Raw genomic sequence first — 57,177 nt, forward strand, 5'->3', positions numbered from 1 at the left:
CGTCAGCATTCTCGACGAGCAAAATGCCGCCATCGGGGATATCAGTCGCAGCGCCGAATCTGCTGCTGCCGGAGCGCGCGCGGTAGCCGGGCACGTACTCGAAGTGTCCGGCGACGCGGCGACGAGCCGCGGAGCGGCCGATGACGTCGTCCGCACGGTTCAGGACCTGATGGATCGGAATCGTGCCCTCGGCCAAGCAATTACGACCTTTGTCAGCGAGATGCGCCAAGCCGCGCCTTAGCCAGCTTGATGTCCACTAGCGAACTTGTTGCGCACGAGCCGTGTCACGTTGATATCTGGGGCAAGTACGCGTCTTCCCTGAGACCTCAGTATCGATCTGGCTCATTCTCAATAATCGGATCAAAATGTCCGCCATGGACTGAACGAAGTGGGAGTCGCCAGGTTTTAGCCCTCACGCATAAATAGCCAGAACTCTCCGTACAACCTTATGGCTCCGCCGACCGTGCCCGTTGAATTTCGAGATCTGCGCTGGGCGATCGTCGTGTCGCAGCATCGGAGCCTCCGCCAAGCGGCAGAGGCACTCAGAATTAAGCAGCCGACGCTTAGTCGTCGTCTGCGAGACCTCGAATACAGGGTGGGTATCACTCTGTTCAAGCGCACAAACGGCGGCACTCGACCCACCATTGAGGGGCAGGAATTCCTCGATGCTACCCGGCGCTTCATGGAAGAGGCGGAAGCAATCACGGTTCGTGTCAAGACCCGCTCGCGTGGCGAGAGTGGTCGGTTAACCATCGGCATCCATACATCCCTCTCAGCCGGCAATCTTCGGGCCACGCTCCTCGACTATCAGCAGCGCTTCCCCGATGTCGATCGACAACTGGTTGACGGAGCGAGCGAGCAACTGATCTCGGATCTCGCGAGCTCGGCTATTGACGTCGCCTTTGTAGCCGAGCCCACTCCAAGATGGAGCGGCAAGTCATTGTTGCTCTGGAGCGAGCGTGTCGTCGTCGCCCTCCCTGCGAACCATCCGCTGACAGGCCGTGAGGTGGTTTACTGGGGCGAACTGAGGCGTGAACGGCTTTTGACGTCACAGCGTGGTCCGGGACCGGAATTCGTGAAGCTCCTCAACATCAAATTGGGAGCTTCCGATCCTTGCCCGCTGGTTCGCCACGATGTGGTGCTCGACCGGCTTCTCTCCCTGGTCGGCGTGGACTGGGGCATTCTCCTGGTATTGGAAAGTGCCACCGGCGCAGTCTATCCGGGTGTCACCTTCCGTGAGGTGCATGATGCCGAGGGACCCACCCGGCTGAGCTTGCGCGCTTATTGGCGGCAGGACAATGGCAATCCATCGCTGCGTCCGTTGCTTGACTTGCTTCGCGAGCGCTATCCGGATCTCTCTGCCGCCTCAGGAACGGACTGAGCAGCACCTCGTCGTGCCTTTGCGAACGCGCGGTCAGTTGCCATGAAACGCTCGATCATCGGCGCGATCAATTTCGCCGGCTCGGTCGGTGTCGTCGCGCCTTCGCTACGCGTTAAAATCTCCGCGTAGCTTTTGAGATCCCTGAAGACCGCTGCCGGCAACTCGATCGTGAGCTTGACCGGCTTGTCATCTTCAAGCGGCCCAAGCTTGAGCTTGGTCATGGCGTTCCTCCCTTTCCGTACGGAGCCAATACCAAATCCCGCGTGACGATGACCCGCACCGGGAAACCTGGCCGGATGGTCAGTGTCGGCTGGATGTTGAGCTGGCGCTGGACGATCTGCTGACCGGTCTGGCTGATGCTGTTGGACGCGCCACTGCGGATCGCCTGAACAAGGTTGTTCTCGTTCTGGCTCGTGCCCGCCTCGGCTCCGACGCTGAGCATGGTCGAGAGGACGGCGGCCTTGAACAGCATGCCCCAGTGGTTGTCGACCTCGTCCTCGAGCCCGGCATAACCGCCGGTGTCGGCACCAGGCTGGCGCTCCAGCACGATCGAGTTGCCGTCCGGCATGATGATCCGAGTCCAGACCAGGAGGATTCGGCTCTGGCCGAACGCGACAGAGCTGTCGTACTGGCCTATCAGCTTCGCGCCCTGGGGGATCAGGAGATATTTGCCAGATGGGCTATCCCAGACCGCCTCCGTGATCTGAGCCGTGACTTGGCCCGGCAGATCGGAACGAATGCCCGTGATGAGCGCAGCCGGAATCACGGTGCCGGCCTGCACGACGTAAGGTGAGGCCTTGGCCTCGAGCCGGTCCCCACTGACCGTGCGCTTGTCGGTCGCCGCATTAAGGAACGCCGTCTTGCGGTCCTGCATGTTCTGGGCCGATCCGGCATCGACGGGCGGTGTCGTCGCGGTGCCGGTGGAAGCAGGCGGGACGAGTTGGGCGACGCTCTGCGGTTGCTGAGCGGTTTGGGCGAAGAGGCGGCTGACCCGCGCCGCGTCGACTTCCTGGGATCTGCGTTGCGTTTCTGGATCAGACGCCGTTCCGGGGATCACGGTGTTCGGTGCGGCACCAGCATTGAGGATCGGCTTGCCGAGATCGCCCGGCAGCGGAGGCCCGAGCGGCGGCGCCTGGCGTGGCAGGCCGGTGTAGTCCTTCGGCAAACCGGCGAGGCCCTCGGCCGAAGGCCTGTTCTGGGTGCTGAGCAACTCCTGGCCGGTCTGCGCCTTGTTGCCGGTCTGCAGGGCATAGCCGAGCGCGCCCGCGACTGCGAGGGCGGACACCGCGCCGAGGCCGATCAGGACCTTGCGCGAGAGCCGTGTGACACGGGGCCGTTCGCCTCGGAGCCGCAGGTCCGGCGGCGCGACAGGCGGGATGTCGCTCTGATGTTCGTCTTCGCTGCCTATCGCCATGCGCGCGGCCTTCCGTCGGTGCGGACGATGCGGACGCGCCGCTCGCTGTCCTTGTCGCCCAGACGCAATTCGGCGGCGGCGAACAGGCGGTCGACAATGTAGTAATTGCGGTTCGCGCGGTAGTTCACGAGTTCAGAGCCGCCGGCCGGACCGATGACGAACAGAGGCGGCATTTCGCCCTGGACGATCCCGCTCGGAAACTCGATGTAGACCTTGTTCCCGTCGTCGAACGCGCGCAGCGGTCGCCAGGCCGGATCATCGCCCTCGATCGCGTAGCGGAAGTTGATCGAGGCGAGATCGACGCCGGCCGCGATGGGCGCTGCGGTTTCAGCGGCCGCATTCTGCCGCCGGAGTGCAATCAGCTGGTCCTCGGGATACTGCCAGGAGACTGACGCCATGTAGGTCTTCTCCGTCGAGCGCAGCTCGAGGAGGTAGGTCCGCCGGTCGGTGTTGATCACGAGATTGGTGACCAATTCCGGCCGCGTCGGCTTGACCAGGATATGGATCTTCCTGGTCGCGCCCGCCCCGCTCTCAGTATCGCCGATGATCCAGCGCACGGTGTCGCCGGCGGCGACCGGACCGGAGCCGACGAGCTGCTCGCCATCCTGGAGGGCGACGTCGGTGATCTGACCCGGCGCCGTATAGACCTGGTAAAGGGCTCCGCCGGAGAACGGATAGACCTGCACCGCGTTGATGAATCCGTTGCGGACCGGCTGCACCCGTGCCGCGGCGTTGGCTTGTTTGACGCGAACCTTCGGGTCAGCCGCTTCCGGGACGCGCTTGCCGGCGGCAAGCGGTTTCAACTGGCCGGGCAGCGGCAGGGGTTTTGGCAACTCAACGATCTGAACGGGTGCCGGGGGATCGGCGGTGAGCGTTGCCGGCTCCGCAGTGTCGTAGTTGATGTCGGGCGGAATGAAATTGTGCGCGCAACCGCCAAGCACTGACGTGACCATCAGCAAGGCTGCCAGGGAGGGTTTACGGAAAGACGTATCCCTGTCTTTCCGGCTTTGCTGAACTGTAGAGAAACGCGAAGCCGGACCGCCGGCTCCAAAGAAAATCGGCGGGGTCATTGTCCCAGCTCCTTTGACCAGTTGATAGCGTTGACGTAGATGCCGAGTGGATTCTTGCGCAGCCGATCGGCATCTGCGGGCGGGTGAATCGCGATGGTGAGGATTGCCGTCCAACGTGAGGTGCCGGCGAGCGCCCCGTCCTGAAAGCGGTGCTCGACCCAGGCGATACGAAAACTGTCGGGCGAGGCGCGGATGACGCTGGAGACGTCGATTGAGACCTGCTGCTTGCCGAGATTGGCGAAGGGGTCGTTGGCGCGGGCGTAATCGTTCAGCGCCGCCGCGCCTGCGGTCGTCGTGAAATCATAAGCCTGCAGCCAGTTGTGCCGCACGATGATCGGGTCAGCCGGGAGCGAGCGCACGATCTGGATGAAGTGGGCGAGATACCAGGCAATCTGCGGGTCGTTTGGTCTAAAGTCGGCGGTGGCCGGCGCCACGACTTGCGCCTCGCCGAGCTTGTCGACCTGCACCACCCAGGGAACGACTGTGCCGTGGGTGGATTGCCAGACGAGCCCGCCTGCGAGGCCGGAAGCGAGGATCAGCGAACCGAAGGCCATCAGCCGCCAGTTCCTGGCCTGCACGCGGGCTGAGCCGATGCGCTCGTCCCAGACTTGCGCTGCGCGTTGGTAAGGAGTTTCGGGTTCGGGTGTGCGGCCGTAGCGGACCGATGATCGGCGGAAGATCGACACTTGCTATTCTCCTTGCGAGAGATCGACGGAGTGACCGCCACCATGGCTGTCGCCGGATTTGAGGGCTTGCGCGGCTGTCTGAGCTCCGTGAATCACGGTCTGATTGCGCTTGACGCGCCGGGCCCAGGCGGGCGGAGCGCTTTCGCTCGCCGCTTGAGATGCGGCTTCATCGTTTGCGGCCTCGCCACTCGAAATGGTCCCCATCGTCGAGGAGCCACCGGTGTTGGCGACACCGGCCCGGGCGCCTGAGGCGAATCTCTCCCGCATGGCCCCGGCTGCTTGCGAAGCGGCGCGTCTGACGGGAGCTGCGGCGCTACTTGCCGCCGCGCGGCCCGCGCCACCGAGACCGGACGCGACGCCGCCAGCGCCGGACCGACCGGCCGAGGCGAGGCTGTAGGCGGAGGACATGCCGCCCGCCATCGCCGCACCACCACGCGCGGCCGCAGCTGAACCTGAGGCCGCGGCCATCGCTCCCCTTCCGGCCAAACCGAGCGCCGCGCCGCCGACCATCGCTGTGCCGGCAACAGCGAGGCCGGTGCCGACGGCGGCGCCCGCGCCGAGCTGCGGCGCTCCCGACACAAGCCCGGTGGCGATGCCGGGCCCGAAGATGCCGAGACCGAGCATGGCGAGCGCCGCCAGCACGACGGAGAGCGCCTGCTCGATGGTCGGCTGGCCGCCGCCATAGGCGGACGTGAACTGGGAGAAGAGCCCGGTGCCGATGCCGACGATGACGGCGAGCACCATGACCTTCACGCCGGAGGCAACGACGTTGCCCAGCACCTTCTCCGCAAGGAAGGCGGTCTTGTTGAAGAGGGCAAAGGGAATAAGGATAAAACCGGCGAGCGTCGTCAGCTTGAACTCGATCAGCGTGACGAACAGCTGCACCGCCAGAATGAAGAAGGCGATCAGCACCAAGAGCCAGGACACCATCAGAACGGCAATCTGGACAAAGTTCGCAAAGAAGCTGGTGAAGCCCATCATCTGGCTTGCTGCATCGAGCAGCGGCTGCCCGGCGTCGAGCCCGACCTGCGCGAGCTTGCCGGGTCGCAAAAAATCCGCTTGCGAGATCGAGGAGCCGCCGGCCTTCAGGCCGAGGCCGGCGAAGCTATTGAAAATGATCGCTGAGAGCTTGTTGAAGTTGGTGATGATGAAGGCAAAGAAACCGATGTAGAGGGTCTTCTTCACCAGCCGTTGGAGGATGTCTTCATCTGCGCCCCAGGCCCAGAACAGGCCGGCCAAGGTGATGTCGATGACGATCAACGTCGACGAGAGATACGTCACCTCGCCTTTGACCAGACCGAAGCCTGAATCAATGTAGGTCGTGAACGTATTGAGGAAGGTATCGATAACGCCGACGTTGTTCAACGCTTCTCTCCCTGCGTGGTGCTCGTCGTCGGCGGTGTGGCCGGCGCGGCTTGCGGCAGAAGTGGCCGCGCCGGCCTGCCGAAGAAGCGCGCGCGGTTCTCCTTCCAAACCGCCTGGCAGTGCGGATCTTCGGCATCCTGGGGTCCGAGCTCAGCGCAGCGGAGCAGCTCGGCCGAGAGGTTATCGGGAGTGGAGGCAGAGGGGGCGTCGGATACGGGCCGCTCAGCCGGACGCCGATGGATGACGTGCAGCGTGGCGAGGAAAATCACAAACACGACGATCATCGCGCCTGCGCGAAGGATATCCGAGCGCTCCATGAGAGGTGTCTCAGTTGCCGCTGAACATGGTGACGTTGCCGGGCTGATAGCCGCTGCGCGTCGAGAAGATCTTGTATTGCTGGGCGCCTTGCGACTCGGCCGCCGTCACGCGCGCCTGCTCCAGCGCGTCTGCCCTCCCCTTCGCGGCGAGAACCGCGACAAGATCGGAGAGCTGCTGGGAGTGCAGGGCAAGGAGTTGGTTGCCGGCTTGAGCGGCCTGCAGGGCGCCACTCGCTGACTGGCTGGCGGTGACCAGCGAGCTCATTGCGCTGGAGTTGGTCGAGATATTGCCGACGACGCCGGCCTGCACCTTCAGCGAGTCCTCGAAGGCGCCGACCGAGTTCTGCCAACGACTTTGAGCCGCGGCAACCATTGTCGCATTCGAGCCCGTAGCCGCCGCCGTGCCATAGGTCGTGGAGTATGCCGTCTGGATGCGCTCGACGTTGAAGGCGATGTTCTGGGCCTGGCTCAGCAGCGACTGGGTCCGCGCGACCTGTGCCTGGAGCTGGGTCAGCGTCGACAGCGGCAGGTTGGCGAGGTTCTTTCCCTGGTTGACCAGGCTCTGGGCCTGATTATTCAGCATCTGGATCTGATTGTTGATCTGCTGCAGCTCGCGCGCCGCGGTCAGCACGTTCTGGCTGAAGTTGGTGGGGTCGTAGACGATCCACTGCGCGCAAGCCCGCGTCGTCAAAAGCGGCGAGATCGACGGGATCAACGAGAGAGCGGTCGCGGCGACCAGGCTGGCACGCCGCATCTTAAAGACGATCATGGTTGCACCTCCAGGTTTGTCAGGTCAGGGATAAGGTCGGCAGCCCAGAGCAGCTCGTGATCCGCGAGCCAGGCGGGCGTGAAGCCGTCGCGGCCGTGCTCGGCGAGCAGCCGTTCGATCGCGGCATGGTCGTCCCTGGAGGACGCGGCGCAGAAGGCGAGCGCAATCGGTCCGAGGCCGAGTTCAAAGAGCCGGTTGCCGCGTCGGGACTGGCAGTAATAGTCCCGCTTCGGCGTCGCCCGCGCGATGATCTCGATCTGGCGGTCGTTCAAACCGAACCGCTGGTAGATCGCGGTGATTTGCGGCTCGATCGCGCGCTCATTCGGCAGGAAGATGCGTGTCGGGCAGCTCTCGACGATCGCGGGGGCGATATTGCTGCCGTCGATGTCGGAGAGCGATTGGGTGGCAAAGACGACGGACGCGTTCTTCTTCCGGAGCGTTTTCAACCACTCCCTCAGCTGTTGCGCGAAGGCCGGATCGTCGAGGACGAGCCAGCCCTCGTCGATGATGAGGAGGGTCGGCCGGCCGTCGAGCCGGCCCTCGATGCGATGGAAGAGGTAGGTGAGGACGGCAGGCGCAGCACCAGCGCCAATCAAGCCCTCGGTCTCAAACGCCTGCACCGATGCAAATCCGAGCTGCTCGGCCTCGGCATCGAGCAGCCGGCCGGAGGGTCCGCCGACGCAATAAGGTTGCAGCGCCTGCTTGAGCGCGGCCGATTGCAGCAGCACCGTCAGGCCCGTGATCGTCCGCTCCTCGACCCGCGAGGAAGCCAGCGAAGTCAGCGCCGACCAGACATGCTCTTTCGCGGTCGGATCGATGGTGACGCCTTCCTTGGCGAGGATCGCCGTCACCCATTCCGCCGCCCAGGCGCGCTCCGCCGCATCGCCGATACGCGCGAACGGTTGAAGCGAGACGGAATTCTCCGCACTGTTCGACAGACTTCCGCCGAGGTCGTGCCAGTCGCCGCCCATGGCAAGCGCAGCTGTGCGGATCGAGCCGCCGAAATCGAAGGCGAAGATCTGGCTTTTCCGGTAGCGGCGGAACTGGATCGCCATCAGCGCCAGCAGCACGGACTTGCCGGCGCCGGTCGGGCCGACGATCAGGGTGTGGCCGACGTCGCCGACATGCAGGGAGAAGCGGAACGGCGTCGAGCCCTCGGTCTTGCCGAAGAACAGCGGGGCGCTCCGGAAATGCTCATCCCGGTCCGGCCCGGCCCAGACCGCCGACAGCGGAATCATGTGGGCGAGGTTCAATGTCGAGAGCGGCGGCTGGCGGACGTTGGCGTAGGCGTGCCCCGGCAGAGAGCCGAGCCAGGCTTCGAGCGCGTTGACCCCTTCCGGCATGCAGGTGAAGTCGCGGCCCTGGATCACCTTCTCGACGAGGCGCAGCTTTTCGGCGGCAACACCGGGATCCTCGTCCCAGACGGTGACGGTCGCGGTGACATAGGCCTGGCCGACGTCGTCGGTGCCAAGTTCCTGCAAAGCGAGGTCGGCATCGACGGCCTTGTTGGCCGCATCGCTGTCGACCAGTGTCGAGACCTCGTTGGTCATCACCTCCTTGACGATGGCGGCGATGGACTTGCGCTTGGCAAACCACTGACGGCGGATCTTGGTCAGCAGTTTTACCGCCTCGGTCTTGTCGAGGAGGATCGCGCGCGTCGACCAGCGGTAGGGGAAGGCAAGCCGGTTCAGCTCGTCCAGGATTCCGGGATAGGTGGCGGTTGGGAAACCGACCACGGTGAGCGTGCGAAGGTGGTGGCTGCCGAGGCGCGGCTCGAGACCGCCGGCGAGCGGCTCGTCCACGAGCAGCGCGTCGAGATGCATCGGCGTCTCGGGGACGCGGACGCGCTGTTGCCGGGTCGAGATGGTCGAATGCAGGTAGGTCAGCGTCTCGCCATCGTCGAGCCACGCTATTTCGGGCATGAACCCTTCGACCAGTTGCAGGACGCGGTTGGTTCGATCGACGAAGCCGCGCAGCAGCTCGTGAGGATCGACGCCGCTCTGCGCGCGGCCCTCATAGAGCCAGCCCTCGATGCGCGAGGCGTCCTCGGCCGGCGGAAGCCAGACGAAGGTCAGGAAATATCGGCTCTCGAAATGGGCTCCAGCCTCCTCGAATGCATGCCGTCGCTCCAGGTCGACCAGCGCCGATGCGGCGTCGGGAAAGGTGTTGTGCGGGTAAGTCTGGGCAGCGATGCGCTGGGCCTCGACGAAGATCGCCCAGCCTGAGCCGAGACGGCGGAGCGCGTTGTTGAGGCGGGCCGTCACCCCGACGAGCTCGGCGGGCGTTGCGCTGTCGAGATCCGGACCACGGAAGCGCGCCGTGCGCTGGAACGCGCCGTCCTTGTTGAGGACGACGCCCTTTGCGACCAAAGCGGCCCAGGGCAGGAAGTCGGCGAGGCTTTTGGGCCGGCTGCGATATTCGGCGAGGTTCAGCATGGAGGCCTCACGTGCCGAGGTAGGAGGGATAGCGGAGGTGACGTCGAACGACGTCCACAAACTGTGGATCGCGCTTGGCCGCCCAGACCGCCGCCGCATGGCCTACGGCCCAAATCAACGCTCCGGGTATCCAGAGATGAAGGCCGAGCGCTATTGCCGCCGCCAACGTGCCGTTCGCGATCGCAACGGTGCGGGGCGCGCCGCCCATCAAGATCGGGTCCGTGAGCGCGCGGTGGACCGGCGCAAAGAAGCCCGGCACTTCTGGATCGACGATGCCGGCCATCACACCAAAGCTCCGCCGGAGAAGCTGAAGAAGGTCAGGAAAAAGCTCGAGGCGGCAAAGGCGATGGACAGTCCGAAGACGATCTGAATCAGCCGGCGGAAGCCACCCGACGTATCGCCGAAGGCGAGCGTCAGGCCGGTCACGGTGATGATGATGACCGACATGATCTTCGCGACCGGACCCTGCACCGACTCCAGGATCTGATTGAGCGGCGTCTCCCACGGCATCGAGGAGCCGGAGGCGTATGCCGCAGGCGCGAACGCGACGGAGATGAAGGCAATCGCTGCGAGCCCGGTGAAGCGGAGTCGCACGCGACGAATCACGGGAGAGAACTGGATCATGATGGGTCCTTCGGAAGCGAGGATTGGCCGCCCGCCTCGGCTGATTGAACGCGGTAATCGCCGGTGGCGGGATCGAGGCCGGCGACAAGAGCAAGTTCGGCGAGGCGGCGCTCGCTGCCGCGGCCGCGCAGCACCGCGACGAGATCGATGGTCTCGGCGATCAGCGCCTTGGGAACGGTGAGGACGGCTTCCTGGATGAGCTGCTCGAGGCGGCGAAGCGCGCCGAGCGCCGTGCCGGCGTGAATCGTTCCGATCCCGCCGGGATGGCCCGTGCCCCAGGCTTTGAGAAGCTCCAGGGCTTCGCTGCCCCGGACCTCGCCGACCGGAATCCGGTCAGGGCGTAGGCGCAGGGAGGAGCGGACCAGATCGGATAGCGACGCGACGCCGTCCTTGGTGCGCAGCGCGACCAGATTCGGAGCGCGGCACTGCAGCTCACGCGTATCCTCGATCAGGACCACGCGATCGGTGGTGCCAGCGATCTCGGCCAGCAGCGCGTTCGTCAGCGTCGTCTTGCCGGTCGAGGTGCCGCCGGCGACCAGGATGTTCTTGCGGGCGGCGACGGCATCGCGGAGCAGGCCCGCCTGCCCGGCCGTCATGATGCCGGCCGCCGCGTAGTCATCCAGGGTGAACACGGCGACAGCGGGCTTGCGGATCGCGAAGGCCGGCGCTGCAACAACGGGCGGGAGAAGTCCTTCGAACCTCTCGCCCGTCTCGGGAAGCTCGGCCGAGACGCGCGGCCTCTCGGCATGCACCTCCGCGCCGACATGGTGCGCGACGAGACGCACGATCCTCTCGCCGTCAGCGGCGGACATCGTTCGTCCGCTATCCTCCAGGCCACCGGACAGCCGGTCGACCCAGAGCCGACCGTCGGGGTTGAGCATCACCTCGACGATCGCCGGGTCTTCGAGGAAGGCCGCGATCGCGGGACCCAGCGCGGTGCGCAGCATGCGCGCGCCACGCGAGAACGCTTCCGAATGGAGTGAAGTGCCCGCCACGATCGTCCCCCGAAAGCCAACCGCAGCAAGCGATCAGCAACGGGGATGGATAGAAAAGGCAGGAACTAGCGCAGTTCAACAAGTATTCAGGCGTCGTAGGGAGCGGGCGTAGAGCAGAGAAAAAATACTTGCTCGATCTAAGGCGTCCTGATCGAACCTTTCACAACAAATCTCCGCAATAGGGACTTATCGGCAATGCGAGGGGGTCATCCGCTCAAACGATGCTCGTCCACAATCTCATCCTTGAGGAACTTTGAATGAATTCCGGAAGCGCAGGACAAATTGTGATCCTGAATGGACCTCCCCGATCAGGTAAGTCGAGCATTGTGAAGAATATCGATGGTCCTTGGATCAATCTGGGCGTTGACGTCTATGTCAGGGAAATGACACCAAGTCGCTACCAACCAGGTATTGGCGTTCGCCCAGGCGGCGAACGACCGGATCTCGAACCTTTGATTCCTGTCTGCTACGCGGCCCTCTATGAGTCGATTGCAGCTCACAGTCGGTTGGGACCAAATGTGGTCGTCGACGTCGGACATCACAATTCTTATGCAAGGCCCGTCAATATCCTCGTCGAATGCGCGCGGCGATTACTCGGCCTACCGGTCCTGTTTGTTGGCGTTCGCTGCTCCATCGAGGTCATCATGGAGCGCAGACGACAAGGTCAGGTTGGCCGAGAGAATGTATATCTAACGGGCTCCAATCAAGGGCCTGTACCGGCCCCAGTGCTGGCATGGCAGCAGGAGGTCCACGTTCCCGGTATCTACGATCTCGAAATCGACACATCGTCCGCCAGTCCTCAAGATTGTGCAGCAACTATCCTGCAGCGACTCGAAAATTCCCACGAACAGCCGACCGCATTTGAGAAGTTGGCCGCATCTGCGTATAGCAAATGAGACGAACTCTGCTTGAGTGCGGAGACGAGCAACCATGTTCATAGCCCGGTCAATGGGGCCTGTGTTTGCGGAAAAATGACGAACTAGCGCAACTGCAAGGTCATTGATGTCGTTTCATTGAGAGACGGCAATCCAATAACGATCTCCTTGAGGCGAATTCAGCGTGAAAGATTTGGCAAGACCTCTGTTTATCGCGTTTTCGTCGGCTTCTTTCTTTATCGTCGGTGTTGGTATTGTTCTGCCCGCTTGGGTCGCTTTCCACATTGGTGGTTCTGGGCTGGTTGGTCTGGTGTTGCTCTCATCCAGCGTGGCCGGGCTGTTGCTCACGCCAGTAGCTGGTCACCTGGCCGATCGTCATGATCGCGCGCAGGTCACGGTGGCGGGGCAGACGATCCGAGCCTTGGGGCTGGCCGTTCTCGCTCCTGTCGGATTTGTTGCGGAATCTCTATCGCCAGTCCTTCTCATCGCTTCCGGCGTATTAGGAGCCTTTGGCTTTGCGCTTCTGTCGGGATCACTGAGCGGCATCTTGCAGGCAATCGTCCCCGAAGCCCAGCGCATGGGGTTCGCCCTTCGACTTGCCCTTTTCAATCAGCTGGGCATCGCGATCGGGACGGGCGCTACCGGTCTTGCCATTGACCGGCTTGGCAGTCCGACGTCCGCACTGATGTTCGCGGCAATAGCTCTGGCATGTCTTCCCGTGCTGAAACTGATCACAGCGAAAGCTCGCGACGTCCGATCGCCTCAACGGCTTAGCTTGCTTCCTGCGTCGCGGCAGGCTCTCGGCTATTTGCTCATCAGCCCTCCAGCCCTCTCAGCGGCGGTGACGGTCGGGCTGGCATTTGCCGTGATCCAGATTACCAACCTTCTCCTTCCGGGTTTTGTGATCCGATCGCTCGGCGGTGACAGTGGCCTGTTTGGCCTGCTGGAAATGGCTGCCGCGATCACTGGCACGGTCGCATTGGCGTTGGTGGGCTTTACGTCCATAGCGAAACATCTGCAAGGTCTCACACCCGCAATCCTGGCTGCTGCTGGCGCATCGTTGTTCTTGTTTTCCCTCGCGCCGAATCGGGCCGCCGCCATTGTCCTCTATTGTGTGGCAGGCATGCTCTGGAACGTGTCGCGAGCGGCCGCCAACGGCCACCTTTTGACGGTTGTGGACTCTGGCATGATTGGCCGTGTGCAGGCGTTCACGACCTTGCTTACGGGCGGCTTCGGGCTTGCCATATATCTCCTCCCGACAATTGTGCCGGGAGCCGCCGAGGCAACCCTCTACATGGCATGTGGCGTGGTTATTGTGGTCTGCGTCGGCGGGCTATTCCTTTGGACGAAGGCTCAGGACCGGCCGCGGCGTAGTCGTCCAGCGTGAAAACAGCGACGGCGGGCTTGCGGATCGCAAAGGCCGGTGCCGCAACGACAGGCGGCAGAAGTCCTTCGAACCTCTCTCCCGTCTCGGGAAGCTCGGCCGAGACGCGCGGCTTCTCGGCATGCACCTCAGCGCCGACATGATGCGCGACCAGGCGCACGATCCGCTCGCCGTCGGCCGCGGACATCGTTCGTCCGCTATCCTCGAGGCCGCCGGACAGGCGGTCGATCCAGAGCCGACCATCGGGGTTGAGCATCACCTCGACGATCGCGGGGTCTTCGAGGAAGGTGGCGATCGCGGGCCCAAGCGCGGTGCGCAGCATGCGCGCGCCGCGCGAGAACGCTTCCGAATGGAGTGAAGTGCCCGCCACGATCGTCCCCCGTCGAGCGCCAATCGCAAAAACCGATCGGCGACGGGGATGGATAGAAAAGGCAGGAAACGGGTTAGTTCAACAAGTATTCAGCCGTCGTAGGGAGCGGGCGTAGAGCAGAGAAAAAATACTTGCTGTAGAGAAGACGTACCACTCGAACTCTGACGCCAAATATTCGGGTACCGGAGTCAGCGAAGGGCGATTTCAACGGCCCACGCATACGGTCGATTCTCCCCCTGAATTGCTCAGGACGGTGCCGCGCTGACAGACTGCTCCCGATAGCGATTTAGATCGGTCAGACTCAGGAGTATAAGTTTATGTCATGAATCTCGAACCTCGTAAGTGACATGAGCGATAACCATTCAGACCTCAATCCGCTTCGCGGTTGGCATCCTGGCTTGCTCCGTGAGGTCGTGCTCGCGACGACTCGCAAATTGTCGGAGCATAAAATTCCGATTCCGCCGCTTGACTTCTATGAGGCCATCGCGGCTCGGGGCGAAGAGATCATTATTGAGGCGATTGCGGAAGCAATTGCCGCGGGCCACGACGATACAGGCACTGTGATCGCGAATATTGGGGTGGCGCGGCGGTTTCTTGAGCGATTCGGTGACGACCTGCTCCTCGCCACCGAGCAGGCGGATGATCCTATCCTTGCAAGGCTTTCCGCATATCTCGCGCTGGAAGGGACCGACGGATACAACGAAATCCGCTATCAGTGTGCTTGGGGCGCCCAAGGTAGTCCCGATTGGGGCACATTATGGGGTGTCAAACAGAAGATCCGGGATTTCACACCTGCCTTCGTGCTGAAGATTTGCATGAAGGGTGACATTCGATGGCTGGCGGTTGAGTGCCATGCTCCCAACCGCGCGTTACCTGAAGACCTTCACACCCGAGTTCGAGCCCGAACAATGGTCGTCTCTGGCGTTCCTGTCCTTGCCTTCTCGCCGACCGACGTTGAAACAGACGCGTCCGCGTGCGTTGAGGAGATCGGTTATGCAGCGTCGGTTCTCGCACAAGAACTGCTCGCGATGCACGGCATTGAACCCCCACCGCGGCGGGATTTTCGTCCACACGGCTAGCGATCATAGGCACATCAAGGGGCCATCCTCACGTCGACTCGCTCTCCTGAACATCCTCCGGGATTTCCTGCCGTAGCTTCGGGCCTTGGCTGAGCCTGCGACCGAGCGCTGCTACGAAATTATCATACCGCGCTCCGGCCTGTGCTCTCGCTGCCTTGGCGGCCGGTTCGGGGAGCGGCGGCGTGGTTGTGAGCCAGAAGCGGATAAAAAGCGCCATGGTCTCGACCGAAATCCCGACATCCCGTTCGAGCCGCGCGATGCGGCGATCAATCTGATCGAGGCGCTTGGCAACAGCCGCCTCCCGCCGCTCATCGGCGTCCGGCGACAGAAAGGACGCAATGGCGGCTTCGGCGATGAGCGACATCGGCTGCTCGCGCCGGGCGGCATAGGCCGACAGCGCCTTCATGACGTCCGGATCGAGATAGACCGACATCTGGGCCTTTTTCTTCGGCACGGTCATGCTGCTCACAATCCGAGATCGTCGCCAGGATCGAGCGAGGCCTGGCGCGCGACACCCTGCATCATGTCGTTCATGCGCCTGATCTGCGGCGCATCTTCATCGAACTCGTCGGCGAGGTCGGCCGCGAACTCGTTGTCGAGCGGCTCCTTCTTGTCCACGATGTCTCGATCCAGTTCCGGATGCCGCCGGCGATCCGCAGTCTTTGGATCCTCGTCATCCGCCTGGTCGTCGGTCGGCGCCGGTAATGCCGATGGACGCGGCGGCAGTGGCCGTGAGCTCCAGTCGTCCGGCCGCCTATCGTTGGATTTGGTCAACGTCGGCGGCGCCATGATGCGCTCCTGGAAGCGTCCGTCTTCGTAATAGCGCGCCTTCTTCGCCCGGATCGGATGGAGGCCCGACATCATGACGATCTCATCTGATGGCGGCAGCTGCATCATCTCACCGGGCGTCAGCAGCGGGCGGGCGGTCTCCGACCGCGACACCATCAGATGGCCCAGCCAAGGCGCGAGCCGGCTGCCGGCATAATTCTTCATCGCCTTCATCTCGGTCGCCGTGCCGAGGGCGTCGCTCACCCTCTTGGCGGTCCGCTCGTCGTTGGCCGCAAAGCTGACCCGGACGTGACAATTATCGAGGATCGAATTGTTGGGCCCGTAGGCTTTCTCGATCTGGTTCAGCGACTGGGCGATCAGGAAGCTCTTGATGCCGTAACCCGCCATGAAGGCCAGCGCTGACTCGAAGAAGTCGAGCCGGCCGAGCGCCGGGAATTCGTCAAGCATCAAGAGGAGCCGGCGCCTTCCGGCCTTGGCCTGCAGATCCTCGGTCAGGCGGCGGCCGATCTGGTTGAGGATCAGGCGGATCAGCGGCTTGGTGCGGTTGATGTCCGACGGCGGCACCACGAGGTACAGCGTGGTGGGCCGGTCCCCGCCGACGATGTCGGTGATCCGCCAGTCGCAGCGCCGCGTCACCTCCGCCACCACGGGATCCCGGTAGAGGCCGAGGAACGACATGGCGGTGCTCAAGACGCCGGAGCGTTCGTTGCCGGATTTGTTCAGCAGCTCGCGCGCGGCGGAGGCGACAACGGGGTGGACACCGGCCTCACCGAGATGCGCGGTCCGCATCATCGCGGCAAGCGTCGTCTCGATTGGCCGCTTCGGATCGGACAGGAAGGCTGCGACGCCGGCGAGGGTCTTGTCCTTCTCGGCATAGAGAACGTGGAGAATCGCGCCGACCAGCAGCGCGTGACTGGTTTTCTCCCAGTGGTTCCGCTTCTCGAGGCTGCCCTCCGGGTCGACCAGAATGTCGGCAATGTTCTGGACGTCGCGCACCTCCCACTCGCCGCGGCGCACCTCGAGCAACGGATTATAGGCCGACGACTTCGCGTTGGTCGGATCGAACAGAAGGACACGGCCGTGTCGGGCGCGAAAGCCGGCGGTGAGCTGCCAGTTCTCCCCCTTGATGTCGTGGACGATAGCCGAGCCCGGCCACGTCAATAGCGAAGGGATGACGAGGCCGACGCCCTTGCCCGATCGCGTGGGTGCGAAGCACAGGACATGCTCCGGTCCATCATGGCGAAGATAGGTGCGCTCGAACCGGCCGAGCACCACGCCGTCGGGTCCAAGCAATCCAGCCTGCTCGATCTCTTTTGCCTCCGCCCACCGCGCGGACCCATAAGTCTCGGCATTCTTCGCTTCGCGGGCGCGCCAGACCGACATGCCGATCGCGACGGCCGCGGCGATGATGCCGCCGGATGCGGCGATGTAGCCGCCCTCAATGAAGATCGACGGCGCATAGGCGTCGTAGGCATACCACCACCAGAAAAAGGCGGGCGGGAGATAGAACGGAAAATGCATCAGTTCGAACCAGGGCTGCCCCAGTTGCGGTTGGAACCCGAGCCGCCAAGCGGTCCATTCCGTCGCGGCCCAGATCGCGAGCAGGACGATCGCCAAGACCGTGATGACCTGCCCCCAAAGAATCGTGGTCGCGGACATGCCGCCCGCCCTTTTCTGACGTCGTTGATTGGAGGGATCACTCACAGGCCAAGCCCCCGGTTGCGCCCAAAACCCCAGTCGATGCCGCCGTCGGCGCGGGCGACGCCGGAGACATGCCGGCCGAGCTGTTTTTCGAGCGCGGGTGTCCAGGGCACGAGCTGGAAGCCCAGCCCATCATCGATCATGGCGAAACGGCCGGAGGCGAGCGCGAAGCGCTGCCGATAGCTGCCCGCGACATATTCACCGACAGCCGACGGGTTGAACGGCTGACCGGTGTCAGTGGCGAGCTGCTGACCGAGAGCTTCAAGCTCCCGCTGGCGCAGCGTGCCGATGAGGTTCTTCGCGAACACCAGCCCACGCGGCTGGCGTTCGGCGAGACCCTGCTCGATGAGCTGCTCGGCCCGCCGTTGCATGGCGTCGCGGACCTCGGCGCCGAAGCCGGCCTGGCCGAGCGCAACCGGGTCGCGTGCGATGGCCTGCCGGTCGAGCCACGTCGCGCCGCTCGCCGTCACCTGCGCTTCAATCGACAGATCGGAGCGGACAGCGAGCGCCACGCGAGGCTGCCCTCTCGCGTCGTCGAATTTGCGGAGCTCGACGATCGAGCCAGGCGCGCTATCGCCCGCCGCGTCGAGGTCGGGCAGCCTGATGTGGTGGGTGCGGCCATCGACGCCGTCGACCACGGCATAGGCGGTCCCCTTGAGTTCGTCGTCGAGGCCGCGATCGACGAGACGGCCGATGACGGGGACGTCGAGGCTTTCGCCTGCCAACACGTAGTTGGCACTCCCAAGCTCGATGCCGCGTTCGGTCAGGCTGCGGTGGATGCGCTTGATGATGTCGCCGCGTTCGCCAAGCTCGCGCAACGTCGTCTCGGCGGCCTCGTCCATGACCCATTGGCCCGGCCCGATCTGATGAGCGAGGCCAAGGCGCTCCAAGCGACGCAGCCGGCCGACCTTCAACGCATGAAACTGATCAGGCGGTCCGACCGGGTCGGGAACAAGGTCGATGACGCCGTGGCGGTCTGCATCCCGAGCAAGCTGTCGGTCGAGCTGTGTCCAGCGCTCCGCGTCAACCTGGTGCTCAAGCGAGCGACGGATGTCGAGATCGGAACGTATTCCAAGCTCCCGTGTGACAAGGTCCTGGGCGCGGGCGCGCATCCCCTCCCTGATGTAGTCGCGGGAGATGACGAGATCCTGGCCGTCCTCGGCGACACCGCGCACGATGATGTGGACGTGCGGGTGCTGGGTGTTCCAGTGATCGACACCCACCCAGTCGAGCTTGGTGCCGAGGTCCACTTCCATCTGGCCGACCAACTCACGGGCGAAACCTTTGAGGTCGGCCATATCAGGTGCGTCTTCGGGCGAGACGATGAAACGGAAATGGTGCCGGTCATTCTCACAGCGTTCGGCGAAGGCCTTGGGATCGGCATCCGCCGTGTCCGGGCCGAACAGGTGGGCCTTCTCCCCGTCCCGGGTCACGCCCTCTCGCCGGAGATAGCCGAGATGCGCAGTCAGCGGCGCCGATCTCGCTCTATGCCGAACGACCCGCGTCTTGATCGTCACCAGCTGCGAGCGGCCGGTGAGCAGACGATTTGCCCGCACGCTGGCAACCCGGCCGCGGCCGAAGCGCGAATGACGTGGGCTGGTGAGATGGCCGGCACGCGAAATGCCGCCACCGGCGCGCTGAGCGGCAGCGAGCGCCTGAGCGATGAAGGGTTTTGCCCGCTGGGCCCGCGGGGAGCGGATGCGGCCGGGCCGAGGCCGAAAATCGTTCTCTTCAGCCATGGCCAGCCCCGGCAATGTGCGAAACGTCGAATCCCCGCAATGAGTTAATAACGCGGCGCACATTGCGCGCCGAAGCCGCACATTGCGGACCCGAGGAAAATTGGCAGCATAAACAACCGACCGACCGAGCCGCACGTTGCGGCCTTTTATCTCGCCATCGTCCGGTTGGTGCTTGCCGCGACTCGCAACAAGTTCGGGTCATTGCGGTAGATCCTTCAATAGCGCCTGCCCGAACGCGTCGGCCCGTGGCCGATTCATTGCGAATGAGCCGCCGCGACTTGGCAGTTGACTTGCGAAGCCCCCACTGTTTGCGTGCGAAGCGAGCGCTTGCGATAGCGATCGTTACCCGCAGGGCCGAGACACCCGTAGGGTGGCTCGGTGAGGAGCGAAGCGACGAGTAGAGCGCGGGCCGAAGGCATCGCCCATATGCCATCAGCACGCCGTTATCGCACTCCTCCGCGAACTCTTTGCAGCGTGAGCGAGGGTCCCTTAGTAGCACACCTGAAAGTCTTAACGTCGGCGCGAATTCACAAACGATGGATGGTAAGCCGCTGTCGTGTGGCGGATATGCAGATCTCCGCAACAGGGGTGCGCGCAGACGCACCGCAATCCGCGCATTGAGGTCGAAGATGCAGCGCAGTCATTGTGATCGTCCCATTGTCGAGAGCGCAACAAACAAGCCTTCCGATTGCGGCACGATCGCAGAGAGATCGTGCACCAGAATTGCAGCGGGTCTGTCGAGTGTCCGTCGATCGGGTGTTGCTGGCGCAACAGCGGGCGACCGATCAGCGTTGTCGAAAAACAGCGGCGCGCGTGTCCAGGATGAACGAGAAGAGGCCGCGAGGAGAAGAGGTCCTGGTGCCCCCTCCGCAACGACAAAAGGGACGATAGCCGCGACATAAGCCTTCGTCTCCGCCGGTAGCGGACGATGTCTATCGCGAAACTCCTCGTAGCGGCCGGGACCTGCATTATAGGCCGCGAGAAAGCCCGGCGAGCCGTAGCGGTCGTGCAACTCGCGAAGAAAGGCGGCGCCGGCCAGGATGTTGTCACGAGGATCGAAAGGATCGCGTCCGAGACCGTAGCGAGCGCGCATGTCCGCCCAGGTCTTGGGCATGAGTTGCATCAGGCCGAGCGCACCCTTAGACGACACGGCATGCCGATCGCCGCTACTCTCAATGCGCATGACGGCGCGAACCCATGCTGCCGGAATGCCAAAGCGCGCCGCGGCCTCCGCCACATGAGCTGCGTAGTGATCGCTCGCCGGTTGACTTTGCGTCGGCGCTCTCTGCCCGGACACTGCTGCCGTTGGCCCGCCGACCACCAGCAGGCCGGTAAGGAGGAGAACGGCAAAGCCCGCCGTGGCTCCGCCACCATGGCGAGGCGTCGTGCTGCTTACCAACCGTGCGCACGGACCGCCGGTTTGACCACCGCTGCGCGCGGCGGCCGCCCGACGGCTACGCGGACCCGAGGAATGAGACGGCTTTGCCGCGAGCAAAGGGATAGAGCTTCGATGCGCCTCGTCGGCGGCACGCGTGACAGGACCCTGCATGCAATCAGTCCCGCTCGGCGCGTTGGGGCTGACGATTCCAGTTCAGCGTCCAGGCCGATTTGTCCTCGGCCGACTGGAAGAGATTGGCGCGGATTGGACGCGGCAGCGTCGGGTCGTCGATGACGAGCGAAACATAGTCGCCCGCCTTTTCGCCGGTGCGCTTCCAGCCCGCGCCGATCTCCGGGCCTTCGGCATCTCCGATACGGATGCGGTAGTCCGGCGCGTTCTCGGCATCCGAGGATTCGGCCGGGAGGAGGATGAGAATCCGCTCGAAGAAGAGCGTTTGAATGCGCCCGGTGAAGCCAGACTTGTCGCGCGTGAATTGGCCGATGTGTGCCATGGGAAAACTCCTCGGTTGGCAGGTTGGGAAGCGGGTCAATAGGTGGCGGCGCGCCAGATGAACCGGCCGTCACCGGCCTCGTCGGTCCACAGCGGGATCGCACGCCCGACGATTGAAGTGACGGGGAGCGTGCCGAAATAGCGGCCGTCCAAGCTGTCCGGCACAGTGGGATTCATGAGGAAGACCTCGCCCTGCTCGAGGATATGGCAACCACTCCAACGCGGCAGCGGACGGCCGAGGTGATCGCGATCATGTGCGGCGCCGACATCGACGGTATCGACCGTGATCGCGTCGCCCGACCGGCACACAGTCTGCCCGGGCAGCGCCGTCACACGCTTCAGCAACGGCACGCCCTTCGGAAGAAAGCCGCCATCAGCCAGGACGCTAGCGATCGGTTCCGGCAACCGTACTGCGACCAGTTCCAAGGCGTGCAGCTCTCTAACCCGATGCAGCGCGTAGAGCCCTACGGGCGTGCTCGCGGTGGCGTTCCAGATCAGCCGCGGCGCGGGATGAACGAACGCCAGGGTGCCAGCGGCCAGCATCGCGAAGTACGTCACCATGACGTAGCCAAATCTTGTCATGGCGTGATGCTCCGACGCTTGAGCCAGGCTACATGCTGCTCGCGCGTGTAGGAACGCGGCACGTGGTCGGCGGCGAGGCGGTTGTGGAGATGCCGCCAGTATTCGGGCGCAGCGTCGGCCGGATCGATGGCAAGTGCCTCAATGGCGTCAATGGCCTGCAGCACACGCTCGACCTTCGGCCAGTTGTCGACACGCAGCAGGATTTCGCCGCCGGGGCGCACGAAAGGTAGAGTCTGATACCGCTGACCGGCCTCGACGGTGCGCACGATGTCCATGCGCGACACCACGGTGCCGTAGTCATTCGATGCCCAGCGAACGAAGCCGAAGATGCTGCCGGGCGCAAAGCTCGAGATGCTGCGGCGGCGGTCGAGGATCTTCTCCTCGGCACGGCGACCGAAGCGCAGCCAGTGCTCGATCCGCTTCTCGATCCAGGTCAGCTCGACATGGGTGAGCGCGACAGCACGTCGATGCGAGGACGGCACGGCGCGTGGCGGCAAGGCCTCGTTGTCGTTCATGACGGTTCTCCGGCGTCAGCGGGGAATTCTCGCGCGAGCAATTCGCGGAGCATGTCGGCAACGGTCGCGCCGCGCTGGAACGCGGCGACCTTGATGCGGCCGCGCAGCGCCGGCGTGATGTCGATGGTCAAACGCGCGGTGAATGCCGCTGCTTCATTCACACTACGTGGCGGTGCATCGCTCGCCTTGACCCAGCTTTCCGCATCGCCGGGACGCGAAGCAAAGCCCCGCTTGGTCGAGCGTTCGCTCATAGTGAAAACCTCGCGACTTCAGCGGCGAGCGCGGTGATCTCTCGCGCAGCGGCGCTTTGCTCGACGAACTCGAAGACGAGCCGGCCAGACTGCGCGGCGTCAGCGAAGACGACGCGCTGGCCGATCGTGCTGGCAAGCACCGGCGGATCGTGATCGGCGAGCGTTTCAGCAGTCTCGCGGGCGATGATCGTGCGTGCGCCGCAGCGATTGAGTACAAAGCGAGCGGCGAGCTGAGGCCGGTACATGCGAGCCTCTCGCAGCAGAGCGAGCATCTCGGCCGAGGCCCAGCCGTCGAACGGCGACGGTTGCACGGGGATCAGCACCAGATCGGCTGCCAGCAGTGCTGAACGCATCAATCCGGCGACGCGCGGCGGTCCGTCGATGACGACATGATCGGCGGTGCGTGCGATCTCCGGCGCCTCACGGTGGAGCGTATCGCGCGCAAGGCCTACGACGCCGAACAACCGAGGGACGTTCTCTCTCGCGCGCTGCTGCGACCAGTCCAATGCCGAGCCCTGGGGGTCAGCATCGATCAGCGTCACACGCTTGCCGCGTAGCGCCCATTCACCGGCGAGATGGAGAGCGAGCGTCGTCTTGCCGACACCGCCCTTTTGATTGAGCAGCGCGACGATCATTGTTTGCCTCCCGCCTTGTTGTCGAAAGGCAGCGGCGATCGTCTGGGGCTGTTGGAGATGCGCTCGACGGACGGCAGCGCCGTCGGCCGAAGCCGGAACGGAGACTGACCATTGCGCCGGTCTACGATTAACGGAAAATGAGTCTCCGATTTAAGGGGCAGATTACTCATCGACCGCCCCCAGTCGCCCGTTTGCGGGAAAGCCACAACGACTGAAGCGACACGCAGGTCGCACAACGAGCGGCCACCACTCTTATGATGAGGGGCCACGGTCGCAGATTTGAGGGCCAGTCTACTCATTTGGGCCCCCGTTCTCGGCTTCCGGGGCCAACGACATTTGACGGCGACTCAGTGGACAGCGATGACGCGTCTGAGTTGTTATCCTTAGGACGTATCGGCTCACTACAACAGTTAGAGTCAAAGTTAGACTCTAAGTTAGCGCGAGCGATCGTCGTTTCCGACCAAAGCGTTGACCTCGGTGTGCACTCCCGGAATCCCGATACGGGCACGCCCGGAGTCCCGGTGGCGTGAACGCCCGAAATCCCGAGATGATTCACAGCGCCGTCCACAGGTGCTGTGAATGACTTCGCTGGCAAGATACGCAGTAGTTCTCTGCGTTCCGTGCGTTCGATGCTCAGGCGGTAGCCTGGCAGCGGTTGACGCGCCGCGATCCGACGGAGATCAAATGCGAAGTCAGCGGGCTTGGCGAGACTGCCGGATTTCTTGTGGAGGTGTGCGACCTCGAAGAGCCAGCCTCTCGGCTGACGGCCGGCATGCTTGCGGGCGACGCGGTAGAGCCAGCGCTCGATCCCGCCGGTCAGGCTAAAATAGGCGGGATCGATCGTGAGAACGAGTGAGCGATCGATGACGCCGCGATAGAACCAGTCAGGGAGGACGAATTCCATTCCCTGCACACGACCGTCGCGCGTCGCGCACTCCTCCCACTCATTGATCCAGGAGAATTGGTGGCGCCGCCAATGCTCGCTCTGCCGGATGCTGGTGCGGATGACGGTCGCCTGCAGACGGGCCAACGCTCCCTTCAAGAGCTTGTAGTCGCGGGCCCCAGTCTGCCGGCCGACTGCGGTCAGAAGCTGGTAAGGTGTGAAGCGCAGGAAGCGCGAGGTCTTCAGACCAAGGTTCTCGGCCTCCACAATCTGGCTCGCCGCCCAAATCAGCACGTCGGCATCCCAGATTGTGGCCATGCCGTGCTCGGGAACCGCATAGACCTCGACACGGACGTCGCCGGCCTCATAGAGGATCGGCGCCGTCCGCTTGGCCTTGGCGAGCGAAAAGAACGGCCGCTCCATCAGGTCGCGCTGATCGCGCGGGCTGGCATCGCCCGTGGCGACAACGAAGGGGTCGAGCTTGCTTCGCTCGCTGGGCATGATGAGGCGGTGCGACGACATGGCAGGCGCTGCCTTAGCGATGCGCGTTGCCGGCGGCCCGGGCCTCGACGTAGCGAGGATCCGATGTCGAGCTGCAGGCGGCCTGATCGGCCCACGCCTCGAGATCGCCGATGGCGTAAACGACACGCCCACCGAGCTTGCGGAAGGTCGGGCCATTGCCATGGCAGCGATATTTTTCGAGCGTACGCGGGGAGATGCCGAGGAGGCGCGCGGCCTCGGGGGTGCGCACGTAGCGTGTGGTGAGTTGCGCGGGCCTATCGAGCATGGGAGATCTCCGTCTTGCCTCGAAGCGCCGCGGCCAAGTCGCGGCTTGTCCGGGCCAGAGTGGCGGAGAGTTCAGGCGTTGGGGGTGGACGAAAAACTACGTAGGTTTGTGTCCCCCATCGTCGCAACCAGGCGAAGCCGAGCGCGACCAGCTGGGCGCGGGTTAACTCATCAGGGCGGAAGGCTTGGAGGAATCGGGGAGCCGATCAGAGGCCGCGCAGAAGTTTGAGATAGCCGCGCTCGACCAAAGCGATCGAATCATGAATGAGCCGGTTCGCCTTACGGCGAGCATGCGAATCCTTCCACTCGACCGAACGACGCTGCGCGTGGTCGGACGCAAGCACCTTCGCTGCCACGTCTCGCGGGCCGCCGCCGAGGTCATGGACGTCGAAGGCGTGAAGGAGCTGAATCAGTCGCCGCTTCTGGAACGACGTCAGCCGCAGCGCCGCCGGTAGGAGACCGGTGCGTTGGCCAGCAAGGCGGCGCGCGAAGTGAAGCGCCACGTCGGCACGCAGTTCACCCATGCTATCGAGCGGTACAAGCACGGCGGGACGTTGCGCGGCCTGCTGGTCGCGCAAACGGACATGGAGCTCACCTGAGCCGTCGGCGACAACCAGCTCACGACCGTCAGCGTCTGTCCGCTCGACGATTGGCAGTCCGAAAGCGTTGCGATCGATCGAATGAACGGTCTCGAAGTCTGGCGGCGCGGGCGTCAGGATCAATGTTCCCGGTGATGCCTCGGGCAGCCAAATGGCTGGTTCGGGCCCAACCGGAGAGGCGGGATCATGGGCGACACCGCAACCTCCATCGACGTGCGAAACTAGTTCGGATGGTTTCGGGATCAGCGCCATGGCGCGCGATCTCGCGCTCAGTGCGGGCGAAGTCGCGGCGGTAGTCGGCATTGCGGCGCAGGAACTCAAGGGCGAAGCCCGGACGCTCAAGGCGATTCAGGCGTTCGACGGTCTCCGGCGAGCGCCAGTACGGGGTCGGCATGGTCTGTCTACTCGTCTTTTTGTTCTGTGCCCCGCACCACGTTCCATAAAGACGCTACAAGAGACTAGACCCGGAGGTTGCATCACGCGAGATCGCAATTTGCGTGATTGGGCGCAAACTCACTGCATCCGCGGTTCCAAAAGGTCCTGATATCCGGCTTCCACCATCCATCGCGCGCGAGCGAGATGGCTATCATGGACGTTTTTGGCACGATCTGGTTCGCGCACGGGATCGAGGCCGAAGATCACGCTGACCACCTCACGCCAGTCAGCGCCCTCCTCTTCGGCCATCAACAACCGAACGTAGATTGCAAGATGTTTCTCGTCGTAGGCGTTGACACGATCGGTTATTGGCGGCCGGTCCTGGAATGGCGCTTCGTTCATTGCAATTGCCCCTCAGCATCGCATGCAGCGATTAGAATTCATCTAAGCCGGAACTTTGCAAGCTGGGAAATCGTCGCACGCGATTTGTGCCGTGATGCGCAGACCGCATCGCGGTACCCCCTGGAAGCGGCACACCAGGCCCCAGCCAGAGGCTATGAATAGCACGACTCCGTACGAATCGGAATGATCGTTCCTGGAACGATCGTTCCGATGTGAGTTCCCTTGTCGCCATGGATCTCAAGGAGGTCATGGCGATCAATTTGCGTCGGATACGCCATAAGAAGGAGATGACGCAGGAAGAGTTGGCCGATGGCGCTGGACTAAGTGTCCGTTACGTCGGCGCAATTGAACGCGCCGATGTGTCAGCCAGCGTAACCGTGCTCGGCCGAATCGCCGAGGCGCTAGGGGTCGAGGCAACCGATCTGATCAAACGAACGGCGGTTCATCCTCATCGACCTCGATAACGCGACGAATTTGTGCTCCATCGCAGCCTTGGCACGTTATGAATCAACTCGGCATTGCGTCACGCATAAGTTGATAGGCGACTTTACGTAAATCTGGTCTGTCTCCAGAGACGCATACCTGTCCAGGGACGGAAGGGCGTGCTGAGTGAGATGGAGTGGGCTTTATGACCCTGTACGAGCACTTGCCAGCCAACATCCGCGAAGTCGTGGACGCTTACGTCGCGGACCTCAGGCCCCAACCTTGGCGAATTCGCTTCCTGTTGTTGATTGATCTCCTTCAGGAGAAGTTGGAGAGCGGGGCCGCCGCTGAGCAGTGGCGCCTGCTTCAACAATGGACTGGCATAGTGACGGCGATCTTGGAACACTTGCCGCCTGACAGTTCGGTCGTCGAATGTTTGGGGTTGATGAGCATCAGCTTCAACGACGAATGGCGCGCTCAGGCGCTCGCCCAGATCGAGCGCGATCCCACTGTGCTGGATCAGTTGGTCGCAATTTGCCCCGACTGGGAGGACATCGTCGAGACCGTATTGGAAGCCAATCAAAGACGGCCGATCAAGGCGGGACAGGTTCGCGGTCGCTGATCGCGGTCGATCGGCCATCCGCACCCGATCGCGAAGCTCCGCGCGGCCTGCTCTTGAGCTTAGGGGTGCCCCGCCCGGGCCAGCCGGGGCGGGGCATTGCGGATCGGCTCAGTCGCCGTTGCGACGGTTGGGCCGGGACCAGATCAGGCTGAAGCCCTCGCCCTCTTCATCGGCGAAGAGGTTGGCGAAGATCGGTGCGGTGAAGCTCGGGTCGTCGAGCTTGAGGCCGAGATAATCGCGGCCCTCGTTGGAGCGCTTGGACCAGGCGGCCCCGATCTCCACCCGGCCGACATAGATCCGGTGGCTGGGGGCGTTGTCGCCCGAGCGGCTGGTTTCGGGGACGATGCGGACGTTCCTGGCCTGAAGCGAGAGGGTGACGATTTCGCCGTTGAATTCGTTGTTGCCGGTCTTCTTGAAGGTGCCGATGGTCGCCATGGTAGTTCTCCTTGATCTCTGTTTTCCGAGCCCGCACCTTGCGGCCTCGATGGTGATCGACAGGCCGGAGGCGATCGACGGCGCACCCCGAAGGGGCTCGACAGCAAAGGAGGAACTTTCTTGTCTCGCGAGGAATGACGGCGCGGCCGGCAGGGGAAGAAAGTTTTGACGCCGCTGTTGCGCCATAGGCGGTCGAGGCTTCAGCCGTCCTTCGGCCAGATCAACCCATCGAAGAGGCCGTTTGGTGCGCTCGGCCTAACAGAGCTGACATCAAGTAGGACGCGGCGATCCTCGCGTGCCGCAAAGTCCGGCGAACGAATTCGGCGGAGATTGGCTCCCGTGCTAATTGACCGCGGACGGATCTAAGTTTCCGCGACCGCACTGGAGCAACACACCTATCGAACCGAGTTGCCGGCCGTGTTTGTGAGACGTCACCACTTGGACCAGCGCGCCTCCTCAACAACCGCGGATTGCCTGGCCATACCGCAAAGACTCGAGCCTCGCTGCACGGGCCGCTCTCTAGCGAATGTTCGCGGATGGGCACCGCGAGTGCTCAGGGCGCTTGATCTGATCCAACCCCAACGACCGCGGTTACAATGTTCGCCCTGCGTCAAATCCTGCCCGGTTGGTCCGGGGTGCGGCCATTGCCGTAAAGCGGCCAAACGCAACAGTGACTGTGGTCGCGCCAACGATCGCGAAGATCGTTTGCCAGGTGGACGAAGGCACCGTCATTTGGACGATTCCGTGTCTCAGCTGCGTGCCATACGTGACCACAGCCAAGCGGCTCTCGCGCAATTGCGGGGGCCCTGTGCGGATCAACTCTAGGATATCTCGACCGATCCTTCACTCGAGACCTTTCGATCCGGCACAGCCGTCCTCCGCTATCTCCGTAACTCCAACCTTAACTCTCCGGCCAGTTGTTCGAGTTGCGTCAGCGGCATTTGCTCGCGTTGTGCGTCCTGGAAAATGCGTGCGTGAGCCGGCCGATCATGACGGTGACGGGGCTTGAGGTGACAGTGGAGATGTGGAACCACGTTGCCGAGCAACTCGAAATTCATCTTGATCGGCTTCAACACGCGCCCGAGCGCTTGCCCGGCATCGGCCATGTCTTCGGTGAAGGCCTGCCGTACCGTTGTGTCCAGGTCGTAAAGTTCGATCGCATGTCGATCAAGCACCAGGATACTGTAGCCACGCACGTATTGATTGGCGCCAAGAAACCAGCGCGAGACGCGAAGTCTCGCCACTTCGACCGGATAGGTCGCACGTATCGCTTCGTCCCAGCGGCAAAACTCGCATGAAGTGCCGGAGATACGAGCTTCCCAGCGTTCGTCAAGATTCCAGCCGCTCGCGGCGGGCGATCCATCCTGATTGGAGCTCATCGGAGGTATCGCTTCTCGTTCGCCTTCACGCAGTCCATTCCCTGCAATCGGAAGATCTCTTCAACCGAAGCAATCTCGCGGTCGGCACGATGAATGCCACCGTCCGCCTGGATCGTGGCAAAGATCTTCTGCATGGCGCCTACCGCCGCTCTGATTGCGTGATTTCCATAGATGACCAAGCCGACCTTGCCGCCCAACGCCTGGATCCGTTCCTGGTTCATCTCCGGATATGCCGTCGGCACGAGCACGATCGGTGCGGTTCCGTCCCAGGCCCGAACGAACGCTTCAATCTCGTCCGGTGTCTTTTGTTTTGAATGCACCAGCACCATGTCCGCGCCAGCTTCCTCGTAGGCGCGCGCACGGCGGAGCGCTTCCTCGTTGCCAAGGCCCGCGATGAGCGCCTCGGTCCGGGCAATCAGTAGAAGGTCCGGATCGGCACGCACCGATCGCGCGGCATCGAGCTTTCCTTGAAACTCTTCCAGGCGAACGAGCTCCTGCCGCCCGTCGGCAACCAGGCTGGTCACTTTGGGGAATGTCTTATCCTCCATCACCAGAGCCGCGACCCCCGCGCGTTCGTATTCGCGAACAGTATTCAGGACATTGATGGCGTTGCCGAAGCCGGTGTCCACATCGGCCACGATGGGAAGATTGCAGCTGCCCACCATGGCTCTGACCATGTCGAGGTGCTGTGTCATCGTGACCAGGCTCACGTCGGGCAGGCCGTAGAGCGCAGACAGTTCGAAGCCGGAGGCCCAGATGGCATCAAAGCCGGCTTCCTCGACCAGTTTGGCCGAGAGGGGAGAATGCGCCGCCATCACATGCGCCAACCCCTTCGTCTTGACCGACTGACGCAGCCGTCGTGCCGGTGTATCCATGTCCATCTCCCGTGTTGAAGAAATCGCGGCCGGTTGGGGATTCATAAAGCCTCTTCATTGCTGCGGCGGCACCGAAGCGGTCAAACGCCGCAACATGAAGGGAAGAATTCCGCCGTGAGCGAGGTATTCGGCCTCGACCGGTGTGTCCACGCGGCAAACCACACGGCACAGGATTTCGCTGGCATCGGTCCGCCGGGCTCGTACCAGCAGTCGCTGCTGCGCGGTGATCCCATCAGCCGGACTCTCGATATCGAATTCCTCAGTGCCATCCAGACCCAGACTGTCCGCCGACGCATCGTCTTCGAACTGCAACGGTAACACACCCATGCCGATCAGGTTCGAGCGATGAATGCGCTCGAAGCTCCGGGCCAGCACGGCCCTTATGCCCAGCAATCGCGTGGCCTTGGCCGCCCAGTCGCGTGAAGAGCCGGTGCCGTACTCGTGACCTGCAATCAACAATAGTGGTACTCCGGCGGTCGTGTAACGACGCGATGCCTCGAAGATGCTGATAATCTCACCTCCAGGCAGATGGCGCGTCCATGGTCCCGCACGGCCCGGCACCAGTCGATTGGCGAGGCCGGGATTGGCGAAAGCGCCGCGAAGCATCACTTCGTGGTTTCCACGCCGGGTGCTGAACGTGTTGAAGTCCCGCTCCACGACACCCTGCGCAAGCAGGTAACGCCCAGCCTCCCCCGCCGGGTCAATGCTTCCGGCCGGAGAAATGTGATCTGTGGTGACTGAATCGCCGAGCAGAGCGAGAACACGGGCCCCCCGGATGTCTTGCAGCGCGGGAGGCTGCAGGCCGACATGGTCCAGATGTGGTGGCGGCTTCAGATAGGCGGACGACTGCGGCCAAGCGAAGTGGTTGCCGCCGGCCGCTTGCAGCGATTGCCAGCCGGGCTCACCCAACCAGACCGCCTCCGAAGCCTGACGGTAAATCGAGGGATCCACCGCTGCTCCCATGACGGCGTCGATGCTCGCCTTATCCGGCCAAAGCTCACGCAAATAGACCGGTTCGCCGTCGGGGTCATGTGCCAGCGGCTCATGCTCGAAGTCGATATCGACCTGACCGGCGATCGCGTATGCGATGACCATCGCTGGCGATGCGAGGAAGTTCATTCGCACGGCGGGGTGAATACGGTTCTCGAAATTGCGATTGCCGGAGAGGACCGCGGCGCCCCAGATATCAGCGGCGCGCAACGCTTCTTCCATGCCTTGGACCAGCGGCCCCGAGTTGCCGATGCACGTCATACATCCATAGCCAACGACGTGGAAACGGAGAGCCTCCAGATAGGGCAGCAATCCCGAAGCCTGCAAATAGAAGGAGACTGCCCGCGAGCCGGGCGAGAGGCTTGCCTTGACCCAGGGGCGGATGCCGAGCCCGCGCCGCACGGCGTTGCGCGCGAGAAGACCCGCCATGAGCATGCTCGAAGGATTGGAGGTGTTGGTGCAGCTGGTGATTGCGGCCAGGACGACGGAGCCGTCACGCAGCGGCGGAGCTTGCCGATCGGCCTGCTCTGCCTTGCTTGGTCGCGCCGGCGGCCGCTCCGCGAGCGTCTCCTGAATGCGTTGCCTGGCGTCGCGCAGCGCAATCCGCTGTTGCGGCAGCCGCGGTCCTGCGATGCTCGGTTCGACCGTGCCGAGGTCGAGGGCTACGAGCTGCGAATATTCGGGTTCCGTCTGACCCGGTGCTCGAAACAGTCCCTGCCGTCTTGCGTAAGCTTCGACCAGCCCAATCGTATGTGCCGGACGATGGGTCATCTTCAGATAGTTGATGGTTTGCTGGTCGATGGGGAAATAGCCGACCGTCGCTCCATACTCCGGGCACATGTTGGCAATCGTCGCGCGATCCGGCACCGACAGTGCGTCGAGTCCCGGGCCGCAAAATTCAACGAACTTGCCAACGACCTTGGTCCCGCGGAGCAACTCTGTCACGGTAAGGACAAGATCGGTCATGGTGACGCCAGGCCTAAGAGATCCGGTCAGGCGCACACCGACGATATCGGGCATCAGCATCGATATCGGCTGGCCAAGCATGACGGCGGCAGCCTCAATGCCACCAACGCCCCAACCGAGGATCGACAGCCCGTTGATCATGGGCGTGTGAGAATCGGTGCCGACGACAGTATCGGGATAGGCCCATCGCATCCCGCCGGCTTGCTCCTGCCAAACGACCTGCCCGAGCAGCTCCAAGTTGACCTGGTGGCAGATACCGTTGCCGGGCGGCACGACTTTTAATCCCGGCATCTCGCCCTGAGCCCATTTGAAGAACTCGTAGCGCTCGCGATTTCGCTCAATCTCCCTGACGATATTGTGCTGCAGCGATCGCGCTTGCCCGAAACTGTCGACTTGAACCGAGTGATCGATGACGACCGTTGTTGGACGGAGCGGCCTCACGAGCGAAGGATCACCGCCCAGCCTGTCGACAGCATCCCGCATCGCCGCCAGGTCGACCAGCGCGGCCAGCCCGGTATGATCCTGCATCAACACACGCGCGGGACGAAAGAGAAGCTCTGGTTTTGGACCGGTTGATTTCGTGCCGCCCGCCACGGTTGCGATATGGTCTGCGGTGACCGAATGGCCGTCCTCGTGACGAAGCAGATTTTCCAGGAGCAAGCGCTGGGAATATGGCAGCCGGTCGATGGCGTCGAACCCGCGCGCCTTGAGCGCGCGCAAGTCGTGGATGGCATAGCGGATGCCGTCCACCTCAAGGCTCGATTTGGACCCGAAGCTGTCGCTTTTGAAGACGGAAGGACTCACCGAGCGGGCTCCGCATCGGATGGCAGCGGACCGTCGTAAGCATATGCAAATTTGATCCGCATCGGCTTCTCTCGCGTGAGCTCCTCCAGCGCATGCGCGGCGATACCGGCGCATCGACCCAGCAGGAAGGCAAGCCTGCCGATCGCGGGCTCGAATCCGAGGCCCACCAGAACAGTTGCTATCGCTCCATCCACGTTGATGGGGAGCAGCCGGCCCTTCTCTGCCCGCAACTGCTCCTCGATGGCCAACATCAGTTCGACTGGGCCGCTTGGCAGACGTTCGTCACGGGCCATCGTCCATATCACGGGAGCGCGCGGATCGACATCATGGAAGCGATGGCCAAGGCCCGGCAGCCGCCGGCCCTGCGCGGCGAAGCGCTGCACGATACCACGGGCGATCATCGACGGCGTCGCCCCGGTACGGGTCATCTCGTCCAACCCCTCGCGCAGCACCTGCATCGCCTCTTCACCGGCGCCGCCATGGGCGTCACCTATCGCAAGTAGGCCGCCTGCGACGGCTGCCTCCAATGCGCGCCGGTTACCGCTTGCGATGACTCGCGCCGCAAGGGTGGAGGGCGAGGTCGGCCCGTGATCGGCGGAGGCGATCAACACGGCGTTGAACAGGCGGGACTCCCAGGGTTGCGGCAGGTGCCCCTTGAACAGCAGGAACGCGATATCGCCGAAGTTCCCGCACCGCATCAGCTCCTCGATCTGAACGCCCTTGGTGAAGATGCGCTCCCGGTCGAAGCCGGTGATCGCGCTGCGCCAGGCCCCCATTTCGATTCCGCTGGTCTGCATCAGATCACTCCATCCCGCCGCAATTGCGAAATCTCATTTTCCTTAAGTCCCACGCTGCCCAGCACTTCGCTGGTGTGCTCGCCTAGCGCAGGGCCGACATTGCGGATCCGGCCTGGCGTTACCGACATCCGCGGCAGTGGCGCATGCATGGGGTAGCTGCCGATACTCGAATCGCTCACTTGCTCCACGACACCGCGCGCGACCGCATGCGCGTCTTCCAGCAACTCAGCGACGTCATAGACCGGCGCGCCGGCGACACCGGCGTCGTCGAACATCTTCAGAAGCTGCACCAACTCGAAGCGCGACAATGCTTGCGCCACGATGGCGTCGGTTTGGTCGCCATGGCGGACGCGCGCTTCGTTGGTCTGAAATTTCTCATCCTCCAGCAGATCGCCGAGGCCAATGAGATGGAACAGCTTTTCGGCCATTGCCGGCGTCGATGCCGACAGGGCGATCCACTTTCCATCCTTGGTCTTGTAAGTGTTTCGGGGCGCCGAGTTGGGAGACCGGTTTCCGTTTCGCCTCGCCACTTTGCCCGTGAGCCGCTGAACGGCCGCTACCGGTCCGAGCACCGAGAATATCGGCTCAAGCAACGAAAGATCGATCACCTGCCCCTGGCCAGTACGGTCGCGATGGCGCAGCGCCATCAGGACCGAAAGGGCGCCGTAGAGACCGGAAATCATGTCGGCGATCGGGATCGGCGGCAATGTCGGCGGCCTGTCCGGGAAGCCGGTCATCGCCGCCAACCCGCTCATGGCTTCAACCAGCGTTCCGAATCCGGGCCGGTGCCGATATGGGCCATCCTGCCCCCAGGCCGAGATGCTCAGAATAACCAGGCGGGGGTGATGCTTGAGAATGTCATCGTGGCTCAGGCCCCATTTGGCGAGCGAGCCTGGTACGAAATTTTCGACCAGGACATCTGACGACGCAAGCAGACGATCGAGCAGCTCGCGACCGTCTGTACGTCCGAGATTCAACGTGATGCTGCGCTTGTTGCGGGAGTATTCTCGCCACCAGAGATCCATGCCGCCGTTGCGCCATGCCCGCAGGGGATCGCCTCTACCAGGCTGCTCCACCTTGATCACGTCAGCGCCGAAATCCGCCAATTGCAAAGTTGCCATGTTGCCGGCAACGAGTCGTGAAAGATCGAGGACGCGGATTCCTTCAAGCGGAAGCTGTGTGGCGGCTGTCATGAGTATCCAGTTGGATGTAGAAGTGCTTGCGAATTGGTGCAGCGAGTGAGACTACACATTGTAGACGTCGCGACCCTAGGGCGCTGCAAGCAGGCTGAGAAACACAAATTTCTTGTGCGGGCATCAGCGTCGAATTCGAGGGGACTTGCTTCGTCGAGCGACGCGATCTTCCAGGTCGAATGCGATAACTATGACGGTGCCCGATCACGCTATTGCCGGGGCAAGCGCCTTCGACTGCGTCCAAAAGGACGCTCGGTATCATCCGCCATGATGACGTGTTACTTTTGTCCTGAGAGCCGTGCGCGAAGTGCTCTTACATCAGGTTCGCGACTCGCCCGCGGGAGAGCTCTTCCCGGCAGATGGAAGGATCCCTCGGCCTCACGTTCACTTCCCGTGGCGCCGAACGCCACCGCGTTTGCCGCGCGCAACGCCTTCGCGAAAGCACCGACCACCCTTCGCTTGCCTGTAGCCACGGGCATGACCAGATAGAAGCTGCGATTGAGGGGTGGTCCATCAAGATTGATGGGTGCGAGCGGCGGCCTGAATGGATTGCCCAGCAGCGAGATGCTTGATGTCGCCGACAGACCGATCCCAGCCGCGACCGCAGCCTTGAGCGCCTCCGAACTGCCAAGCTCGGTGACAACCTTGAAGTCGGCGATCTCCACTCCCAGCGATTTGAGATATTGGCCCACTACGCGCCGCGTGCCCGAACCCACCTCCCGCAGCACGAACGGCTCCGACATCAATTCTTCCGGCGTAACCAACTCACGTTGCGCAAATTGATGGTCGGCCGGTGCAATGAACACCACTTCATCGTCGAACAGCTTCTCAATGCTGTATTGTTCAAGATCGACCGGACCGGCGCTGACGATCCCGATATCGACGATACTCCGCGACAGCAGGTCCAGCACGCCTTCACTGTTGCTGATCGAGACTGTGAAGGACACCGCCGGATGAACTTCGCGAAAGAGACGGATGGCGCCTGGAACCGCGACGCGTGCAAGCGTACCGGTGCATCCGACGCGAAGCAGACCATCGTATAGTCCCTTGCTGTGAGAGATCTCGTCTTCGGCCGCGCTGTACAGATCCAGTATCTGCTTAGCATAGCGCACCAGGATCTGGCCCTCCTCGGTGAGCTCGACGGACTTGGCGTCGCGGTGTATCAACCTCGCGCCGAGTTCGTCCTCCAACGATTTGATCTGAAAGGAGACGGCCTGCTGGGTCAGATGCAGCATCTCAGCGGCATTGGTGAAGCCGCCGCAAGTGGCCACCGCATACAACACACGGATACGCTGATCTCTCTTAAGCACAGCCGCCCTCACCGTATCTCGTTTGCCTCAAGCGAATATCCATACCTTGTTTCGCGGCATCCTGACCATTGTGCTACCATGGGGCAAGCCTCTACCCCCATACGCCTTGAGCTTCAATCCGCCTTTGGCGAGCCTGTACTCCCAGCGGTCGCCGACAAATATCGAGTCGACGAGCTCCATCTCGACCGCGTCGGTCGAACCTTCCGGAACGAGACAAACCTCCTCGCTGCGGATAACCGCCCTAGCCATGCAGTCTTCTTTCCGGGCGGCATTTCCCTGGAGGATGCCCGGCAATTCGAATCCGTCGCCAACAATCACGTCCGAGCCATCGGCAGCTCGCTCGAGCCGGCCCTCCACCACGTTGCTGGTGCCGATGAAGCTTGCAGCATAGAACGTGCGGGGATTGGCGTAGAGCGCCTGTGGCGCGCCTCGTTCGACAATGGCGCCCTCCTGCAGCAGCATGATGTTGTCGGCCACAGCCAGCGCTTCATTCTGGTCGTGCGTCACAAGGATGGCACAGATCTGTAGATCCAGGATGAGCTTGCGGATCCAATATCGGGCCTCATCACGCAATTTCTGATCCAGATTGGAGAGAGGTTCGTCCAGAAGCAGGATCTTGGGCCTGTAGACCAGCGCGCGGCAGATCGCGACGCGCTGCTGCTGGCCGCCGGAGAGCTGGGCCGGATAGCGTTGGGCCAGGTGCGCCAGGTCCATCTGCGCCAAGATTTCGTCGATTTTTTGCTGGCGCTCCAAGGCGGGAACGCCGCGCAACCGCAGTCCGTAGGCGACATTGTCCTGGACCGTACGGTGCGGCCAAAGCGCATAGGACTGAAAGACGAATCCAACCTGCCGGCGTTCGGGGGGCACCGAGACATGCGCATCGCAATCGAATACCGAGGCCCCGCCGATCGAAATCCGGCCGGACTCCGGGCGCTCCAGGCCTGCGATGCATCTGAGAAGCGTGGACTTTCCGGATCCTGACGCGCCCAGCAAGGCCGTGACGGTGCCTTTTTCAGCGGAAAAACTCGCATCCTTGAGGACCTGCTGTTGGCCGAGGGTTTTCCGGACGGATTCGACGGCAAGTTCAGTCACGGATGCGTGCTCCCAGTCGCAGGGCCAGGGTAAGTACGGTGACGATCATCAGAATATTCAACAGGGCGAGCACGGCGCCGGGGTTGAGATCACCGCTCTGCGTCAGCGTGACGATCAGCGAGCCCACGATTTCGGTGCCGCTTCCCATGAGATAGAGGCCGGCCGAGTATTCTCGTATGAATACGATCATGATCAGCACAAAGGCTCCGATCAATCCCGGTCGGATAATGGGGACGACAACGTCCATCCACGCGCGGCCGATTGAGGCCCCCGCGACGCGCGCCGCCTCCTCGACTTCGGGAGACACCTGCAGAAGCGTGCTTTGAATGATGCGTAGTCCATAAGAGAGTCCCACGACCATATAGGCCAGCAGGATGCACAGCAGCGTGCCGCGAATTGGAGCCAAGAACGGAACGAAGAGAAACAGCCAGAGGAACGCGAGCCCGACGATGATGCCGGGCAGCGCCCGCGGCAGCAGCGCCAGATAATCGAGCACAACGGCGGAACGGCCGCGATTGCGGTGAGAGGCGAGCGCGATCACAAGATACACGGCGACCGCGATCGCGCCGCCGCCCACAGACAACAGGATGGTATTGCCGATGCTGCGTACCAGCGCAGGCGTGGCAAGAACGTCGCGGAAACTTTGCAGAGAGACCTGCTGCCACAGATCGGTGCCGGCCCCCCACGCCGTGACGAAGGCGCGCACCACGATGCCGCTGATCGGCAAGACGACGGAAACGAGCAGCCATGCGCAGATGATCGACATCGCGAGTATCTGCCCTCTTATGCCAAGGCTTAGGTGGCTGGCACGAGCGCCCTTGCCACCGACGACCGCAAAGCGCTGCGAACGGCGCAGCAGGCGACGCTGCAGCCACACCATGGGCACAGTCATAAGCAGCAGGAAAACGGCAACGACGGCCATCAACTCATACGATGGAGTGCCCATCATGGTCGACAGCTTATAGATGTAGGTCGTGAGCACCGTGATTCCCTGGGGGTCGCCCAGGATCAGCGGGATGCCAAAGACCTCGACACCGAGCAGCACGTTGAGCATCGTCGCAAACACGAGCGCAGGAGTGACCAGCGGCAGGGTTACGTCGACAAGCACGCGCCACGGGCTGGCGCCGCAGCTTTGCGCCGCCTCTTCGAGCTCCGTCGGGAGATTGCGCATCGCGGAGGAAACATACAGGTAGACATGCGGAACGTGGCTCAATCCCGCCACGATGGTCATGCCCGTCAGGCTATAGAGGTTCCAGATCTCCCTCCCGAAGAAGGCGCGCCAGGCGATCGTCAGAAATCCTTGCGGACCGACCGTCACGACATAGCCGAACGCCAGGATCAGCGAGGACAGGAACATCGGTATGAGGATCAGGATTTCCAGGACGCCTTTGAACCTCACGTCGAACCGCGTCATCAGGAACGCCAGCACCGCACCCAACGGCAGGGAAATCAGCACCATGCCCGCGGTGAATATCGCGGTCGTTTTCAGGGCTGAGTAGAAATCAGGATCGGACAGAACGTACCGATACGCCTCCAGGCTGAGCTGCGCTTGCCCGGAAAAGAAGGCCCCATCGAGCAAGCTCTGATACGAAACGAGCATTACCGGCGCCAAAACGACGACTGCCAAGACAAGTGTCACTCCGCGGCGGAACAGCCGCTCATATAGGCCTTCCGATGGACGCCATCGCATACGCCACCGTAGCCCGGGAGACGAAATGCCCGAATTTGGGTAAGCGGCGGTCACCTTCCTATCGCCTTTTTCCAATCACGGACGAATGCAAGGCGTTTGCCCTTGTCGATATTCTCGAGAAGCGTTTCGTCGAGCTTGATCGGCTCGACGTTCGCGCCGGTGATGTCCTTCAGCTCTCGAAGGGATGACGAGCCCTCGTCACCGCGGGCCGCAGGCAGGCCATTGGCGGCAAGGATAGACTGCCCCTCGTGCGACAGCATGAAGTCTTGAAGAAGCTTTGCGGCATTAGGTCGCGGCGCACGCGCGTTGATGAACGACACGCGCATGCAAGCGGTGAAATTGCTGAGAAAATGCGCACGCAAATTCGGGTTCTTGGCCTGGATTTCCAGCGCGTATGAACCGTTGATGTGAGTGGCGAGCACGTTCTCGCCTGATGTCACGGACTCCATGACATTGGCTGAGCTGACATAGGTCTTTGCGCCTGCCTTTCCCATCGCTGCGATGAGTTTCCAGTAGGGCTGCGGGTTGAGCTTGGCGTCGTTGGCATGAAGCATGTAAGCAAGCCCGCTCTTCTCGGCATCGGTCGTGGCAACCCGCCCCTGGAGTTTGGCCGACTCCGAGACGAAGCGGGCGAGATCCGCATAGGTGTGGGGCACTTCGTCAGGTTGCAACATGCGGGTATTGTAGGCAAATCCGACGGGTTCAATCGAGGTCGCGAACAACGCATCCTTGTAGCGGGCCCAGTTCGGTAGCGCGCTTGTCTCCTCGGATACGTAGACCTGCGCATGACCTGCGACCTGTAGCGCCATCTGCAGGTCCGTTGATGCGCTCCATACCACGTCTGATCGCACCTGGTTTGCCGCGGCCTCTGCGATCACCTGGCTGTAGAGATTGCTGGTCGCAAGCGCGTTCTCCTCTACCACCACTCCGAATTTGCGTGTGAACGCTTTGAACATCGGCTGAGAATATTGCGAGTCCGTCGTGCTGTAGATGACGACTTTCCCTTCGGCCTGTGCAGCCTTTACGAGAGCCGAAGGCGACGATTGAGCGCGGGCCTTCGCAGTGAGCAATCCTGTAAAGGCGGCTGCGCCCGCGCCGAGAACGATGCCTCGCCGACTGATGAGGGGAGAGCTCGGAGCTTGGTGGCCCGACCTGTCTGCGTTTCTGGAAATGGTCCGTCTCCCTTTGGCATCGGTGATTTTCACCTATTAATTTAAGAGGGAGATGGCGGCGCCTAAATTCTTCTTGTGTCTCTACAAGCAATGAAATCCAGGGATCGCGAAGGTATAGCTTAGAACTGCACAGACAAAATACAACTGTCATCAAAGCTTCACATTACATTCATGCACGGGCATGACGTCGAGGTTCGCGCAAGTGACGCGCTTCATCGCGCGACAGAGGGGGTCGCGTCAATTTGCGTGATCCGCTGTCCTTGAGCCCGCATCGCTGTACCTTGATGTTGTGCTTGAGCGGATCAGAGCACCCGCCTTCCGTCGGTTTATCGATCAACATGCAATGCGGATTGCAGAGAAGGGCCGGCAAATCCGGTTCAACGCCAGACCCGGCATGCGGCGAGCAGAGTACGTTCGCGGCATGTCGCAATTCGATTGGTGCATTCCTGTTTCACTTCGCTGATAGCGTAGCCAAAGGTCATAGGGCTGAAGGCTCCACCGCAATCAGGACAATTGGATCCAATAGCTTCGGAATTTGCGGCAGCGCTCACGCGCCGCCGAATTTCCAGACCGGGATGCCGAGCTTCTTGGCCTTGTCGGCGAGGTTGTCCTGGATGCCGGTGCCGGGGAGGTGCATCACACCGATGGGTAGCGTCTCCAGCATCGCATCGTTACGCTTGAACGGAGCGGCCTTGGCGTGCTTCGTCCAGTCGGGCTTGAAGGCGATCTGCGGGACCTTGCGGTTGTCGGCCCATTTGGCGGCAATCAACTCGGCGCCTTTGGGCGAACCGCCGTGCAGCAGCACCATGTCCGGGTGCTTAATGTGGACCTGATCGAGCTTGGCCCAGATCAACCGGTGATCGTTGAAGTCCAGACCGCCGGTCAGCACGACTTTTGGGCCGGGCGGCAGGAGCACCTGATTGTCGGCGCGCCTCTTCGCGGCCAGGAAATCGCGGCTGTCGATCATTGCCGCGGTCAGGTGGCGGTGATTGACCTTCGATCCATTACGCGGCCGCCAGCTCGAGTGGGTATGGCGTGCGAACTCATCGGCGGCGTGGTCGCGCATTAGCTCGAAGGCGCCTCGTCGCTCGATCAGGGCCTGCCCTTCCGCCGTCATTCGCTCCAGCTCGACGGATTTCACCTCACTGCCGTCCTGCTCCCGCTGCGATCGCTGCTGCGCCAGCTCGTTGTCGTCGAGCTCGCGCTCGATCCTGTCGATAGCACGATGGAAGACGTTCACTGTCGACCAGAGCAGGTCTTCGAGGTCGGGCTCAAGGCGGGTATCGGACAGCGCCACCACCAGGGCATCGAAGATGTCGGCGACGCTGCCGGCGAGGACTCGCGCTTCAGGAAGCCCGCGGGGATCAGGCTCATCGTGGAAGGGACGGTAGCCATAGAGCTGGAGTTCCTGGAGGACCTGGTCGGTCGGAGATGAGCTGTGGTGCGGCTCGAAAACGTCGTCGTGGTCGGTGGTCATTGCGGCTTTCCCCTCGTCGGATCGACCGCGCCCATCGCGGCCTTCATGGCGACGAAAGCGGCAGGCGGAACAGACTTGCACCCGCAGCGCGAGCGGAGGGCCGCAGCCTTGGCGGAGGACCGAAGGGGGCCGACTATTTTGCCTCGCGATGTAAAGGCGGCTCTGCCGTCGACGGAAAATAGTCGGCCCACGAGGTTGCCGGTCCGGGCCGCTTGCTGCCCGATCGCCCTCTTAAGAAGGCCGTGAGTGCGGTCCTCTCCGGCGCTGAGGGGAAGCATGGCCACCGATCTCCCGGCAACGAAGCGGCCGCGTCCCCCCACCCCGTTCCGGCTATGCCGCCAGCTCCATAAAGCGCGCGACGTCCTGCGCCGCGATCTGTACGCGGCTTGCGGCCCGAAGGGCGTCAAATCCGAGCAGGCGAAGATCCTCGTTGAAGTCGCCAAGCCGTGGCGAGATCACGATTGCTTCGATCCCGGCCTCCTGCGCCCGATCGATCAAGGTCGCCATGGCGCCGTCACCGGCAGGATCGTCGTCCCGGGCGATGTAGAGCCGGCGGAGCGTATCCGGGAGAAGGACGGCGGAGAGATGCGCTGCCGAGAGAGCTGCGACCATCGGCATGGTCGGCAGAACGCTGCGGAGCGACAGCATCGTCTCGATGCCCTCACCGGCCGCCATGACTTCACCAGCGACGCCAAATCGAACAGCGTGACCAAGCAGGTCGCCCATCGCTCGTTTCGGCGTGTCAATCCGCGCCTTGCCGAGCGTCACCTCGCTGAAGCCGTCGGGGTCAAGCCAGGTGCGATGCGCGCCGGTGAGGTGGCCGTTCAGATCGGTGACGGCGGCGATCATCGCCGGCCAGGTCTCGGTCGAGCTGTGGTCGTCGGGCCGGTAGTAGCAACGCGGGTGAAAGCGCAGACAACCGGTTTCGTGCAAAGCCGTAATGCCGCGATTGCGCAGATACACTTCAACGAGTGTGCCTGTGATCGACCGTGACATGCCAAAGAGCCGCCGCGCCGCCTCGGGCGATCCGACCGGCGCGGACGATTTTCTCGACCGGCGATTTGGCTCAGGCTCCAGTTCTGGGCGCGGCAGACTCAGAAAGCGTCGTGCTTCAGTGATGACATCGCGGAAGTCCACGAGACCGCAGCTCTCGCGGATCACATCGAGGAGATCGCCATGTTCGGCCGAGGCCGCATCGGTCCATTTGCCTGCGGGCCCCTTCACCGATTCCGTGAGTCGCACGAACATTGAGCGACCAGGCGTATTACGGACGTCGCCCACCATCCAGTAGCGGCCTTGGCGCCGCCCGTTGGACAGGTAATGGCGGCACACCGCCTCGGCGTCACGCGCGAGACGGCGGGCCAGTTCGGAAGCGCTGTCGCGGGCCATCAGGCGGCCTCGCGCTCGCCGATGCGCACGACCGGATAATGGTCGAGCACCTTTGCCAACACCCCGGCGCCGGTCGCATCTGACGGCACAAACATGCGCAGCTTCCACGAGATGATCTCGCTGAAGAGGCCGTAGGTGCGCAGGCGGTCACGCATCGTATCGGTGAAGCCGGACAACTCGATGCGTTGGGCGCCCATCACACGGACGCGACGGAGCTGCAGGTCCTCGGCAAGGTCGAGGACGGTACGCCCCTCCATCAGCGCCGAGAAAGCTTCGTGTGGGGTCAAGCTGCCGGTCACGGTCGTGGAAGCGCTCGCCGCCCAGGCCGGCGAGACCCTGCGACCGATGATGCGCTCGCCCTCGTCGGTCTGGAGACGATAGACCCGGGTCGACTCGTTTGGCAGCCGCTTCCAGATCGGCAACAGCAAGCCAGCGACGATGTGGAGGGTGCTTTCAGCGAACTCGGGAACGTCGACGACTTCGCCGTTCCATGCTGCTGCGAATGTCTCACGATCCGTCGGCTGCCAGTGGCTTTCGTCCATCATCTTCATCGAAGCATGATGGTGCTCCATGGGGCGGATCAGCCGGACGCGGCGTTCGATCTCGCCGTCATCGAGCATGAAGCTCGGCGCGGGAATCTGCACCGCGGCGCGCCCCGAGCGTTCGTTGAGCAGCAGCACCGCCCGAGCATCGGCGAGATAATCCAGCGCGCAATCCAGCGTTATGGGGCGATTGCGCCGGCGTTCGGTGATCGTAAGCAGCCGAGTTTCCGCAGCCGTCGCCGGGTGCGTGTAGATCGGGTGCCGATCGGTGACGACGAAGCTGTCGGCCTGCAGCGTCTCCAGACCGATGTCGTAGACGCCGCTGGCGATGGCACCCTCGATCTTGGCGTTCAGCAGCTGCTCGAAGGCCGTGAACAGCAAACCTTGCAGGTCAATGGTGAGCGCGAGCAGCCGGTTCAGGAACGTCGTGATCGGCGGCAACTCGTCCTTGATGCCGTTTGCGTCCGTGAGCTTCAGGCCAGTGGCGTCCTCGAAGGTCTGGAGCGAGCAGCCTTCGACCTTGCCGCGCGCGAGCAGCAGATAGAGCTGGCGCAGTGCATCTTTCGCGTAGTAGCTCTCAAGATTGTCCTCGGGACGGAACAGGCCCTGACCGCCGGTCTGGCGCTGGCCGCGCGTGATGGCACCCAGCGTGTCGAGCCGGCGCGCAATGGTCGAAAGGAAGCGCTTCTCAGCCTTCACATCGGTGGCAATGGGGCGGAACAGCGGTGGCTGTGCCTGGTTGGTGCGGTTCGTTCGACCGAGACCCTGGATCGCGGCGTCAGCCTTCCAGCCTGGCTCGAGCAAATAATGGACGCGAAGCCGGCGGTTCCGCGCCGAGAGTTCGGCGTGGTAGCTGCGACCCGTGCCGCCAGCCTCCGAGAAGACAAGCACGCGCTTCAGGTCGTCCATGAAGGCGGCGGTTTCTGCGAGATTGGCGGAGGCTGAACGGTTCTCGACGGCAAGGCAGTCACCCCTGCGCACCACGCGCCGCGAACGTCCCGTCACTTCCGCCACGACGTCCGTGCCGAAACGCTGCACGATCTGGTCGAGCGCGCCGGGAACGGGCGGAAGCGACGCGAGGTGCTCGATCAGCTCATTGCGGCGGACGACGGCCTCACGACTCTCGACCGGCTGACCGCCGCGGAAGACGGGCCGGGACGAGAGATTGCCCTCGGCGTCGGTGAAGGGCTCGTAGAGCTGCACCGGGAAGGAATGGGCGAGGTAATCCAGCACGTACTCGCGCGGCGTGATGTCCACGCGCACGTCGTTCCATTCCTCAGGTGGAATCTCGGCGAGCCGCCGCTCCATCAGCGCCTCGCCGGTCGACACGATCTGGATCACGGCAGCATGGCCCTGGGCGAGGTCCCTCTCGATGGAGCGGACCAAGGTCGGCGTCTTCATGCTGGTGAGCAGATGGCCGAAGAAGCGCTGCTTGGCCGATTCGAAGGCGGAGCGCGCGGCCGACTTCGCCTGGCGATTGAGCGTGCCGGTCTCGCCGGTGATGTTGGCAGCCTGCATTGCCGCATCGAGGTGATTGTGGATGACGCTGAAGGCACCGGCGTAAGCGTCGTAGATGCGCCGCTGCTCATCGGTGAGCTGGTGCTCGACGAGCTCGTATTCGACGCCGTCGTAGGAAAGCGAGCGGGCGGTGTAGAGGCCGAGCGCGCGAAGGTCGCGGGAGAGCACCTCCATCGCTGCAACGCCGCCCTCCTCGATTGCCTCGACGAACTCGGCGCGGGTGGCGAACGGGAAATCCTCGCCGCCCCACAGGCCGAGCCGCTGGGCGTAGGCGAGATTATGGACCGTGGTGGCGCCGGTCGCCGAGACATAGACGACGCGGGCATTGGGCAGCGCGTGCTGGAGGCGCAAGCCCGCACGCCCCTGCTGCGAGGGAGCGACATCGCCTCGCTCGCCCTTGCCGCCACCGGCATTCTGCATGGCATGGCTCTCGTCGAAAATGATGACGCCGTCGAAGTCGGAGCCCAACCATTGAACAATCTGCCGGACGCGCGAAAGCTTTTCGCCGCGGTCGTCGGACCGTAGCGTAGCGTAGGTTAAAAATAGGACGCCTTCGGCCAACCGGATCTCACGCCCTTGAGGGAATCGCGAGAGCGGCGTGACCAGCAGACGCTCCATGCCGAGCGCCGACCAGTCGCGCTGCGCGTCCTCGAGCAGCTTGTCGGATTTCGAGATCCAGACCGCCTTGCGCCGGCCCTGCAGCCAGTTGTCGAGAATGATGCCTGCGGACTGGCGGCCCTTGCCAGTACCGGTCCCGTCCCCGAGCATGAAGCCTCGACGGAAACGGACGGCGTTCGGTGCGTCGTCGCGGGCGGCCGTGACGAGGTCGCAGGTCTCGTCAACCGTCCAGGCGCCGGCGAGGTAGTTGCCATGCGCCTCGCCGGCATAGATGACCGTCTCAAGCTGGGCGTCGGACAGAATGCCGTCGCTGACGAGGTTGGCTGGCAGCCGGGGCCTGTAGCTCGGCTTCGGCGGCGCGACCGACGCCATCGCAGCCGATTGCACCAGCTTGGTCGGGTGCGCCTGCGCGCCGGGGATCCGGATGGATTGGAGACGGTACTCCTCGTAGATGGCGTCGCTGAGGCCCGCGCCCTCGGGCGGTGTCCAATCGGTCGTCTCATAGACGAGGTCAACCGCTTCGGGGTCGGCGACCGACGGCTTGGCCGTCTGCCCGGCCGCCCGTGCCAGATAGCCGCGCACGGTGCGAGGCGCTGGCGCGGTTGATACGGGGAGCAGACCGGTCGATGCGACGATCAGGCGAGGTGGAACGTGCTCGCCGATCCAGCGGAGCAGCGTCGCGACGTCGGGCGCCATTCCCGGCGACTCCGGGAATGCGTGCGGGTCATCGGCCGGCGCCTTGTCGATGACAGTGAGACGTGTCTCAATCGTGGTGCCGTGCTTGGCATAGACCGCGCCGGCGATTGCGGCGGTGAACACCACGCGGCCCCGTTCCTGCAATCGGGCGAAGGCGTCACGCCAGGCCGAGGCTTCGGGTGAGAAGTTTGCGCCTGATATCGTGACCAGCCGGCCGCCATCGGCGAGACGCGCCAGGGACGAGGCGATGTGACGGTACGCTGTGTCGGCCATGCGGCCGGAAACGTTCGCCATCGCCGAGAACGGCGGGTTCATCAGCACGACGCTCGGGACGACGGCGGGGTCGAGGTGATCGTCGATCTGGGCTGCGTCGAAGCGCGTGACGGAGCTGGCCGGAAAGAGGGAAGAGAGCAACATGGCCCGGGTCTCGGCCAGTTCGTTCAGCACGAGCCCGCTGCCGGCAATCTCGGCGAGGATGGCGAGCAGCCCGGTGCCGGCAGACGGCTCAAGCACGCGATCCGCCGCCGTAATGGCGGCCGCTGTCAGCGCAGCCAAGCCGAGCGGGATCGGCGTCGAGAACTGCTGGAAAGCCTCGCTCTCGGCAGAGCGGCGCGTGTGGGTCGGCAGAAGCTCCGCGATCTTGTCCAAGGCGGAAAGTCGTGATGCCGGAGATGCGGCTTTGCGGAAGAGCGTATTTCCGTATTTGCGCAGGAACAAGACGGTGGCGACTTCACAAGCGTCATAGGCCGTCTTCCAATCCCATGCACCGGTCGCATCGGATGCACCGAAGGCCACTTCCATCGCGCCGCGCAGGATTGCGGCGTCGATACGTCGACCATGCTCAAGATGAGGGAGAAGCTGGCCTGCAGCAGCGAAGATGGCGGTGGCACCGACCTCGGGTACACTCGCAGGCGAGATCGGGGCAGCCTCGTCGGCCGCAATCGAAAAAAGGTCGTTCATGGGGGAGCCTTAAGGAGAGCGGGAACGGGCGAGCCGATCGGCGCTCTCTCTGACCGCGCCGGCTCAAACCCGTCCCGGCCGTCCTCTCCCTCTCAGCATCAAGGCCGTGCCCGACCTGAAAAAACGGCGCCCCACCGGATGGCGGCGCGCCGCGTACAGAACGCTCGTCAGTATCCGAACTGCCAAGAAGGCCAACCTTAGCGGTCGTCAGCCTCGGCGACCGCTTCTGCGAAGTAGCTCGCATCATGCTCGACGACGGTGACGATGTATTGGCTCATGACGCAGCTCCCTCGATCGGATCGTTTTCGCGCGCGAGAATGGTCTCGGCCTTCGCGATGGCGGCGTCCGCCCGCCGGCGCCAAAGCTTGACATCCGCTGAGCCTCCCTCAGGAGCGTGGGTGAGTATCTTGAGCAGACCGAGCAGCACCTCGAAATGGTCGGCCTTGCGCTGGACCTGCTCATCAAAACGTGAGGGAAACGACAGGGGCTGGCCGATATAGGCGGCGTCGCGGCCTTCCCAGGCACCAGTGAGATAGGTATCGCCGGACGTTTCAACGTCCGACTTACTGTCGTCCCAGCCCTCGTCGGTGATGGCAAGATCGCAGGCTTGGTCGAGCGTTTCGGCTTCGTAAGTTCGCTGCCGATGGATCGGCAGGCGATAGGTAGTCTCGATGGTAAAGAGGGGCACGAGAGCCTCCATAATAATTCAAAAAGCCCGGCACGAGCCGGGCTTGGGGGGATTGACAGTGAAGAGACGCGGGACGGCGGAAGCCGTCCCGCGTGCTCGAGCCTATTCGGCAGCAATCATGCGCGACTCGTCCGCCTCATCGGTCGGAGTTTCCTCGTCGTCGCCGGTGAGGAATTCCGGCAGCGCCTTTCCATCGCCCTCGGACTCCGCGGCGTCGACGGTCGCCGCCTGGTCGGCATCGGCCATTCGCAGGGGCTCGGGCAGCCAGCCGCTCTCGGCCAGGAGCCGTTCGGCCTCCTTGGCCATGTCGCCCTTTTTCAGATGGTCGATAAGTTGAGTGGCCCGCTCGCCGGCACCCTCGCGCACCGCCTCCAGGATTCGGCGCTTCGGCACCCGGCCGAGATAGTTCTCGACGGTCGGGCGCCAACCGGACGCCACCATGTCGAGGTCGACGGCGAGGGCGATGCGATCGGCATCCGCGATCCGCTGCTCGACGGCGTGCGGCGTGACGCCACCGCCGTAGCGGTCACCCTTCTCGTAAAGCGCGTTTACGCCGAATGAGGCGCAGTGCGCAAAGAGCGCCGCCTGCTCGTCGCCGGTCAACCCGGTGAGCCAGTCCCAGAGACCGGCTTTGTCCTTCGGCAAGCGCTCCTCCCATGTCTTGTGGCGTGCGTCGATGGCCTTGGCCGCCGGCGTGTCCTTCAACCCTTGCGACTGCACCGGGAAACTCGCGCTGCGCACCGAGACCTCCATCGCTGTCCCAAAGGAGGAATAGCGGGAGAACACGTCCATGCAGAATTTGTGCAGCACCGATTGGAAAGCGACCGAAGGCGTGATCGCCAGCTTGTCGCGCAGCGCCAGCGTCCGCTCCGCCGTGAGCTCGGTCAGAAGACGGTCCGGCAGCGGCTTCACCGCATCGTCATCCTCGTCCTCGGACTCTGCAACCTGGCCGCCGATGGTGATGACGGCGCGCTGGATAATCGGCGCTGATGGTTCGGCGCCGTCCAGGGCCCCGGCATCGGGTTCGCCGCCCCTGCCCTGCTCTGGCTCGGTCACGGGCACTTCGTCCTCGGGCCGGACGTAGCCGCGATCGACCAAGAGCTTGCCCTCGGCGTCGATGCCGACGAACACGCCCGCGCGGGCGATGTCGGCCGGCTGATAGATGACGGGTCGATCGTTGAAGGCGCCGAGAGCCGTCTCAATTTCGCCAAGGCGCTGGTCAACCTCATCGGAAAGCTCATCTGCGCCATCGTGCTCGGTTTCGAGCTTGGCATATTCGGCCTCGAGCGCCTCGATGGTTGCTTGCTCTTCGGCGGTGAGATCGGCGGATACGCCGTCCAGCTCGCGCAAGTCACGAGTATGGCCGTAAGGGAAGTCGATCGCGACCTCGATCCACTTCCAACCTTCAGCAGCGATCGTCTCCGCCTCCGCCTTCAGCTTCTCGGCGACCAGACGGTCGAGCAGAGCAACGTCCTCGAGCCAACCGCCGTCGTCGGACTGGAACAGGTCGCGCAGCACCACGCCACCGGCCGCCTCGTAGGCGTCGAGGCCGATGAACACGGCGCGCCGGTCGGAGGCGCGCACGGTCTTCTCCGTCAGCATGCGGCGGATCTGATAGGGCTCCTTCTGCCAAGAGCCGGAGATGGCCTGCCAGACCTGCTCCTGGCGTCCATGATCTGCGCTGACGGTGAAAGCCATCAACTGCTCGAGCGACATGCCATCGTCGGCATAGAATTCGAGCAGCGCTGGCGACACCGCGGTGAGGCGCAGCCGCTGCTTCACGACATTAACCGACGTGAAGAAGGCAGCGGCGATGTCCTCCTCGGACTGCCCCTTCTCGCGCAAAGCCAGGAATGCCCGGAATTGGTCAAGCGGATGTAGCGGCGCGCGCTGAATATTCTCCGCAAGCGAGTCGTCCTCGGCGAGAATGGTGGTTGCCGCATCGCGTACGACGCAGGGCACCGGCGCGGTCTTGGCCAGGCGCTTCTGCTTCACGAGCAGCTCCAGCGCACGATAGCGACGCCCGCCGGCCGGGATCTCGAACATCCCGGTCTCCGCGCCCTCCGCGTCGAGGACCGGCCGGACGTTGAGGCTTTGAAGTAAAGTACGCCGGGCGATGTCCTCAGCCAGCTCCTCGATGGAGATGCCGGCCTTCACGCGTCGGACGTTTGACTGGCTGAGCACCAGCTTGTTGAAGGGAATGTCGCGCGAGGACGACAGGGTGATCTTCTGAACGGCGTTAGCCATAGGTGATACTCCGCGACGGGCGGCCCAAAGACTCTCTTTGGTCCTCCAACCCGTCACGAAGCGCAGCGCGGCCCTCTTCCTCTCAAGGGCCGCGCCGCAAATGGACGATCAGTTCGAACGGAAAGGCACGAAGCCGCCAGACACGCCGTTCCGTATATCCGGCTTTCCGGGTATCAGGCTGCGCGATCGAGCAGCTTCTTCGCGCGCGTCTCAAGATCGAGTCGTGCGTCCTGATGGGTCTTGCCGCGCGCAACCGCTGTGATGCCCTGCACGAAATCAAACACGCTCTCAGGCTTGCGCCCTTCCTCGGATAGCACCTTTTCGATGATCTTCGCTGTCTCGGTCTTCGAGAACCCGCGCTTGCGCAGGAATTCGTTGCGGTCGTCGTCGGTGCGGGCGACGATCTTTTGCCGTGCGGCCTTGATGCCGTTGACGAAGGGCATCGGTGAAGAATTGGCAAAGCTGGCCAGCGCCGGGGCCGCCTCGTGGGCAAACCGTGAGGCGGCGTATTTGGAGTGGCGGATGGTGATCTCCTCAAAATCCTCGACACCCCAAAGATTGCGATTTTGGCAGACGGCACGCAGATAGAAGCTCGCCATGCCGAGCGTCTTGGCGCCCACTTCCGAGTTCCAGCAATAGAAGCCTCGGAAATAGAGGTCGGGCGAGCCGTCCCGGAGGCGGCCGGCTTCGATCGGGTTCAGGTCATCGACCAGAAAAAGGAAAACGTCTCGGTCGGATGCATAGAGGGTCGTCGTGTCTCTCGAAATGTCGACACGGGGATTGTAGATCCCGGTCGACCAGTCGAGCACGCCCGGCACCTTCCACCGCGTATCGCCTGTACCGTTGCCGGCGATGCGCTGCACGGCCTCAACCAGCTCATGGTCAAAGATCCGGCCATAGTCTGGGCTGGTGACGGCGCGAAGCTCGACGCGACCATCGTCGGTCTCGAGCGTTTTGATCTGTTCGGCGCGATTGGCGGTCAGGCCATATTGCAGGTTGATGCCTGCGATCGCCGCGGGGAGTTGCCGCAAGTAGGCGGCGGGAGCGCCGACCTGGCTTGCAAGCTGGCCGAAGCTCCAATGGGTCGGCGCGACCGGCGTATCCGAGCCGGGCAGCAACAGGGCCAAGCGCTCGGGATCGGCTCGGTTCGCCTCCACATGGATGAGCGCGCTTTCGACCACGCGCGTCCGGCTTCTGTCTGCGCGATAGCGCACCGACCGGGCTAGTTCGTTGAGCGACAAAAAACGCTCATCCGCAGGACGGGAGAACCACTCGGAGGACACCCGACCGACGCGCTCGCCGCGGTTTACATCCACTCTGTAACCACCACTGGCGTCGCGGCTAGCATCGAGAATCTGCATATTCATGGGGTAATCTCCATGACGGGCGCCGGAAGACTCTCCTCCGGCCCTCAACCCGTCATGGCGAGCGCAGCCCCACTCTGCCTCTGCTGCCCCCTCGATCGCCGGCGTCAATGCGTCTCCGCTCCCGCCGCAGCTTCCGTCAGGGATGGAAGCCCGAAGGGTGAAAACCCGGCGCAGGCCGGGGTTTCAGCGTCAGCCGACAGCCCGATCCCGCTGGGAGACGGCTAACCACCGGCCGACGATAAGCAAGGTCCGTCGATTGACGTATTGCGCGTTGGTGAAGTCATATGACTTGCATGCTGGCGCAGCCTCGACCAGCGAATTCTCAACGACAACCCATCATGGCGATTTCTCCTCCACATATGAGGCAGCGACAGATTGGAATGCTTCGTGGATGTCGTGAGACCGTCTTGGAAAAAAGGCCCTCATTTCTCCGTCGTCCAGCGGGGATTTTTCTTCAAATTGAAGGTGGCATGTATTTTGTGAATTTCGTAGAAGCGGACAGGTGGCCTCCTATCATCCAGGGCCGTGACGACGGCATACTTCACGACCTCCTTGCAGCGCATTCGGAAGATCACCTCTTCGAGCTTCAGCGGTGATGCGTCGCGCGGGGCTCGACGCTTCTCCGCTTCTGTGGGGCATTCTCGGCGAATACAATCAAGACATAATCGACGGATAGCCGCTTTTTCTGACAGATGCCCGGTAGGCAAGGCGGTCAGCACCACGCTTTCTCGAATGAAGTCGAGATTTGGCCTTGTCGAGCGCAAACGCGGTAAGTGGTTCAGTCGGCGCGCGAACGATCAAGACACAAACAACAGACAACGCAGATAGAACTCTACGAAGTAGGCGGCGTGTGAGGACGATCGATATCGAAGGGCATCGAATTCCTCAAGACCGTTGCAATCGCACGTGCGCTCTAGATGATTGAGCACGGCGGGCGGGCGCGGACGCGCATCGCCCACCGGAAATGGCACCCGGGCCGAGTGAGCATAGCGACGGCGAAGCCGGCACACGGGACGAGTGCAGCGAGGAGACCGGTTAACAGCGGCACCCGGGAACGGGGCAGTGATAGCGGTCGCGAAGCGAGCCCCTTTTCCGAGTGCCCCCGGCGACGAGCACATCAGCTCTTGCGCGAGGGATCGTGACCCGCACGGGCCGAGACCCCCCTCTTTCCTTCGGGGGGCTCGGTAAGCGCAGCTTATAGAGCCCGGCCGCCCCAGCGGACGCGCCCCATACGGCGGATCTGAAGAGTGAGGTGGCACACTCCTGCTAATGAGCGACCGCGCCTTCCTCCGCCTGATTACCTCTATTGAGGGTGTAGGGCAGCGCCACCAACGGCGATGGGAAGCATGCGCAAGGGGACAAAACAAAGGTTCCCGACGATAGCGTGTTGCGCTGTCCACCAGCACTTCTGGACTCTGTCGTGACGACGGGTGTCAGCGGAACTGTGCCGCTGACGAGCTAGCGGCGAACTACTGTGGCGGTCGAGATCGGGGCGTCCTTCGCCCTGCACGACCTACCAAGTCCATCAACCTGTCGAAGTGCTCTAAGGGCACATCGGCGATGCTGGGAGCGGCTCGGCGTCCCAACTTCTGATGTGAGCCGCTACGATCAATCCAAAGATGCAGGATTGCATGGTGGTTAGGGCAAAGCCATTCATGCTCATCGTCAGGTACGGAGAAACCAAGATCAAATTGCTCATTCAGCGGGACAACATGATGGGCCTGCGTGACCGATGCGAATCCGCCACAGACAAAGCATCCCCGGCGCGGACCCGGCTGGAAAGCCAGTCGCGCCGATGCGATCCACGCCCGCTTTTGAGGAGCAATTCGTGCAACCAACTCTTGCTGAACGATGCATAGCCGTGCTGCGAGCGTAGCGCGTATGGATTTGTTAGGGATCGCTCGCCCCCTGGAAATCCAGTCCTCCAAAGTCTCCCCTTCGAGGAAAGGAAATCTGCCCGCGACGTCGAGCTTGAGCGCCTCGACGAATTCCTTTTGGTCTACCCGCATGTCGGCTCCCCTGCCGCGAAGGTACAGAATCGCCGCTGATTCGGTAACCGATCCTAGGTCATTGGGTGCCTTACAATGCTCCACGCTCTCTTCGATTAACTTGAAGAGACTTCTCTCGGTACATGGCAACGACGACGGATCGCAATTTCTTATCGGCGATACTGCGAGGATCAACGTTCGCCGATCCCGGAATTAATCAAATCCCTGCGAACCTTCATAAAGTGGAGCAGGTGTTTATAGGTCGTCGAACTTGTGATTGATCTGTCGATTTCCTCGTGCCACTGGGGCGCCTTAGTCAGTTCGACGATCGAGCCCACGATCTTGTCCTGAACGATTTCATGCGCCACGCCCACAAACAGTCCGGCATTGATACCGGCCGAATAGATTTCGAGGAAGTTCATGAATTCGATGAGGGCATGACGTTGCTTGGCCTCGTCGCCGGCCGCGGCTGCAAGTGCAGCTTCTCGCTCGATCATTGCCTTCTGGAAGTCCTGGAGATGCTGAAGCGTGACAGACTTGCGGCCCCTCCAGGCCTGGTACGCGCTTACGGACAATCCAGCGGCCGCAGCGACAGTGCTGATCACCTGCGCATAGGGGAGCAGGTCAGATAGAGGCGATGACAATCAGGACCCGCTCTTTGTCGGCGAAGAAGACGGCGTGGACGTCGGCTGCGGAGTCTGGCTAGGTGCGGCGGGCCGATTGGCGAGCGCAGTAGCAAGGTTCGACGATGAGGCGCCGCGCTGCTCCAGCGATTCTCGCAAATTTGAAGAACTTACTCCGTTCAAGCAGGTGCCCGACTGGGCCGAGCCTGACATCCGGGGTCGAACAGACGTACCGTATTCCTTGGTCATACCTACCACCTTTGACCTGCTCACCAAGAAGAAAACCTGCCGAACGACGAATCATAGACCACGATAAAACAATATCCTGGCCGTCCCTCCTTTGCTCGCCCGACGTGAGTTTTTATCGTTTTGCATTGGCTAGGCTAAGTGATTGGCAAGATATCCCTGACATGCACCACGACGTGAACAGCACGCCCTGCCAAACCCGAAGACTGCCCGCCAACGAGCATTAACCTTTTCAACGTGAAATTGGCGAATCTGGCCCAGGTACCGGATCTCACGTGAGACGATAAGCGGCGCTCGCTTGACGCGGCGGCGGGACTGATATTTTGCGGGTCTTGTGAATCACCCTGCTCTGCGGCGGGGAGAGAAAGGCACAGGAAAGCAAATAGCACGTTCCTCGCTTGCTCACCGAGGGGCCGATGGTGCCTTATGCCGGTGCATCGCGACAACCATCTCCGGCGAGAATGAAGTGGCTGTACGTGATTCTTAGAGAACCGCCATGTCAACCAAACGAAACCGCCTAGTGGTGAGGATATTTCGATTTATCGAGGGCGAGGCCGAAGGCCCTCTCGGCATTTCGGCTTTTCTCGTCATCACCCTCGCCGCGCTGGGCTTGGCCGCGTGGGGGCTTCGCCTGTGATCTTCGATCTATTTGCGGGAGACGGTGGAATTCTTGCTGGCTTGCAGCGGCGCCCCAAGAGCTACTTACGAGCATCCAAGAAACGATCGTAGGCGTCGGGTTCGTGGGGATCATGGTGCGAGAATGTCGGCGCGGCGTTCGCAAATTGAAGGAGCGTATAATTCAGATCATATTGCTCAGCCCGGAGCGTCATTTCCTTGGTGGGCTCATCGAACCACACCCTTTCGGGATGCTTCACGCCGGCCCGAGCGTCGTCGGTGAAAATCGACTGCCCTACTAATGATTTCGGCGGCACCTCGACCGGGGTCCCGCTCGTCTTGAAGTACCTTCTGGTCTTGAGAGCCGCTTCACTCGACCAGGCCCACTTCATGTAGCCATCGCGCGACACCACGATCATGGCACGCCGCTCGGTGTACCTGAGCCAACGCAGGATGGCCGCCACAAGGGAGACGTCGTAATGCGTGGCGCATTCGCTCAGCTGGTCGAAGTCAGTCTCGGATTTCGCCGGAATCAGCCGCCGAAAGTCGTCCAGCGGCATCAGCAGCGTTGCCGCGAAATCGTTGGCCTCGCGCTCTATTTCAACGCCATTGCGGCCATCGACGGCCGCTTCATCGCAGCGCAGGCCGTCGGGATATTTTTGTCGGTGTACCAGGTAGTGGCCAAGCTCATGGGCTGCCGTGAACCGGCGACGGCGCGGCGAGCCCTTCTGATTGACATAGATGCCCCAGCGCTTGCCCGAGTCGGACGGCAGCAAGGCGCCTTCACAGTCGTCGAGATCGACACTGCGCACCTCGGCGATCGGGTCGCCGGGGAACAAGGAGGCGGAAATCTCCTTCGCGAACGATGCGATATTGAACCGGTACCGGTCCGGCGGATTGGCGGCGTTAAGGAGCTGGGTCAGGTGAATCGCCCAGCGCTGGGAGCCCCACCCCTCGAAGTTCATGACTTGTCGTCCAGCAATTTGCGCATTTCGCGGAGCTTGATCTTTAGCTCAGGTGTCATGCGTTGATACTCGCGGAAGAATGCCTTGTCCTCGGCTGCGATCAATTCCTCCGGCGTGTCCTCGCCGAGAAGGTAGTCGACAGTGACCTCCAGCGCCTTGGCGATGCCGGCAAGCTTGTCGGCCGACGGACGCGGCGGGTCCTTATTTTCCAATTCCCAGAGATAAGACTTACTCGCCCCCGACTTTTCGGCCAGCTGATCGAGTGTCAGCCCCTTTCCCAACCGAAGCTTCCTGATCTTGGCTCCGATTTTCTCGCTCATTTCAAAGACTGCTCCTATGTTCGGAGTAGCAAGATAGCATCTCCTTGACTCCCGGTATAGGTTCTCTTATGTTCGGAGTAGGCATATAGGCCATGCTTCCAAGCTGAAGTAGCGTTGGGAGCCACATCAACAGCGCCCTAATTCGGCACCGCCCCGGAAGGAGGCATAAGTGACTGCAAAAATTACGTTTTTTCCGCTTGGAAACGCGGATACCTGCCGTATCGACCTGGTGAGCAGCCGGAAGGTCCTCATCGATTTCGCCAATATGCGGGACCCGAAGGATCCCTATGACCTGCGGATCGATCTGGCCGAGGAGCTGCGCCGCGACCTCAAGGATGCCGATCGCAACTACTTCGACGTGGTCTGCTTCACCCACCTCGACAACGACCACATCAAGGGCTCCAGCGACTTCTTCTGGTTCGAGCACGCGGCGGCCTACCAGGGCGCGGGCCGTATCAAGATTAAGGAGCTGTGGGTGCCGGCAGCGGCTGTCACCGAAGAAGGATCAAACGGCGAGGCTCGCATCATCCGCCAAGAGGCCCGCGCACGCCTCAAGGCCGGCAAGGGCATCAAGGTGTTCTCCCGTCCCGGTCACCTGCACGATCTCTTGGCCTCGTGGGGCCTGAGCGTGGAGAGCCGCGCGTCCTGCATCGTCGATGCCGGCCAGACCGTGCCCGGTTTCGAGAAGCACGGCGCCGACAGGGCGGAGTTCTTCGTGCACAGCCCGTTCGCCTGGCGCCTCAACGACCGCGAGGTCGAGGACCGCAACCAGGACAGCATCGTCATGCAGGTCACCTTCGTGGAAGGCGGCGTTGAAAGCTACGGCCTGCTCGGCTCCGACGCCGACTACGACACGCTCACCAAGATCGTCGAGACCACCAAGCGGCATAAGCGTGAAGGCCGGCTGCTCTGGGACGTGCTGAAGCTCTTCCACCACTGTTCGTATCTGTCCCTCGGGCCGGATCGCGGCAAGGACGAGACAGTGCCGGTACCGGACGTGAAGTGGCTGTTCGAGCAAGGCCGTGACGGGTGCCTGATCATCTCGCCGAGCGACCCGATCCCCGTGAAGGGCAGCGAGGCCGACAAGAGCGATCAGCCGCCGCACCGTCAGGCGGCCGCACACCACCGCCGCGTGGTCAACGGCAAGGACGGCGAGTTCAAGGTGACGATGGAGACGCCGTCAGTGTCCCGGCCGAAGCCGTTGGTGGTCGAGATCACCGCCTCCGGTGTCAGCTTGGTGCTGGCGGCCCCCTCCGCCATC

General features: G+C 62.8%; 53 protein-coding genes and 1 pseudogene (2 of these 54 cut by a window edge). 8 read left to right on the forward strand and 46 right to left on the reverse strand.

Annotated elements, in window-relative coordinates; all coding sequences use genetic code 11:
* Positions 1–241: the end of a methyl-accepting chemotaxis protein gene (locus JQ617_RS15320; RefSeq protein ID WP_349630627.1), read on the forward strand. It extends 368 nt beyond the left edge of the window; 241 of the gene's 609 nt are visible here — the last part of the coding sequence; its start codon lies off the left edge, out of view; the stop codon is at positions 239–241.
* A 207-nt stretch (positions 242–448) separates the two neighbouring features.
* Entirely contained in the window at positions 449–1,381 is a 933-nt protein-coding gene (locus JQ617_RS15325; RefSeq protein WP_249157126.1) for a LysR family transcriptional regulator, read from the forward strand.
* Here JQ617_RS15325 and JQ617_RS15330 read toward each other — a convergent pair.
* From JQ617_RS15330 to trbB, 11 genes are read right to left on the reverse strand one after another with little or no spacing between them, the layout of a single operon-like run.
* Positions 1,345–1,602, reverse strand: a complete 258-nt coding sequence (locus JQ617_RS15330; protein WP_212027047.1) for a DUF2274 domain-containing protein — start codon at positions 1,600–1,602, stop codon at positions 1,345–1,347. The two genes, JQ617_RS15325 and JQ617_RS15330, sit on opposite strands and share 37 nt — an antisense overlap.
* A complete protein-coding gene (locus JQ617_RS15335) occupies positions 1,599–2,795 on the reverse strand; it encodes a TraB/TrbI/VirB10 family type IV secretion system protein (protein WP_212027048.1) in 1,197 nt (398 codons plus the stop codon). Before JQ617_RS15335 ends, JQ617_RS15330 begins: the two co-directional genes overlap by 4 nt.
* Positions 2,786–3,865 carry a P-type conjugative transfer protein TrbG gene (gene trbG / locus JQ617_RS15340; protein WP_212027433.1) on the reverse strand — a complete coding sequence of 360 codons (1,080 nt, stop codon included), beginning with the start codon at positions 3,863–3,865 and terminating at the stop codon, positions 2,786–2,788. Before trbG ends, JQ617_RS15335 begins: the two co-directional genes overlap by 10 nt.
* Positions 3,862–4,545, reverse strand: coding sequence for a conjugal transfer protein TrbF (trbF, locus tag JQ617_RS15345; protein WP_212027434.1), 684 nt, complete (start codon positions 4,543–4,545; stop codon positions 3,862–3,864). The genes trbG and trbF overlap by 4 nt, the downstream gene beginning before the upstream one ends.
* 9 nt (positions 4,546–4,554) lie before the next feature.
* A complete protein-coding gene (gene trbL / locus JQ617_RS15350) occupies positions 4,555–5,916 on the reverse strand; it encodes a P-type conjugative transfer protein TrbL (protein WP_212027049.1) in 1,362 nt (453 codons plus the stop codon).
* Positions 5,913–6,233, reverse strand: coding sequence for a putative entry exclusion protein TrbK-alt (gene trbK-alt, locus JQ617_RS15355; protein WP_212027050.1), 321 nt, complete (start codon positions 6,231–6,233; stop codon positions 5,913–5,915). Before trbK-alt ends, trbL begins: the two co-directional genes overlap by 4 nt.
* A 10-nt stretch (positions 6,234–6,243) precedes the next feature.
* Positions 6,244–7,002, reverse strand: a complete 759-nt coding sequence (gene trbJ, locus JQ617_RS15360) for a P-type conjugative transfer protein TrbJ (protein ID WP_212027051.1) — start codon at positions 7,000–7,002, stop codon at positions 6,244–6,246.
* On the reverse strand, positions 6,999–9,437 hold the full coding sequence (gene trbE / locus JQ617_RS15365; protein WP_212027052.1) for a conjugal transfer protein TrbE: 2,439 nt from the start codon (positions 9,435–9,437) through the stop codon (positions 6,999–7,001). The genes trbJ and trbE overlap by 4 nt, the downstream gene beginning before the upstream one ends.
* Positions 9,438–9,444: 7 nt before the next feature.
* Complete coding sequence (locus JQ617_RS15370) at positions 9,445–9,720, reverse strand: VirB3 family type IV secretion system protein (protein ID WP_212027053.1); 276 nt, start codon at positions 9,718–9,720, stop codon at positions 9,445–9,447.
* Entirely contained in the window at positions 9,720–10,043 is a 324-nt protein-coding gene (locus JQ617_RS15375) for a TrbC/VirB2 family type IV secretion system protein (RefSeq protein ID WP_212027435.1), read from the reverse strand. The genes JQ617_RS15370 and JQ617_RS15375 overlap by 1 nt, the downstream gene beginning before the upstream one ends.
* Before the next feature lie 14 nt (positions 10,044–10,057).
* Positions 10,058–11,056 carry a P-type conjugative transfer ATPase TrbB gene (trbB, locus tag JQ617_RS15380; protein WP_212027054.1) on the reverse strand — a complete coding sequence of 333 codons (999 nt, stop codon included), beginning with the start codon at positions 11,054–11,056 and terminating at the stop codon, positions 10,058–10,060.
* 257 nt (positions 11,057–11,313) lie between these two features.
* Here trbB and JQ617_RS15385 point away from each other — a divergent pair, with 257 nt between their 5' ends.
* Complete coding sequence (locus tag JQ617_RS15385) at positions 11,314–11,952, forward strand: chloramphenicol phosphotransferase CPT family protein (RefSeq protein WP_212027055.1); 639 nt, start codon at positions 11,314–11,316, stop codon at positions 11,950–11,952.
* Positions 11,953–12,115: 163 nt separating this feature from the next.
* Entirely contained in the window at positions 12,116–13,318 is a 1,203-nt protein-coding gene (locus JQ617_RS15390) for an MFS transporter (protein ID WP_212027056.1), read from the forward strand.
* On the opposite strand, the pseudogene JQ617_RS15395 reads toward JQ617_RS15390, so the two are convergent.
* Positions 13,290–13,637 (reverse strand): annotated as a pseudogene (locus tag JQ617_RS15395) (P-loop NTPase family protein); the annotation flags it as partial. The gene JQ617_RS15390 and the pseudogene JQ617_RS15395 overlap by 29 nt on opposite strands.
* Before the next feature lie 395 nt (positions 13,638–14,032).
* Between JQ617_RS15395 and JQ617_RS15400 the strand changes: the two are divergent.
* The gene (locus tag JQ617_RS15400) at positions 14,033–14,764 is read left to right on the forward strand and encodes a hypothetical protein (protein WP_212027057.1); all 732 of its coding nucleotides are present in this window, start codon (positions 14,033–14,035) and stop codon (positions 14,762–14,764) included.
* A gap of 28 nt (positions 14,765–14,792) precedes the next feature.
* On the opposite strand, the gene JQ617_RS15405 is transcribed toward JQ617_RS15400, so the two are convergent.
* The 14 genes from JQ617_RS15405 to JQ617_RS15465 form a co-directional block, all read right to left on the reverse strand.
* Complete coding sequence (locus tag JQ617_RS15405) at positions 14,793–15,224, reverse strand: oligosaccharide--protein glycosyltransferase subunit 2 (protein ID WP_212027058.1); 432 nt, start codon at positions 15,222–15,224, stop codon at positions 14,793–14,795.
* Positions 15,225–15,229: 5 nt separating this feature from the next.
* Positions 15,230–17,212, reverse strand: a complete 1,983-nt coding sequence (locus tag JQ617_RS15410) for a conjugal transfer protein TraG (protein ID WP_212027059.1) — start codon at positions 17,210–17,212, stop codon at positions 15,230–15,232.
* Between the two features lie 41 nt (positions 17,213–17,253).
* The gene (locus JQ617_RS15415) at positions 17,254–18,993 is read right to left on the reverse strand and encodes a relaxase/mobilization nuclease domain-containing protein (RefSeq protein WP_212027060.1); all 1,740 of its coding nucleotides are present in this window, start codon (positions 18,991–18,993) and stop codon (positions 17,254–17,256) included.
* A gap of 640 nt (positions 18,994–19,633) precedes the next feature.
* Entirely contained in the window at positions 19,634–20,542 is a 909-nt protein-coding gene (locus tag JQ617_RS15420) for a lytic transglycosylase domain-containing protein (protein ID WP_249157128.1), read from the reverse strand.
* Positions 20,543–20,546: 4 nt separating this feature from the next.
* Positions 20,547–20,882, reverse strand: coding sequence for a DUF736 domain-containing protein (locus JQ617_RS15425; protein ID WP_212027061.1), 336 nt, complete (start codon positions 20,880–20,882; stop codon positions 20,547–20,549).
* 35 nt (positions 20,883–20,917) lie between these two features.
* Positions 20,918–21,463: a S26 family signal peptidase gene (locus tag JQ617_RS15430; RefSeq protein ID WP_212027062.1), complete on the reverse strand. Its 546-nt coding sequence runs from the start codon at positions 21,461–21,463 to the stop codon at positions 20,918–20,920.
* Complete coding sequence (locus tag JQ617_RS15435) at positions 21,460–21,978, reverse strand: DUF2840 domain-containing protein (RefSeq protein WP_212027063.1); 519 nt, start codon at positions 21,976–21,978, stop codon at positions 21,460–21,462. The genes JQ617_RS15430 and JQ617_RS15435 overlap by 4 nt, the downstream gene beginning before the upstream one ends.
* Positions 21,975–22,229 (reverse strand): ribbon-helix-helix protein, encoded by a 255-nt coding sequence (locus JQ617_RS15440; RefSeq protein ID WP_212027064.1) that lies wholly within the window; start codon positions 22,227–22,229, stop codon positions 21,975–21,977. Before JQ617_RS15440 ends, JQ617_RS15435 begins: the two co-directional genes overlap by 4 nt.
* Positions 22,226–22,864: a ParA family partition ATPase gene (gene parA, locus JQ617_RS15445; RefSeq protein ID WP_212027065.1), complete on the reverse strand. Its 639-nt coding sequence runs from the start codon at positions 22,862–22,864 to the stop codon at positions 22,226–22,228. Before parA ends, JQ617_RS15440 begins: the two co-directional genes overlap by 4 nt.
* A gap of 295 nt (positions 22,865–23,159) precedes the next feature.
* Positions 23,160–24,269, reverse strand: a complete 1,110-nt coding sequence (locus JQ617_RS15450) for a replication initiator protein A (protein ID WP_249157129.1) — start codon at positions 24,267–24,269, stop codon at positions 23,160–23,162.
* A 13-nt stretch (positions 24,270–24,282) separates the two neighbouring features.
* Entirely contained in the window at positions 24,283–24,534 is a 252-nt protein-coding gene (locus tag JQ617_RS15455; protein WP_212027066.1) for a helix-turn-helix transcriptional regulator, read from the reverse strand.
* 205 nt (positions 24,535–24,739) lie between these two features.
* Complete coding sequence (locus JQ617_RS15460; protein ID WP_249157130.1) at positions 24,740–25,384, reverse strand: DUF2285 domain-containing protein; 645 nt, start codon at positions 25,382–25,384, stop codon at positions 24,740–24,742.
* Complete coding sequence (locus tag JQ617_RS39995; protein ID WP_249157131.1) at positions 25,317–25,526, reverse strand: transcriptional regulator domain-containing protein; 210 nt, start codon at positions 25,524–25,526, stop codon at positions 25,317–25,319. The genes JQ617_RS15460 and JQ617_RS39995 overlap by 68 nt, the downstream gene beginning before the upstream one ends.
* Before the next feature lie 119 nt (positions 25,527–25,645).
* The gene (locus JQ617_RS15465) at positions 25,646–25,909 is read right to left on the reverse strand and encodes a DNA -binding domain-containing protein (protein WP_212027067.1); all 264 of its coding nucleotides are present in this window, start codon (positions 25,907–25,909) and stop codon (positions 25,646–25,648) included.
* A 230-nt stretch (positions 25,910–26,139) separates the two neighbouring features.
* Between JQ617_RS15465 and JQ617_RS15470 the strand changes: the two genes are divergently transcribed.
* The gene (locus JQ617_RS15470) at positions 26,140–26,373 is read left to right on the forward strand and encodes a helix-turn-helix domain-containing protein (RefSeq protein ID WP_212027068.1); all 234 of its coding nucleotides are present in this window, start codon (positions 26,140–26,142) and stop codon (positions 26,371–26,373) included.
* Positions 26,374–26,537: 164 nt separating this feature from the next.
* A complete protein-coding gene (locus JQ617_RS15475) occupies positions 26,538–26,954 on the forward strand; it encodes a hypothetical protein (RefSeq protein WP_212027069.1) in 417 nt (138 codons plus the stop codon).
* A gap of 108 nt (positions 26,955–27,062) precedes the next feature.
* Here JQ617_RS15475 and JQ617_RS15480 read toward each other — a convergent pair whose 3' ends face one another.
* The 20 genes from JQ617_RS15480 to JQ617_RS15575 all read right to left on the reverse strand — a co-directional run bounded on the left by JQ617_RS15480 (position 27,063) and on the right by JQ617_RS15575 (position 55,916).
* Positions 27,063–27,389 (reverse strand): DUF736 domain-containing protein, encoded by a 327-nt coding sequence (locus JQ617_RS15480; protein WP_011084751.1) that lies wholly within the window; start codon positions 27,387–27,389, stop codon positions 27,063–27,065.
* An 881-nt stretch (positions 27,390–28,270) separates the two neighbouring features.
* Positions 28,271–28,768 carry an HIT family protein gene (locus tag JQ617_RS15485; RefSeq protein WP_212027070.1) on the reverse strand — a complete coding sequence of 166 codons (498 nt, stop codon included), beginning with the start codon at positions 28,766–28,768 and terminating at the stop codon, positions 28,271–28,273.
* Positions 28,765–29,643: a phosphonopyruvate hydrolase gene (locus JQ617_RS15490; protein WP_212027071.1), complete on the reverse strand. Its 879-nt coding sequence runs from the start codon at positions 29,641–29,643 to the stop codon at positions 28,765–28,767. Before JQ617_RS15490 ends, JQ617_RS15485 begins: the two co-directional genes overlap by 4 nt.
* A 54-nt stretch (positions 29,644–29,697) precedes the next feature.
* Positions 29,698–32,403 carry an aconitate hydratase AcnA gene (acnA, locus tag JQ617_RS15495; protein ID WP_349630619.1) on the reverse strand — a complete coding sequence of 902 codons (2,706 nt, stop codon included), beginning with the start codon at positions 32,401–32,403 and terminating at the stop codon, positions 29,698–29,700.
* On the reverse strand, positions 32,400–33,200 hold the full coding sequence (locus JQ617_RS15500; protein WP_212027073.1) for a citryl-CoA lyase: 801 nt from the start codon (positions 33,198–33,200) through the stop codon (positions 32,400–32,402). Before JQ617_RS15500 ends, acnA begins: the two co-directional genes overlap by 4 nt.
* Entirely contained in the window at positions 33,200–34,393 is a 1,194-nt protein-coding gene (locus tag JQ617_RS15505; RefSeq protein WP_212027074.1) for a CaiB/BaiF CoA transferase family protein, read from the reverse strand. Before JQ617_RS15505 ends, JQ617_RS15500 begins: the two co-directional genes overlap by 1 nt.
* A 278-nt stretch (positions 34,394–34,671) precedes the next feature.
* Positions 34,672–35,703, reverse strand: coding sequence for a LysR substrate-binding domain-containing protein (locus JQ617_RS15510; protein WP_212027075.1), 1,032 nt, complete (start codon positions 35,701–35,703; stop codon positions 34,672–34,674).
* A 27-nt stretch (positions 35,704–35,730) separates the two neighbouring features.
* Entirely contained in the window at positions 35,731–36,795 is a 1,065-nt protein-coding gene (locus JQ617_RS15515) for an ABC transporter ATP-binding protein (RefSeq protein ID WP_212027076.1), read from the reverse strand.
* Entirely contained in the window at positions 36,788–38,422 is a 1,635-nt protein-coding gene (locus JQ617_RS15520) for an ABC transporter permease (RefSeq protein WP_249157132.1), read from the reverse strand. The genes JQ617_RS15515 and JQ617_RS15520 overlap by 8 nt, the downstream gene beginning before the upstream one ends.
* Before the next feature lie 113 nt (positions 38,423–38,535).
* Positions 38,536–39,690 (reverse strand): ABC transporter substrate-binding protein, encoded by a 1,155-nt coding sequence (locus JQ617_RS15525; protein WP_212027077.1) that lies wholly within the window; start codon positions 39,688–39,690, stop codon positions 38,536–38,538.
* A gap of 514 nt (positions 39,691–40,204) precedes the next feature.
* The gene (locus JQ617_RS15530; protein WP_212027078.1) at positions 40,205–41,134 is read right to left on the reverse strand and encodes a DUF2493 domain-containing protein; all 930 of its coding nucleotides are present in this window, start codon (positions 41,132–41,134) and stop codon (positions 40,205–40,207) included.
* A gap of 330 nt (positions 41,135–41,464) precedes the next feature.
* The gene (locus JQ617_RS15535) at positions 41,465–42,523 is read right to left on the reverse strand and encodes a DUF7146 domain-containing protein (protein WP_212027079.1); all 1,059 of its coding nucleotides are present in this window, start codon (positions 42,521–42,523) and stop codon (positions 41,465–41,467) included.
* Complete coding sequence (locus JQ617_RS15540; RefSeq protein ID WP_212027080.1) at positions 42,523–46,857, reverse strand: strawberry notch family protein; 4,335 nt, start codon at positions 46,855–46,857, stop codon at positions 42,523–42,525. Before JQ617_RS15540 ends, JQ617_RS15535 begins: the two co-directional genes overlap by 1 nt.
* Before the next feature lie 274 nt (positions 46,858–47,131).
* On the reverse strand, positions 47,132–47,545 hold the full coding sequence (locus JQ617_RS15545) for a hypothetical protein (protein WP_212027081.1): 414 nt from the start codon (positions 47,543–47,545) through the stop codon (positions 47,132–47,134).
* A gap of 102 nt (positions 47,546–47,647) precedes the next feature.
* Positions 47,648–49,792: a ParB/RepB/Spo0J family partition protein gene (locus tag JQ617_RS15550; protein ID WP_212027082.1), complete on the reverse strand. Its 2,145-nt coding sequence runs from the start codon at positions 49,790–49,792 to the stop codon at positions 47,648–47,650.
* A 173-nt stretch (positions 49,793–49,965) separates the two neighbouring features.
* Complete coding sequence (locus JQ617_RS15555) at positions 49,966–51,159, reverse strand: DUF932 domain-containing protein (RefSeq protein WP_212027083.1); 1,194 nt, start codon at positions 51,157–51,159, stop codon at positions 49,966–49,968.
* A gap of 422 nt (positions 51,160–51,581) precedes the next feature.
* On the reverse strand, positions 51,582–51,881 hold the full coding sequence (locus tag JQ617_RS15560) for a hypothetical protein (RefSeq protein WP_212027084.1): 300 nt from the start codon (positions 51,879–51,881) through the stop codon (positions 51,582–51,584).
* Between the two features lie 1,457 nt (positions 51,882–53,338).
* Positions 53,339–53,791: a hypothetical protein gene (locus tag JQ617_RS15565; RefSeq protein WP_212027085.1), complete on the reverse strand. Its 453-nt coding sequence runs from the start codon at positions 53,789–53,791 to the stop codon at positions 53,339–53,341.
* A gap of 923 nt (positions 53,792–54,714) precedes the next feature.
* Complete coding sequence (locus JQ617_RS15570; RefSeq protein WP_212027086.1) at positions 54,715–55,596, reverse strand: ImmA/IrrE family metallo-endopeptidase; 882 nt, start codon at positions 55,594–55,596, stop codon at positions 54,715–54,717.
* Complete coding sequence (locus tag JQ617_RS15575) at positions 55,593–55,916, reverse strand: helix-turn-helix domain-containing protein (protein WP_212027087.1); 324 nt, start codon at positions 55,914–55,916, stop codon at positions 55,593–55,595. The genes JQ617_RS15570 and JQ617_RS15575 overlap by 4 nt, the downstream gene beginning before the upstream one ends.
* Positions 55,917–56,085: 169 nt before the next feature.
* Between JQ617_RS15575 and mblB the strand changes: the two genes are divergently transcribed.
* On the forward strand, positions 56,086–57,177 hold the 5' portion of the coding sequence (gene mblB, locus JQ617_RS15580; RefSeq protein ID WP_212027088.1) for an anti-phage 6A-MBL system MBL-fold protein. The gene runs 36 nt beyond the window's last position; the window shows 1,092 of its 1,128 coding nt (coding positions 1–1,092); its start codon is at positions 56,086–56,088; its stop codon lies off the right edge, out of view.

It is taken from the genome of Bradyrhizobium sp. KB893862 SZCCT0404 (assembly GCF_018130885.1).
Taxonomy (GTDB): domain Bacteria; phylum Pseudomonadota; class Alphaproteobacteria; order Rhizobiales; family Xanthobacteraceae; genus Bradyrhizobium; species Bradyrhizobium stylosanthis.

Excerpts from the sequence above, each read along its gene's own strand:
- JQ617_RS15325 (WP_249157126.1), top strand. The coding sequence starts at position 449 with ATGGCTCCGCCGACCGTGCCCGTTGAATTTCGAGATCTGCGCTGGGCG.
- JQ617_RS15330 (WP_212027047.1), bottom strand. The coding sequence starts at position 1,602 with ATGACCAAGCTCAAGCTTGGGCCGCTTGAAGATGACAAGCCGGTCAAG.
- JQ617_RS15335 (WP_212027048.1), bottom strand. The coding sequence starts at position 2,795 with ATGGCGATAGGCAGCGAAGACGAACATCAGAGCGACATCCCGCCTGTC.
- trbG (WP_212027433.1), bottom strand. The coding sequence starts at position 3,865 with ATGACCCCGCCGATTTTCTTTGGAGCCGGCGGTCCGGCTTCGCGTTTC.
- trbK-alt (WP_212027050.1), bottom strand. The coding sequence starts at position 6,233 with ATGGAGCGCTCGGATATCCTTCGCGCAGGCGCGATGATCGTCGTGTTT.
- trbJ (WP_212027051.1), bottom strand. The coding sequence starts at position 7,002 with ATGATCGTCTTTAAGATGCGGCGTGCCAGCCTGGTCGCCGCGACCGCT.
- trbE (WP_212027052.1), bottom strand. The coding sequence starts at position 9,437 with ATGCTGAACCTCGCCGAATATCGCAGCCGGCCCAAAAGCCTCGCCGAC.
- JQ617_RS15370 (WP_212027053.1), bottom strand. The coding sequence starts at position 9,720 with ATGGCCGGCATCGTCGATCCAGAAGTGCCGGGCTTCTTTGCGCCGGTC.
- JQ617_RS15385 (WP_212027055.1), top strand. The coding sequence starts at position 11,314 with ATGAATTCCGGAAGCGCAGGACAAATTGTGATCCTGAATGGACCTCCC.
- JQ617_RS15400 (WP_212027057.1), top strand. The coding sequence starts at position 14,033 with ATGAGCGATAACCATTCAGACCTCAATCCGCTTCGCGGTTGGCATCCT.
- JQ617_RS15405 (WP_212027058.1), bottom strand. The coding sequence starts at position 15,224 with ATGACCGTGCCGAAGAAAAAGGCCCAGATGTCGGTCTATCTCGATCCG.
- JQ617_RS15410 (WP_212027059.1), bottom strand. The coding sequence starts at position 17,212 with ATGTCCGCGACCACGATTCTTTGGGGGCAGGTCATCACGGTCTTGGCG.
- JQ617_RS15415 (WP_212027060.1), bottom strand. The coding sequence starts at position 18,993 with ATGGCTGAAGAGAACGATTTTCGGCCTCGGCCCGGCCGCATCCGCTCC.
- JQ617_RS15420 (WP_249157128.1), bottom strand. The coding sequence starts at position 20,542 with ATGCAGGGTCCTGTCACGCGTGCCGCCGACGAGGCGCATCGAAGCTCT.
- JQ617_RS15425 (WP_212027061.1), bottom strand. The coding sequence starts at position 20,882 with ATGGCACACATCGGCCAATTCACGCGCGACAAGTCTGGCTTCACCGGG.
- JQ617_RS15430 (WP_212027062.1), bottom strand. The coding sequence starts at position 21,463 with ATGACAAGATTTGGCTACGTCATGGTGACGTACTTCGCGATGCTGGCC.
- JQ617_RS15435 (WP_212027063.1), bottom strand. The coding sequence starts at position 21,978 with ATGAACGACAACGAGGCCTTGCCGCCACGCGCCGTGCCGTCCTCGCAT.
- JQ617_RS15440 (WP_212027064.1), bottom strand. The coding sequence starts at position 22,229 with ATGAGCGAACGCTCGACCAAGCGGGGCTTTGCTTCGCGTCCCGGCGAT.
- parA (WP_212027065.1), bottom strand. The coding sequence starts at position 22,864 with ATGATCGTCGCGCTGCTCAATCAAAAGGGCGGTGTCGGCAAGACGACG.
- JQ617_RS15450 (WP_249157129.1), bottom strand. The coding sequence starts at position 24,269 with ATGTCGTCGCACCGCCTCATCATGCCCAGCGAGCGAAGCAAGCTCGAC.
- JQ617_RS15455 (WP_212027066.1), bottom strand. The coding sequence starts at position 24,534 with ATGCTCGATAGGCCCGCGCAACTCACCACACGCTACGTGCGCACCCCC.
- JQ617_RS15460 (WP_249157130.1), bottom strand. The coding sequence starts at position 25,384 with ATGGCGCTGATCCCGAAACCATCCGAACTAGTTTCGCACGTCGATGGA.
- JQ617_RS39995 (WP_249157131.1), bottom strand. The coding sequence starts at position 25,526 with ATGCCGACCCCGTACTGGCGCTCGCCGGAGACCGTCGAACGCCTGAAT.
- JQ617_RS15465 (WP_212027067.1), bottom strand. The coding sequence starts at position 25,909 with ATGAACGAAGCGCCATTCCAGGACCGGCCGCCAATAACCGATCGTGTC.
- JQ617_RS15470 (WP_212027068.1), top strand. The coding sequence starts at position 26,140 with ATGGATCTCAAGGAGGTCATGGCGATCAATTTGCGTCGGATACGCCAT.
- JQ617_RS15475 (WP_212027069.1), top strand. The coding sequence starts at position 26,538 with ATGACCCTGTACGAGCACTTGCCAGCCAACATCCGCGAAGTCGTGGAC.
- JQ617_RS15480 (WP_011084751.1), bottom strand. The coding sequence starts at position 27,389 with ATGGCGACCATCGGCACCTTCAAGAAGACCGGCAACAACGAATTCAAC.
- JQ617_RS15485 (WP_212027070.1), bottom strand. The coding sequence starts at position 28,768 with ATGAGCTCCAATCAGGATGGATCGCCCGCCGCGAGCGGCTGGAATCTT.
- JQ617_RS15490 (WP_212027071.1), bottom strand. The coding sequence starts at position 29,643 with ATGGATACACCGGCACGACGGCTGCGTCAGTCGGTCAAGACGAAGGGG.
- JQ617_RS15500 (WP_212027073.1), bottom strand. The coding sequence starts at position 33,200 with ATGCAGACCAGCGGAATCGAAATGGGGGCCTGGCGCAGCGCGATCACC.
- JQ617_RS15505 (WP_212027074.1), bottom strand. The coding sequence starts at position 34,393 with ATGACAGCCGCCACACAGCTTCCGCTTGAAGGAATCCGCGTCCTCGAT.
- JQ617_RS15530 (WP_212027078.1), bottom strand. The coding sequence starts at position 41,134 with ATGACCACCGACCACGACGACGTTTTCGAGCCGCACCACAGCTCATCT.
- JQ617_RS15535 (WP_212027079.1), bottom strand. The coding sequence starts at position 42,523 with ATGGCCCGCGACAGCGCTTCCGAACTGGCCCGCCGTCTCGCGCGTGAC.
- JQ617_RS15540 (WP_212027080.1), bottom strand. The coding sequence starts at position 46,857 with ATGAACGACCTTTTTTCGATTGCGGCCGACGAGGCTGCCCCGATCTCG.
- JQ617_RS15550 (WP_212027082.1), bottom strand. The coding sequence starts at position 49,792 with ATGGCTAACGCCGTTCAGAAGATCACCCTGTCGTCCTCGCGCGACATT.
- JQ617_RS15555 (WP_212027083.1), bottom strand. The coding sequence starts at position 51,159 with ATGAATATGCAGATTCTCGATGCTAGCCGCGACGCCAGTGGTGGTTAC.
- JQ617_RS15570 (WP_212027086.1), bottom strand. The coding sequence starts at position 55,596 with ATGAACTTCGAGGGGTGGGGCTCCCAGCGCTGGGCGATTCACCTGACC.
- JQ617_RS15575 (WP_212027087.1), bottom strand. The coding sequence starts at position 55,916 with ATGAGCGAGAAAATCGGAGCCAAGATCAGGAAGCTTCGGTTGGGAAAG.